The 56,289-nt window shown below is 73.0% G+C and carries 51 protein-coding genes and 1 rRNA gene (1 of these 52 only partly in view); 15 read left to right on the top strand and 37 right to left on the bottom strand.

The window, feature by feature from the left end:
• A protein-coding gene (locus ACZ7D7_RS31935) for an ABC-2 transporter permease (protein WP_470828871.1) crosses the window boundary here: on the top strand, positions 1 to 203 show its 3' portion. Its footprint begins 841 nt before the window's first position; only the last 203 of its 1,044 coding nucleotides appear in the window; its start codon lies off the left edge, out of view; its stop codon occupies positions 201 to 203.
• A gap of 83 nt (positions 204 to 286) precedes the next feature.
• On the opposite strand, the gene ACZ7D7_RS31930 is transcribed toward ACZ7D7_RS31935, so the two are convergent.
• The 3 genes from ACZ7D7_RS31930 to ACZ7D7_RS31920 form a co-directional block, all read right to left on the bottom strand.
• A complete protein-coding gene (locus ACZ7D7_RS31930) occupies positions 287 to 1,369 on the bottom strand; it encodes a S1 family peptidase (RefSeq protein WP_470828870.1) in 1,083 nt (360 codons plus the stop codon).
• A gap of 506 nt (positions 1,370 to 1,875) precedes the next feature.
• Positions 1,876 to 2,784, bottom strand: a complete 909-nt coding sequence (locus tag ACZ7D7_RS31925; RefSeq protein ID WP_470828869.1) for a S1 family peptidase — start codon at positions 2,782 to 2,784, stop codon at positions 1,876 to 1,878.
• 329 nt (positions 2,785 to 3,113) lie between these two features.
• A complete protein-coding gene (locus ACZ7D7_RS31920; RefSeq protein WP_470828868.1) occupies positions 3,114 to 4,325 on the bottom strand; it encodes a DUF5685 family protein in 1,212 nt (403 codons plus the stop codon).
• 290 nt (positions 4,326 to 4,615) lie between these two features.
• Here ACZ7D7_RS31920 and ACZ7D7_RS31915 point away from each other — a divergent pair, with 290 nt between their 5' ends.
• Positions 4,616 to 5,053 carry a cell division protein SepF gene (locus tag ACZ7D7_RS31915; protein WP_279550123.1) on the top strand — a complete coding sequence of 146 codons (438 nt, stop codon included), beginning with the start codon at positions 4,616 to 4,618 and terminating at the stop codon, positions 5,051 to 5,053.
• Between the two features lie 43 nt (positions 5,054 to 5,096).
• On the opposite strand, the gene ACZ7D7_RS31910 is transcribed toward ACZ7D7_RS31915, so the two are convergent.
• Together ACZ7D7_RS31910 and ACZ7D7_RS31905 are read right to left on the bottom strand one after the other, a co-directional pair.
• Entirely contained in the window at positions 5,097 to 6,287 is a 1,191-nt protein-coding gene (locus ACZ7D7_RS31910) for an acyl-CoA dehydrogenase family protein (protein ID WP_470828867.1), read from the bottom strand.
• 87 nt (positions 6,288 to 6,374) lie between these two features.
• Positions 6,375 to 7,988, bottom strand: a complete 1,614-nt coding sequence (locus ACZ7D7_RS31905) for an MFS transporter (protein WP_470828866.1) — start codon at positions 7,986 to 7,988, stop codon at positions 6,375 to 6,377.
• 626 nt (positions 7,989 to 8,614) lie between these two features.
• Here ACZ7D7_RS31905 and ACZ7D7_RS31900 point away from each other — a divergent pair.
• Positions 8,615 to 9,643, top strand: coding sequence for a phosphatase PAP2 family protein (locus tag ACZ7D7_RS31900; RefSeq protein ID WP_470828865.1), 1,029 nt, complete (start codon positions 8,615 to 8,617; stop codon positions 9,641 to 9,643).
• Positions 9,644 to 9,724: 81 nt separating this feature from the next.
• On the opposite strand, the gene ACZ7D7_RS31895 is transcribed toward ACZ7D7_RS31900, so the two are convergent.
• A complete protein-coding gene (locus ACZ7D7_RS31895; RefSeq protein WP_470828863.1) occupies positions 9,725 to 9,940 on the bottom strand; it encodes an I78 family peptidase inhibitor in 216 nt (71 codons plus the stop codon).
• 426 nt (positions 9,941 to 10,366) lie between these two features.
• On the opposite strand from ACZ7D7_RS31895, the gene ctaD reads away from it, so the two are divergent.
• Positions 10,367 to 12,067: an aa3-type cytochrome oxidase subunit I gene (gene ctaD, locus ACZ7D7_RS31890; RefSeq protein WP_470828862.1), complete on the top strand. Its 1,701-nt coding sequence runs from the start codon at positions 10,367 to 10,369 to the stop codon at positions 12,065 to 12,067.
• On the opposite strand, the gene ACZ7D7_RS31885 is transcribed toward ctaD, so the two are convergent.
• Positions 12,052 to 13,368, bottom strand: coding sequence for an ABC transporter substrate-binding protein (locus ACZ7D7_RS31885; protein ID WP_470828860.1), 1,317 nt, complete (start codon positions 13,366 to 13,368; stop codon positions 12,052 to 12,054). The two genes, ctaD and ACZ7D7_RS31885, sit on opposite strands and share 16 nt — an antisense overlap.
• Entirely contained in the window at positions 13,337 to 13,912 is a 576-nt protein-coding gene (locus tag ACZ7D7_RS31880) for an MTB12 C-terminal domain-containing protein (protein WP_470828859.1), read from the bottom strand. The genes ACZ7D7_RS31885 and ACZ7D7_RS31880 overlap by 32 nt, the downstream gene beginning before the upstream one ends.
• Positions 13,913 to 14,043: 131 nt before the next feature.
• On the opposite strand from ACZ7D7_RS31880, the gene ACZ7D7_RS31875 reads away from it, so the two are divergent.
• The 3 genes from ACZ7D7_RS31875 to ACZ7D7_RS31865 are packed head-to-tail and all read left to right on the top strand — an operon-like array spanning position 14,044 to position 18,008.
• Positions 14,044 to 14,532 carry a hypothetical protein gene (locus ACZ7D7_RS31875; protein ID WP_470828857.1) on the top strand — a complete coding sequence of 163 codons (489 nt, stop codon included), beginning with the start codon at positions 14,044 to 14,046 and terminating at the stop codon, positions 14,530 to 14,532.
• Between the two features lie 12 nt (positions 14,533 to 14,544).
• Positions 14,545 to 17,307, top strand: coding sequence for an ABC transporter permease subunit (locus tag ACZ7D7_RS31870; protein ID WP_470828855.1), 2,763 nt, complete (start codon positions 14,545 to 14,547; stop codon positions 17,305 to 17,307).
• Positions 17,304 to 18,008, top strand: coding sequence for an ATP-binding cassette domain-containing protein (locus ACZ7D7_RS31865; RefSeq protein ID WP_470828854.1), 705 nt, complete (start codon positions 17,304 to 17,306; stop codon positions 18,006 to 18,008). The genes ACZ7D7_RS31870 and ACZ7D7_RS31865 overlap by 4 nt, the downstream gene beginning before the upstream one ends.
• On the opposite strand, the gene ACZ7D7_RS31860 is transcribed toward ACZ7D7_RS31865, so the two are convergent.
• Entirely contained in the window at positions 17,908 to 18,531 is a 624-nt protein-coding gene (locus ACZ7D7_RS31860; protein WP_470828852.1) for a transglycosylase family protein, read from the bottom strand. The two genes, ACZ7D7_RS31865 and ACZ7D7_RS31860, sit on opposite strands and share 101 nt — an antisense overlap.
• Positions 18,532 to 18,792: 261 nt before the next feature.
• Here ACZ7D7_RS31860 and ACZ7D7_RS31855 point away from each other — a divergent pair, with 261 nt between their 5' ends.
• Positions 18,793 to 19,611, top strand: a complete 819-nt coding sequence (locus ACZ7D7_RS31855) for a hypothetical protein (protein WP_470828850.1) — start codon at positions 18,793 to 18,795, stop codon at positions 19,609 to 19,611.
• A gap of 86 nt (positions 19,612 to 19,697) precedes the next feature.
• Positions 19,698 to 20,099, top strand: a complete 402-nt coding sequence (locus ACZ7D7_RS31850; RefSeq protein WP_470828849.1) for a hypothetical protein — start codon at positions 19,698 to 19,700, stop codon at positions 20,097 to 20,099.
• Positions 20,100 to 20,172: 73 nt separating this feature from the next.
• Here the strand turns inward: ACZ7D7_RS31850 and der are convergent, their stop codons facing one another.
• From der to aroH, 5 genes are all read right to left on the bottom strand, one after another.
• Positions 20,173 to 21,648: a ribosome biogenesis GTPase Der gene (gene der, locus ACZ7D7_RS31845; RefSeq protein WP_470828847.1), complete on the bottom strand. Its 1,476-nt coding sequence runs from the start codon at positions 21,646 to 21,648 to the stop codon at positions 20,173 to 20,175.
• A 48-nt stretch (positions 21,649 to 21,696) separates the two neighbouring features.
• Positions 21,697 to 22,422, bottom strand: a complete 726-nt coding sequence (locus tag ACZ7D7_RS31840; protein ID WP_470828846.1) for a lysophospholipid acyltransferase family protein — start codon at positions 22,420 to 22,422, stop codon at positions 21,697 to 21,699.
• Complete coding sequence (gene cmk, locus ACZ7D7_RS31835; protein ID WP_470828845.1) at positions 22,380 to 23,057, bottom strand: (d)CMP kinase; 678 nt, start codon at positions 23,055 to 23,057, stop codon at positions 22,380 to 22,382. Before cmk ends, ACZ7D7_RS31840 begins: the two co-directional genes overlap by 43 nt.
• Positions 23,058 to 23,175: 118 nt before the next feature.
• Complete coding sequence (locus ACZ7D7_RS31830) at positions 23,176 to 24,261, bottom strand: prephenate dehydrogenase (protein WP_470828844.1); 1,086 nt, start codon at positions 24,259 to 24,261, stop codon at positions 23,176 to 23,178.
• Positions 24,258 to 24,620, bottom strand: coding sequence for a chorismate mutase (gene aroH, locus ACZ7D7_RS31825; RefSeq protein WP_470828842.1), 363 nt, complete (start codon positions 24,618 to 24,620; stop codon positions 24,258 to 24,260). Before aroH ends, ACZ7D7_RS31830 begins: the two co-directional genes overlap by 4 nt.
• A gap of 156 nt (positions 24,621 to 24,776) precedes the next feature.
• On the opposite strand from aroH, the gene ACZ7D7_RS31820 reads away from it, so the two are divergent.
• Positions 24,777 to 25,199 carry a Rieske (2Fe-2S) protein gene (locus tag ACZ7D7_RS31820; RefSeq protein WP_470828841.1) on the top strand — a complete coding sequence of 141 codons (423 nt, stop codon included), beginning with the start codon at positions 24,777 to 24,779 and terminating at the stop codon, positions 25,197 to 25,199.
• Positions 25,200 to 25,222: 23 nt separating this feature from the next.
• The gene (locus tag ACZ7D7_RS31815; protein WP_470828840.1) at positions 25,223 to 25,933 is read left to right on the top strand and encodes a nucleotidyltransferase domain-containing protein; all 711 of its coding nucleotides are present in this window, start codon (positions 25,223 to 25,225) and stop codon (positions 25,931 to 25,933) included.
• Positions 25,934 to 25,949: 16 nt separating this feature from the next.
• Here the strand turns inward: ACZ7D7_RS31815 and ACZ7D7_RS31810 are convergent, their stop codons facing one another.
• The 11 genes from ACZ7D7_RS31810 to ACZ7D7_RS31760 form a co-directional block, all read right to left on the bottom strand.
• Positions 25,950 to 26,972 (bottom strand): ADP-ribosylglycohydrolase family protein, encoded by a 1,023-nt coding sequence (locus tag ACZ7D7_RS31810; RefSeq protein WP_470828839.1) that lies wholly within the window; start codon positions 26,970 to 26,972, stop codon positions 25,950 to 25,952.
• On the bottom strand, positions 26,969 to 27,697 hold the full coding sequence (locus tag ACZ7D7_RS31805; RefSeq protein ID WP_470828838.1) for an NUDIX hydrolase: 729 nt from the start codon (positions 27,695 to 27,697) through the stop codon (positions 26,969 to 26,971). Before ACZ7D7_RS31805 ends, ACZ7D7_RS31810 begins: the two co-directional genes overlap by 4 nt.
• 243 nt (positions 27,698 to 27,940) lie before the next feature.
• Positions 27,941 to 29,011: a pseudouridine synthase gene (locus ACZ7D7_RS31800; RefSeq protein WP_470828836.1), complete on the bottom strand. Its 1,071-nt coding sequence runs from the start codon at positions 29,009 to 29,011 to the stop codon at positions 27,941 to 27,943.
• Positions 29,011 to 29,676 (bottom strand): SMC-Scp complex subunit ScpB, encoded by a 666-nt coding sequence (gene scpB / locus ACZ7D7_RS31795; protein WP_470828835.1) that lies wholly within the window; start codon positions 29,674 to 29,676, stop codon positions 29,011 to 29,013. The genes ACZ7D7_RS31800 and scpB overlap by 1 nt, the downstream gene beginning before the upstream one ends.
• Positions 29,673 to 30,767 (bottom strand): segregation and condensation protein A, encoded by a 1,095-nt coding sequence (locus ACZ7D7_RS31790; protein WP_470828833.1) that lies wholly within the window; start codon positions 30,765 to 30,767, stop codon positions 29,673 to 29,675. The genes scpB and ACZ7D7_RS31790 overlap by 4 nt, the downstream gene beginning before the upstream one ends.
• An 18-nt stretch (positions 30,768 to 30,785) precedes the next feature.
• Complete coding sequence (locus tag ACZ7D7_RS31785; RefSeq protein WP_470828832.1) at positions 30,786 to 31,343, bottom strand: hypothetical protein; 558 nt, start codon at positions 31,341 to 31,343, stop codon at positions 30,786 to 30,788.
• Positions 31,328 to 32,464: a ParA family protein gene (locus ACZ7D7_RS31780; protein ID WP_279550147.1), complete on the bottom strand. Its 1,137-nt coding sequence runs from the start codon at positions 32,462 to 32,464 to the stop codon at positions 31,328 to 31,330. Before ACZ7D7_RS31780 ends, ACZ7D7_RS31785 begins: the two co-directional genes overlap by 16 nt.
• A 413-nt stretch (positions 32,465 to 32,877) precedes the next feature.
• Complete coding sequence (gene ald, locus ACZ7D7_RS31775; protein ID WP_470828984.1) at positions 32,878 to 33,993, bottom strand: alanine dehydrogenase; 1,116 nt, start codon at positions 33,991 to 33,993, stop codon at positions 32,878 to 32,880.
• A 144-nt stretch (positions 33,994 to 34,137) separates the two neighbouring features.
• Entirely contained in the window at positions 34,138 to 36,339 is a 2,202-nt protein-coding gene (locus tag ACZ7D7_RS31770; RefSeq protein WP_470828831.1) for a tetratricopeptide repeat protein, read from the bottom strand.
• 200 nt (positions 36,340 to 36,539) lie between these two features.
• Entirely contained in the window at positions 36,540 to 37,166 is a 627-nt protein-coding gene (locus ACZ7D7_RS31765; RefSeq protein ID WP_470828830.1) for an NUDIX domain-containing protein, read from the bottom strand.
• Between the two features lie 83 nt (positions 37,167 to 37,249).
• Entirely contained in the window at positions 37,250 to 38,917 is a 1,668-nt protein-coding gene (locus tag ACZ7D7_RS31760; protein WP_470828982.1) for a CTP synthase, read from the bottom strand.
• A 459-nt stretch (positions 38,918 to 39,376) separates the two neighbouring features.
• On the opposite strand from ACZ7D7_RS31760, the gene ACZ7D7_RS31755 reads away from it, so the two are divergent.
• Together ACZ7D7_RS31755 and ACZ7D7_RS31750 are read left to right on the top strand one after the other, a co-directional pair.
• Entirely contained in the window at positions 39,377 to 41,179 is a 1,803-nt protein-coding gene (locus tag ACZ7D7_RS31755; RefSeq protein WP_470828828.1) for a glycoside hydrolase family 15 protein, read from the top strand.
• 22 nt (positions 41,180 to 41,201) lie between these two features.
• Positions 41,202 to 42,869: a PucR family transcriptional regulator gene (locus tag ACZ7D7_RS31750; protein WP_470828827.1), complete on the top strand. Its 1,668-nt coding sequence runs from the start codon at positions 41,202 to 41,204 to the stop codon at positions 42,867 to 42,869.
• Positions 42,870 to 42,899: 30 nt separating this feature from the next.
• Here the strand turns inward: ACZ7D7_RS31750 and ACZ7D7_RS31745 are convergent, their stop codons facing one another.
• The 5 genes from ACZ7D7_RS31745 to ACZ7D7_RS31725 form a co-directional block, all read right to left on the bottom strand.
• Complete coding sequence (locus ACZ7D7_RS31745) at positions 42,900 to 44,036, bottom strand: glycosyltransferase family 4 protein (protein ID WP_470828825.1); 1,137 nt, start codon at positions 44,034 to 44,036, stop codon at positions 42,900 to 42,902.
• 288 nt (positions 44,037 to 44,324) lie between these two features.
• Entirely contained in the window at positions 44,325 to 46,067 is a 1,743-nt protein-coding gene (gene recN, locus ACZ7D7_RS31740) for a DNA repair protein RecN (protein ID WP_470828824.1), read from the bottom strand.
• A 158-nt stretch (positions 46,068 to 46,225) separates the two neighbouring features.
• Positions 46,226 to 47,131 carry an NAD kinase gene (locus ACZ7D7_RS31735; protein WP_470828822.1) on the bottom strand — a complete coding sequence of 302 codons (906 nt, stop codon included), beginning with the start codon at positions 47,129 to 47,131 and terminating at the stop codon, positions 46,226 to 46,228.
• Entirely contained in the window at positions 47,128 to 47,943 is an 816-nt protein-coding gene (locus tag ACZ7D7_RS31730) for a TlyA family RNA methyltransferase (RefSeq protein WP_470828821.1), read from the bottom strand. The genes ACZ7D7_RS31735 and ACZ7D7_RS31730 overlap by 4 nt, the downstream gene beginning before the upstream one ends.
• A 7-nt stretch (positions 47,944 to 47,950) precedes the next feature.
• Entirely contained in the window at positions 47,951 to 48,292 is a 342-nt protein-coding gene (locus ACZ7D7_RS31725; protein WP_470828820.1) for a hypothetical protein, read from the bottom strand.
• A gap of 42 nt (positions 48,293 to 48,334) precedes the next feature.
• On the opposite strand from ACZ7D7_RS31725, the gene ACZ7D7_RS31720 reads away from it, so the two are divergent.
• On the top strand, positions 48,335 to 48,682 hold the full coding sequence (locus ACZ7D7_RS31720) for an SCP2 sterol-binding domain-containing protein (RefSeq protein WP_470828819.1): 348 nt from the start codon (positions 48,335 to 48,337) through the stop codon (positions 48,680 to 48,682).
• 31 nt (positions 48,683 to 48,713) lie between these two features.
• Here the strand turns inward: ACZ7D7_RS31720 and ACZ7D7_RS31715 are convergent, their stop codons facing one another.
• From ACZ7D7_RS31715 to ACZ7D7_RS31700, 4 genes are all read right to left on the bottom strand, one after another.
• Complete coding sequence (locus tag ACZ7D7_RS31715) at positions 48,714 to 49,574, bottom strand: ABC transporter ATP-binding protein (RefSeq protein WP_470828818.1); 861 nt, start codon at positions 49,572 to 49,574, stop codon at positions 48,714 to 48,716.
• A 13-nt stretch (positions 49,575 to 49,587) separates the two neighbouring features.
• Positions 49,588 to 50,625: a FecCD family ABC transporter permease gene (locus ACZ7D7_RS31710; protein ID WP_470828817.1), complete on the bottom strand. Its 1,038-nt coding sequence runs from the start codon at positions 50,623 to 50,625 to the stop codon at positions 49,588 to 49,590.
• Positions 50,622 to 51,665, bottom strand: coding sequence for a FecCD family ABC transporter permease (locus tag ACZ7D7_RS31705; protein WP_470828815.1), 1,044 nt, complete (start codon positions 51,663 to 51,665; stop codon positions 50,622 to 50,624). The genes ACZ7D7_RS31710 and ACZ7D7_RS31705 overlap by 4 nt, the downstream gene beginning before the upstream one ends.
• Positions 51,666 to 51,813: 148 nt before the next feature.
• Positions 51,814 to 52,842, bottom strand: coding sequence for an HAD-IIA family hydrolase (locus tag ACZ7D7_RS31700; RefSeq protein WP_470828814.1), 1,029 nt, complete (start codon positions 52,840 to 52,842; stop codon positions 51,814 to 51,816).
• 73 nt (positions 52,843 to 52,915) lie between these two features.
• Between ACZ7D7_RS31700 and ACZ7D7_RS31695 the strand changes: the two genes are divergently transcribed.
• Complete coding sequence (locus ACZ7D7_RS31695; protein ID WP_470828813.1) at positions 52,916 to 54,202, top strand: DUF1015 domain-containing protein; 1,287 nt, start codon at positions 52,916 to 52,918, stop codon at positions 54,200 to 54,202.
• Between the two features lie 83 nt (positions 54,203 to 54,285).
• On the opposite strand, the gene ACZ7D7_RS31690 is transcribed toward ACZ7D7_RS31695, so the two are convergent.
• From ACZ7D7_RS31690 to rrf, 3 genes are all read right to left on the bottom strand, one after another.
• The gene (locus ACZ7D7_RS31690) at positions 54,286 to 55,044 is read right to left on the bottom strand and encodes a tetratricopeptide repeat protein (RefSeq protein ID WP_470828980.1); all 759 of its coding nucleotides are present in this window, start codon (positions 55,042 to 55,044) and stop codon (positions 54,286 to 54,288) included.
• A complete protein-coding gene (locus ACZ7D7_RS31685; RefSeq protein ID WP_470828988.1) occupies positions 55,023 to 55,907 on the bottom strand; it encodes a hypothetical protein in 885 nt (294 codons plus the stop codon). The genes ACZ7D7_RS31690 and ACZ7D7_RS31685 overlap by 22 nt, the downstream gene beginning before the upstream one ends.
• A 291-nt stretch (positions 55,908 to 56,198) precedes the next feature.
• Positions 56,199 to 56,289: ribosomal RNA gene (rrf, locus tag ACZ7D7_RS31680) — 5S ribosomal RNA — on the bottom strand; the annotation flags it as partial.

Below are 56,289 nucleotides of genomic sequence, written 5' to 3'. Positions count from 1 at the left end.
CGATGCTGCCGCCGTTCTGGCGGGCGATCGGCCCGGCCCTGCCGCCGGGCGCGGGCACCTGGGCGGCCCGCTCGGTCGCGTACTTCCAGGGCAACGCCGTCACGCCGGCCCTGCTGGTCCTGTCGGCGTGGGCGGTGGCGGGCACCGCGATCACACTGCTCGCGGCGGCCCGGCGCCGCACGCCCGCGACGGGCCGGCGCTGACACGCGGGGGCACCGGACACGCGGAAGTCCCGCCCCTCGCGCGCGGGGCGGGACTTCACGTGGCCGTCGGGCCGGAAGGTGCGTCAGCCGATCTGGGTCCCCGTGGCGGACAGCGCCTCGGTCACCGGCTGGAAGAAGGTCTCGCCGCCGGAGGAGCAGTCGCCGCTGCCGCCGGAGGTGAGGCCGATCGCCTTGTCACCGGAGAACAGCGAGCCACCGCTGTCGCCGGGCTCGGCGCACACGTCGGTCTGGATGAGCCCGTTGACGATGTCGCCGTTGCCGTAGTTCACGGTGGCGTCCAGGCCGGTGACCGTGCCCTCGTGCACCTGCGTGGTCGACCCGCTGCGGGTGACCTGCATGCCGACCGTGGCCTCGGCGGCGCCGCTGACCGCCTGCGAGGAGCCGTTGTAGAGGTTCACCTCGCTCGGGTGGGCGACGTCGGCGGTGTACTTCACCAGGCCGTAGTCGTTGTCGGGGAAGCTGGAGTCGGCGTTCTCCCCGATGACGTTGCCGGACGAGTCCGACCAGGTGGTGATGCCCTCGGTGCAGTGACCGGCGGTCAGGAAGTACGGCTCGCCGCCCTTGACGACGTTGAAGCCGAGCGAGCAGCGCCCGCCGTTGCCGGTGATGGCGTCGCCGCCCGAGATGAAGGGCTTGAACTCACCCTTGGTGCGCTTGACCTCGACCGTCTGCCCCAGCTCGCCGGCGACCTCGTTCAGCTTCGCCAGTTCGGCCTCGGAGACCGTGCGGTCGGCGGTGACGACGACCTTGTTGGCAGCCACGTCGGTCACCCAGGAGGTGCCCGGAATGGTCGCGTCCTGCTTGAGGGTGGCGCGGGCGCTCTTCAGCTCGGCGAGGGAGTTCTCGACGATTCTGGCCTTGGCCCCGGCCTCCTGGACGGCCTGGGCGGCGGCCTCGTCGAGCACGTTCACGACGAGGCTCTTGGCCCGGGCGTCGTAGTAGGTGCCCGCCGAGTCGGCGCCGAGGTCCTGCACGAGGGTCGAGGCGAGCTTTCCGGCCGCCGCGACCGACAAGGTCTTGGGGGTGGCGGCCTCGGGGGTCTCACTCGCGTTCGCAGTCTGGAAGGTGACTCCCGCGGCGACCAGTGCGGCGATTCCCGCACCTGCCGCGGCTGCACGCCGCCTGGGTATGCGTCGGTGCTTCAACTCGCGTCCTCCTGTGGGGGGTCGGCCCGGGAGATTGTGGGGACCTCACGGACCGGAAGGCGTACGGACACGGAGGCGACGAACGACAAATGCCGCGTCCGTGCCGGTTGAACGGCGCCTACTATTCCGAGTGTTGTAGGGCGCACACAAGGTCGACTTCAGGACGCGCGTGCGACGAGCGTCACACACCCCCCGCGACTTGACTGTTCACGGTCACCCCAGGTCGATTCACTTGCAAACACTACGCACGGGTAACCCATGCACCGACGGTGAGGTCTAGTCCTGTCTTGTTTTCGCCCCTACGGCGTCCGAATCAACGCGGGTTGACGCCCAGTCGTCCGAATCCGCACGGGCGGACCCGCGCGAAGGAAGCGTGGGAACGAAGCATCTGAAAGCCCCTCGAACGCGGGCGAGCCCCCGCGCAGCGATCGCTGCGCGGGGGCTCGCCTGTCGCGGCCGTGGAGGGCCGCCGGTCACGGCCGTGCTGCTGTACCGGTGGGCGCCGGTCAGTACACGCTGACGCCGTAGGCGCTGAGCGCCTCGGTCACCGGCTGGAAGAAGGTCGTGCCGCCGGTCGAGCAGTTGCCGCTGCCGCCCGAGGTCAGACCGTACGCGGTGCCGTTGCTGCCGTAGAGCGAGCCGCCGGAGTCGCCGGGCTCGGCGCAGACGTTGGTCTGGATCAGACCGTAGACGACGTCACCGCCGCCGTAGTTGACGGTCGCGTTGAGGGCGGTGACCCGGCCGCTGTGCGTGCCGGTGGTCGAGCCGTCACGGATGACGGTCGTGCCGACGGCGGGCGTGGCGGCGCGGGTGATGTCCACGCCGTTCGCGGTGCCGGGCTTGCTGATCGAGGTGTTGGTGTACCGGACGATGCCGTAGTCGTTGCCCGGGAAGCTGGTGCCGGCGGTGGAGCCGAGCACGGTGGTACGGCTGGAGTTGGCGTACCAGGTTCCGGCGCCCTCGGTGCAGTGACCGGCCGTCAGGAAGTACTGGGTGCCCGCGCTGTTGCGGACGTTGAAGCCGAGGGAGCAGCGCCCGCTGCCCGAGTAGATGGCGTCACCGCCCTGGATCAGCTTGGTGAACTTGCCGGGGGTGCGCTTGATCGTGAGGGCGTCGGCGTTGGCGCCGGCCTCCTTCTTGATCTTGGCGATCTCGGCCTGGGAGACCGTGCTGTCGGCGGTGACCACGACCCGGCCGGTCTTGCTGTCGACGGCCCAGGCGGTGCCCGCGACATCGGCGTCCAGCACGGCGGCGCCTGCGCTCTTGAGCTGCGCGGCACTGAAGGTGGCCGGGGCCTCCGACGCGTTCGCGCTGGGGATCGCGATCGCGGCTGCGGCGACGAGGCCGGTGGAAACGGCGATCAGCCGGGTCCGTCTCGTGATACCGCTGCGGGGGGTGGTGCGCTTGATCCTCACTTGTCGTTCCTCCACATGGGAAGTTGGGGGCCCTCGTGGGGTTGGGGCCCGTGAGGCGCAGTCAAAGACACGTCCCTGTTCGGATTCCGAACACGGCGTGCCCCTGACAAGCGCTGAGGGGAGTATTCGGCCGAGCAGCCGGTTGCCGCAAGAGGGTCTTTCGGACGTCAACCTTTTACCCACCTATGACCGTTCGACGTCCACACCGTCTTCACAGGCGTTCCATCGTTCCCCACAGGTTCGCAAAACCCGAGGTGGAAACGCCGGGTCGGAGCTCCGACGGGCGGCGCCGACGAGGCCGCCCGCGGTGGTCGCGGGCATCCCGGACGTCAGCAGTTGCAGTCGCAGCCGCACCCGTCGCAGCACCCGTCCTCGCCGCAGCAGCTGCAGCACTGGCAGCAGTCGCAGCAACTGCCGCAGTCGCCGCAGCTGTTGCAGAGCCCTTCCCGGCGCTGCCGCGACCACGGCCCCTCGAACTCGCCGCAGCAGAACTGGCAGGTGCAGGCCAGCCCGAGCCAGACGGCGCAGCCGGCGAGCAGCCCGCGCCGGTCGCGGCGCGGCGGCTCCGGCGGCAGCGGCGCTCCCGGCGGGCCGTACGGTCCCCCGGGCGGCGCGTAGGGCCCGCTCGGCGGCGGGCCGTACAGCTCGGGCCCGCCGTGCGACGCGGGACGGCCGTGCCCGCAGGAAGCGGTGCCGAAGGCGCGGTCGACGGAGGCGGGCAGCTCGTGCACGAGCAGCCGGTGCGCGAGCCGCCCCTCGGTGAACTCGACCTCGCGCAGTGCGAGCTTGATGCCGTGCACGGCGTCGTCCGCGAGCCGCCGCGCCTCGGTGAGCGTCGTGCCGGTGGCCGTCAGCGGGTTCCAGGCGCCCGACGCGGCGTCGGCCGCCTGGTCCTCGACGGCGTCCAGCAGATGGGCGAGCCGCCCGAACAGGCGCCCCGCCTCGGCGAGCGGTCCGGCGTTGCCCGGACGGCCCGCCAGCACCGCCGTGTGCGCGAAAGCCGCCGCGGTGGCCGTCTCGGTCGGTTCGGTCACGGCGAGGATCGGCGTCCCGTGCCCGGCGAGCGCCTCGAGGCCGACCTGCCGGTCCACGGCGTCGACAAGGACGGCGGTGTCGAACCCGACGGCGGACCCGGCGCGCTCCCCCGCCCTGCCCCAGCTCGCGGCGACGCGGCGGGCGGCGAGCGACACCGGACGGCGGGCCAGCAGCCCGTCGCCGTCGGCGACGTGGTCGCGGACCTTGGCGGCGGCGAGGACCAGAGAGACGGCCGCGGCGAGCCGCGCGCCCTCACCCTGAGCGACGGACGCGGTACGCATGCCGCGCAGCGGACACGGTCCGGCCGTGCGCCGCCACCCTTCGGAGCGTTCGGCCTGAGCCTCCGTCAGAACCGAGACGAGCAGCCCGTCGTAGTTCGTCACGACCCTCGCGAACTGTCCGTGGTCCCCGCGCAACGCGAGGCAAAGCCCGCACAAATGCGCCATCCACTGGGTCGCGAGACCTTCACCGAGCCTGTGCCGGCAAGGCCGGACCATTCCGAACACGACGCTTCCCCCGTTGATCGACGCGCTTGATCGGCCGCATCGTATCGGCCACTTCGTTCACCCGTACGCGCCGTCCGTCACCCGTCCGCCGTGAAGAATCATATTTCACTCACAGTCAGCAGCGGTTTACCGCAAGACCCTTGGGAAACATGGACTCTCGACGGATCGACTGTGCACCAGTACCGTCACAAACCCCCCGCGCGGCGACTATCCACTTGGCGCGCCATCCGCATCATGGACGACCATAGGGGTGCGGAAAGCAGAAAAGACCGCTGTGAGAGGAGGCGTCCATGGGATCGGTGCGCAAGGCGAGTGCGTGGCTCGGCCTCGTCGACGACAACGATGACGAGCGCTACTACGACGACGACACTTACGAGGGGACCGAGTCCGGGGACGCCTGGGTCACCGACCCGCGCGTGAAGGTGGCCTCGGACACCGCCGAGGAGAAGGGCCGCCGGATCGGCACGGTCACCCCGGACAGCTTCCGGGACGCGCGTGCGATCGGTGAGCTGTTCCGGGACGGGGTCCCCGTCATCATGAACCTCACGGCCATGGAGGCCGCCGACGCCAAGCGCGTCGTCGACTTCGCGGCGGGGCTCATCTTCGGCCTGCGCGGTTCGATCGACCGCGTTTCCAACCGGGTGTTCCTGCTGACGCCCGCCGACACGGAGATCATCAGCGGCGAACCCGCCGCGCACCGCACGGACGGCTTTTTCAACCAGAGCTGAGGCAGGGCCGCTCACCGGCCCTGCCTTCGCGGGGTCCGCCGGTCTACCGGAACGCGTCGAGTCCGGTGAGCGCCTTGCCCAGCACGAGCTGGTGCATTTCGACGGTGCCCTCGTAGGTGAGCACCGATTCGAGGTTGGTCGCGTGCCGCATCACGGGATATTCGAGCGAGATCCCGTTGGCACCCAGAATGGTCCGGGCCGTGCGGCAGATGTCGATGGCCTCCCGGACGTTGTTGAGTTTGCCGAAGCTGACCTGCTCGGGACGCAGGCGGCCAGCGTCCATGCGCCGCCCGAGATGGTGGGCGAGCAGAATCCCCTTGTGCAGTTCGACGGCCATGTCGGCCAGCTTGGCCTGCGTCAGCTGGAATCCGCCGATGGGCCTGCCGAACTGCTCGCGCGACTTCGCGTAGTCGACGGCGGCCTCGAAGCAGGAGCGGGCGGCGCCCATCGCGCCCCACACGATGCCGTAGCGGGCGTGGGACAGACAGCTCAGCGGGCCGCGCAGTCCGGTCACCTCCGGCAGGACGGCCTCGGCGGGCAGCCGCACGTCGTCCATGACGAGCTCGCTGGTGATGGACGCCCGCAGCGACCACTTGTGCTTGATCTCGGGCGCGGAGAACCCGGCGCTGCCGGCCGGGACGACGAAGCCGCGGATGCCCTCGTCGGTCTGCGCCCAGACCACGGCGACCCCGGCGACCGAGCCGTTGGTGATCCACATCTTGCGGCCGTTGAGCACCCAGTCGCCGCCGTCCTTCTTGGCGTACGTCCGCATGGCCGCGGGGTCGGAGCCGTGGTCGGGCTCGGTCAGGCCGAAGCACCCGATGACCTCGCCGGCGGCCATGCGCGGTAGCCACCGCTGCTTCTGCTCCTCGCTGCCGAACCGGTGGATCGCGTACATCGCGAGGGAGCCCTGCACGGAGACGAGGGAGCGGATGCCGGAGTCGGCTGCCTCCAGCTCCAGGCAGGCCAGGCCGTACTGCACCGCACTGGCTCCGGCGCAGCCGTAGCCCTCCAGCGACATGCCGAGCGCCCCGATGCCGCCCAGTTCCCGCGCCAGTTCCCGGATGCCGGGCAGCTCGCCGTTCTCGTACCACTCGGCGACGTGCGGCAGCACGCGGTCCGCGGCCCAGGACCGCACGGTGTCCCGGACGGCGAGGTCCTCGGGTTCCAGCAGGTCGTCGATGCCGAGCGGATCGGCGGGGTCGAACGGGGGCAACGACGAGGACCTGGACATGGGGGCACCCTCCGGCAGCGAAAAACTAGCACCGCTAGTCACGACGGCTTCCGACGTTACGACGCAGTGTCGCGTACGTCCACTCCCTCAGCGGGCGGTGACCGGCGGGGCGTGGGCGGGCTTCTCGGCCTCGCGCGGCGACGGCAGGTCCACCGCGCCGGCGTCCGCGTGCATCGTGCGCGGCAGCCGCAGCGCCATCACCGCCCCCAGCAGCAGCAGCCCGGCGCTCACCAGCAGCGTCACGTGCAGTCCGTGCACGAACGCGTCCCGCGCCGCGACGCGCAGGGCGCCGCCGACGGGTCCCCCGAGCCGCGCCGCGACCTCGTAGGCCTCCCCCAGCGAGTGCGACGCCGCGGCCGAGGCCGAGGAGGGCACCCCGGGCACGGAGGCGAGTCCGGGCGCGTACGCCGCGTTCATCACGCTGCCGAGCAGCGCGATCCCGATTCCGGCGCCGAGCTGGTAGGACGTCTCGCCGATGGCGGCGGCCCCGCCCGCCTGCTCGGACGGCGCCTCGCTCAGCATCGACTCGTACGCCCCGAACAGCGTGGTCTCCAGGCCGAACCCGAGCAGGACGAAACCGGAGAGCAGCAGGGCGCAGTCGTCCTCGGTGCCCATCGCCGTGAGCAGCACGACCGCGCCCGCCGTCAGACAGAACCCGAAGCACACCATGCGGCGAGGCCCGAATCGCCGCAGCATCCGCGCCCCGGCCAGGCCGGCCGCCATCGCGGCGAAGGTCAGCGGCACCAGCCGCAGCCCGGTCTCCAGCGGGGACAGGCCCAGCACCAGTTGCAGATACTGGGCGGCGATCAGCTCCAGGCCGACCAGGGCCAGCATCGCCAGCACGATGCACCCGACGGACGTGCTGAACGCGGGCCGGCCGAACATCGTGAGGTCCACCAGGGGCTGCGGGCGCCGCCGCTGCCGCCGTACGAAGAGGACCAGCAGGGCCGCGCCCGCGACCAGCGGCAGCACGGTCAGCAGACTGCCGGCCGGTTCGCCGCCGCCGAGCCGCTTCACACCGAGCACCATGCCGAACAGCCCGGCCGCCGCCATCAGCGCGCCGACCACGTCCCAGGGGCCCTGGCCGTCGCCCTTCGACTCGGGCAGCAGCAGCCGGCCCACGGGCAGGCTGACCAGCATGAGCGGGATGTTGACGAAGAAGACCGAGCCCCACCAGAAGTGCTCCAGCAGGAAGCCGCCGAGCAGCGGTCCGACCGCGGCGCCCACGGCGGCGACGGCGCTCCAGACGCCGATCGCGAGGGCGCGCTCGCGCCGGTCGGGGAAGACCTGCCGCAGGATCGACAGCGTGGCGGGCATGATCATGGCGCCGCCGACGCCGAGCAGGGCACGGGCCGCGATCAGCACCGGGGCGCTGTCCGCGACGGCCGCCATGCCGGAGGCGACGCCGAACAGGGCGTAGCCGAGGAGCAGGACGCGTCTGCGGCCGACGCGGTCGCCGAGGGTGCCGAAGAGGATCAGCAGCGACGCGCAGACGAGCGGGTAGGCGTCGACGATCCAGAGCAGCTCCATCGCGCCGGGCTTGAGGTCCTCGGTGACGGCGGGGACGGCGACGTGCAGCACGGTCGCGTCGACGGCGACCAGCAGCAGGCTGACGCAGAGGACGACGAGAACCACCCAGCGGTTGGCACCGGCCCCGGCCGCCCGACGGCGCAGCGCAGCGGCCGTGGTCGTCCCGGACATGTACGTACCTCCCAGATGTTCCCTCGCGGTCGGCGGGCTCACGGGGTGGGGATTCCCGTGACTCGGCCGGGGAGGAGCGGGGTTCCCGGCCGGCGCATCGAGGCGAGTGACACGTCAGGTTACGCGAGTCCGTCCGGGTGCCGAGTGGCGGACCTCTCAGACTTCGACCCGTGGGGTGTGGTGTACGCCACAGCTCTTCGCGTCGCGATGGGGCCCCGCGATCTGGGACACCTTCTCTGAATTACCCATGAAACAGACATATCGGGTGGGTGAATTCGGGATTCACGGCCCGACCCGACCAGGGTCGGCGTCACCGCAGGTCACCGCCCCCGCATTCACCCGCGAGGGCGACCCGGAGCGGCCTCCTTTTATGGCTGTAGCATGCCGTTGAACTGTCAATTGCGCTGTCCCTGCGGCGACTTCCGGATGGCCCGGCGGTAAATCCCGGAGGAACACCGATCCACCGCGAAATGAAGTTCGGTCCCTTTGCTCCGTAAATTTCCACGGCAAAGGAACCAATGGGAACGCGCGAGAAGTACCGTTTGAGGCGAAGGCCACATCACATAGGCATTACAAACCCTTCCCACTGGCCAATCCGCCCAGCGGCGCCCTGTAGCGTCGATTGGGTGCGTACCGAAACGAGCCCCACCCGTCTGGACCGGGTGTTCGCCAGGCTGGACCGTGAGCCGCAACGGCCGGCCCACATCGACGTGCCGCGCATGAGCCGGCACCGGATCGTCCTGCTGGCGGGCACCCTGGCCGTGTACGTGGCGATCGTGTGGGCCGTCGTCATCAACTCGTGGCTCGTCCGCCTCGACTGGCAGGTCATGTTCTTCCGGCCGTACCAGCAGTGGCAGGAGCTCCACGCCTTCGTCGACTACTACGTCGTCCTCGGCCAGCGCGGCCCGACCGCCGTGATGATCGCGGCCTGGCTCGGCTGGCGCTCCTGGCGGCAGCACACGCTGCGGCCGCTGCTGGCGCTCGGTGTCTCGCTGCTGCTGCTGAACGTCACCGTGGGCGCCGCGAAGTACGGCATGGGACGGCTCGGACCGCACTACGCGACCGAGGTCGGCTCCAACGAGATGTGGCTCGGCGGCGACATCTTCCCCAGCGGCCACACCGCCAACGCCGTGGTGACCTGGGGCATCCTGGCCTATCTCGCCTCCACCCCGTGGGCCCGGCGCTGGCTGTCCGCGCTGTCCGCGGTGACCTCGCTCGGCGTCGGCATGGCCACCGTCTACCTCGGTACGCACTGGCTGAGCGACGTGCTGCTCGGCTGGGTCGCCGGACTGCTGATCCTGCTGGCGCTGCCCTGGTTCGAGCCGCTGATCGCCCGCGCCGAGACCCGGATCCTGGAACTGCGCGACCGCTGGTTCGCCCGCCTCGGCCGCGGGGCGGCGGCCACCGCACCGGCCGTGCCTGTCGTCGTCACGGCGTGCCCCGCGTCCGCCGAGGACGAGTCGGCGCGCGAGCCGGTCTCCGCGGCTCGCTCGGCCCGCACCCCGGTCTACCTGGCGCCCGGCCCGCACACGGCCCGCTCGGAGCGCACTCCCGTCACCCCGGCCGGCAGCCGCCGCCCCCACCCGCACGCCACGCACCCGGACCGCCTCGGGCGCGGCACGGGCTCCCCGGCCCGCCCCGTCACGGGCGGCTGACCCCCACCGGCACCACTGCGGCGCCCCGCACGGCGACGGCCCCGGCTCCCTCTCGGGAACCGGGGCCGCGATCGTTTTCCCTCAGCCCTTCCAGGCCCGCGCCACCAGGCCGTCCTTGACCTCGAAGTTCAGCCTGCCCACGCGGTACTCCATGGTGATGATCGCGCCCGGCGGCAGCGCCCTCACCGTCGACCAGCCGCGCTCGCGCGCGAGGGCCTCGGCCCGTTCGGACGCGAGGCCGACGTAGGCGTCCGGACTGTCCTGCGGTTCGGCGGGTGGAGTCGGATTCGGTGCCATGCCGTCACGCTATGCCCTGACCGGCGGGCGGGGAAGTCCGGGCCCGGATCACCGGACACACATACCTCTCCCGTCACACTTCTGTCACAGGACGTCGACAGTCGACCGCGTCGGACCCGCTCACACGGACGAGCGGTTCGGTAACCCTTCCGCAGGTATTCGAACGTAATTCCCGCGTGTCCCGCCGCCGGTCGGAATAGCCGGGCGGAAAGGTGCCGTGAGATGTTCCCCGGGTTCCTTTGCATTCCGGCGCCCGAGCCGTCCGGGCCGCGAGCGGCACAGAGGAATTGGCCGGATTCCGGCACGGATTCGGTACGGCCCCTGCCGCAATGTGCGGCGCCGCGCGCATGATGGCGTGAGCCCGGGGCACGCGTGGCCCGGGCGTCGGCGGGCCCGGAACGCGATGAGCGAAGGGGCAAGCGAGCGATGGGGACGCAGACCGTTGAACCGGCGGCACGACCCGGCCGGACACCGCGTGGGAAGCGGCACGGCCGGGTGGTCGTGGACTGGCTGACGACCACCGACCACAAGAAGATCGGGCACCTCTACCTGATCACGTCGTTCGCGTTCTTCCTGGTCGGTGGCGTCATGGCGCTGCTGATGCGGGCCGAGCTGGCCAGGCCCGGGCTGCAGGTCATGGACAACCAGCAGTTCAACCAGCTGTTCACGATGCACGGCACGATCATGCTGCTGCTGTTCGCCACACCGAGTTTCGCGGGCTTCGCCAACGAGCTGATGCCGCTCCAGATCGGCGCGCCCGACGTGGCCTTCCCGCGGCTGAACATGCTGTCCTACTGGCTGTTCCTGTTCGGCGGTCTGATCGTGCTCGGCTCGCTGCTGGTGCCGACCGGTCCGGCCGCCTTCGGATGGTTCGCCTACGCGCCGCTCAACAGCATGGAACGCTCGCCCGGAATCGGGCCCGACCTGTGGATCATGGGCCTCGCGCTGGCCGGATTCGGCACGATCCTCGGCGCGGTCAACTTCGTCACGACCATCATCGGAATGCGGGCCCCCGGAATGACGATGTTCCGGATGCCGATCTTCACGTGGAACACGCTGTTCACGTCGATCCTGATCCTGATGGCGTTCCCGGTGCTCGCGGCGGCGCTGCTGTGCCTGGAGGCCGACCGGCGGTTCGGCAGCCACGTCTTCGACGCGGCCAACGGCGGGGCGCTGCTGTGGCAGCACCTGTTCTGGTTCTTCGGCCATCCCGAGGTCTACATCATCGCCCTGCCGTTCTTCGGCATCATCACGGAGATCATCCCGGTGTTCAGCCGGAAACCGATCTTCGGCTATCTGATGCTGGTCGGCGCGACGATGGCCATCACGGGTCTGTCGGTGGTCGTGTGGGCGCACCACATGTTCGCGACGGGTGCGGTGCTGCTGCCGTTCTTCTCCTTCATGAGCTTCCTGATCGCGGTGCCGACGGGCGTGAAGTTCTTCAACTGGACCGGCACCATGCTCAAGGGCTCGCTGTCCTTCGAGACGCCGATGCTGTGGTCGGTGGGCTTCCTGGTGTCGTTCCTGTTCGGGGGGCTGACCGGGGTGATCCTGGCGTCGCCGCCGCTGGACTTCCACGTCACGGACACGTACTTCGTGGTCGCGCACTTCCACTACGTCGTCTTCGGCACCGTCGTCTTCGCGACCTTCGCCGGATTCTTCTTCTGGTGGCCCAAGTTCACCGGGAGGATGCTCGACGAACGGCTCGGCAAGATCCAGTTCTGGACGCTGTTCACCGGGTTCCACACCACGTTCCTGGTGCAGCACTGGCTGGGCGCCGAGGGCATGCCGCGCCGGTACGCCGACTACCTCGCGGCGGACGGCTTCACCGCGCTGAACATGATCTCGACGATCGGCTCGTTCCTGCTCGGCCTGTCGACCCTGCCGTTCCTCTACAACGTCTGGAAGACCGCGAAGTACGGCGAGAAGGTCGACGTGGACGACCCCTGGGGCTACGGACGCTCCCTGGAGTGGGCGACGTCCTGCCCGCCGCCCCGGCACAACTTCACGACGCTCCCCCGGATCCGCTCGGAGTCCCCGGCGTTCGACCTGCACCACCCGCGGTACGCGGCGGAGATCCCGCAGCCGGAGCCGAAGCGGCACCAGGCCGGTCAGGAGGGTTCGTAGGGCAGTTGCGGGACGGTGAAGCAGGTGCGGTTCATCTCGCCCTGGGAGACCCAGCCCCTGCCGTCCCGCCAACGGGCCACCGACAGGCACGTCCTGCGCTCCCGCGGCGGTTCGGCCAGCCGCTCGAAGGCGACCGGGAGCAGCAGGCCGCCCGCGGTGTAGCCGTCGGCGCGGGCGACGTACGCGTCGACGCACGCGCGCGTGATGCCGGCGGGCGCGCAGGACCGGGCGGCGTCGGTGAACCACCTGGCGGCGGCCCAGCCCTCCAACTGCCACTGCGAACGCGTCTGAAGCCCTTCGGTCGCGTCCCGGAACTCCCGTACGGCCGGGTGCGCGGCGTCGTCGTGGTTGCGGCTGGAGCCGGTCACCCACAGGGCGTTGCGGCAGTGCGGGGCGTCCTTGTAGTCGCGCGGGACGGCGGACGTCCAGTTCTGCGCGTTGGTCACCTTGGCGGTGACGCGGGCCCCGACGTCGTCGAGCGCCGCGCACAGCCGGGCGTTGCCGTGCCGGTCGACGGCGTCGAAGACCACGTCGGCGCCCTGCTGCTTCAGGTCGGCCGCGACGGCGCGGAAGTTGGGCAGCGCGAAGTCGACCTGCTCGGTGACGACCTCGTAGCCCTCGGCCCGCAGGCCCCGTTCCAGGAGCCGGGCGTAGGCGGCGGACGCCGGCTGGTTGTAGGAGACGACGGCGGCGGTGCGGGCGCCGTGCTCGCGCTTGAAGTAGCGGTAGGCCTCGGTGCCGCCGTACAGCGTGCCGTCCCAGCCGGGCGTGCCGTCGCGGGGCGCGAGGCTGCCGTGGATGGCGTAGAGGTGCGGGTGGGTGTCGTAGGCGGGGCCGATGGGCTGGCCGCCGATGTCGGGCACGCGCGCGCGTGAGGCGCGGGCGGCACCCGCGTAGTCGAGCACCGTGGTGGCGACCAGGGCGACGACCCGGTCCTCCTCGACCAGCCGGCGCACGCACTCGTTGTTGCCGGCGCCGCTGCCGCCGTCGTCGCACAGGCGCACCTCGACGCGCCGCCCGTCGATGCCGCCGCGCGCGTTGAGGCGGTCGAACCACGCGCGGGCGCCGTCGCGCGGGCCGGTGAACGCGCTGCCGCCGATCGGGCTGGTGGCGCTGGTGAGGATGCCGACACGGATCGGCCCGCCGGCCCGCGCGGTGGGGTCCGGGCCGCGCTCGAAGGCGCTCTCGGGCAGGCGGCTGCCGCAGGCCGTGCCGAGGACGAGCAGCAGCGCCGCCACGAGGGCGTGTCGCGCGAGCCGCCCTCGCGCCTCAGCAGCCCGGTACGGCCGGCGCCGAGCCATCGCCGCTCAGTCGCACCAGTGCGCACAGGGACTTGACGGACACCTTCCAGGTGCCGTCCTGCTCTACGGACGTCCCAGACGCGTCGGGCAGCGCCGTGGCGCCCTTGAGGGTCAGCGCGTACGTCACGTTCGCCTCGGTGGGCGAGGTGAACGCGACCTTGCGGACCTTCGCCGCCACCTGTCCGCCGCGTTCGTCGCCGCTGAACGCCCGCAGCACGGGCGCCATCCGGTCGCCGTTCTCCAGCAGTTCCTGCTTGTCCTCCAGGGAGGTCTTCGGGTCGAAGAACTTCTCCCAGTTCTGTCTGACCTCCTGCTCGGCCGCGGTCACGTCAGCGGGCGCGCTGGGCGGCGCGCTGGTCGTGGTCCGTGCTGTCGGCGTGGGGGGCGGGCCGTCGTCGGCGCCGCCGTTGTCGTCGGTGCACGCCGCGAGGGCCGGAGCCAGTGCCAGGAGGAGGGCGGCCGCCACGGCCGTACCCCGTCCCGCCGGCCTTGGGCCGCTTCCCCGCCGTCCGTTCCCCCGCCTGAGGTCGCTCCCGAGAACCATCTGGCTCACCACCGGGTGTCGGTCCGGGTCGTGCGCGCCCGGTTCTTCCAGGGTCGGCTTCCGAAAGGCATAGTGCAAGCCATTGGCGGCCCTGCCCCGGCAGCCGGTCGCACGACGTGTGGGAGCCAGCGATGCGGACAGGCCGACTGCGGACCGCGCACCCCGTCCTGTGGGCCGGCTGGGCCGCGCTCGCCATCGGCGCCGTGCTGTGCGTCGTCGGCTGGTACGGCGTCTCCGGCGAGCGGTTCGCCGAGCGGCAGCTCCCCTACCTCGCGTCCTGCACGGTGCCCGGCGCGGCCCTGATCGTCGCGGGCGCGGTGCTGCTCGCGCACGGCCGTTCCGCGCTCGCCGCCGCGCGCGTGGAGGAGCTGTACGGGCTGCTGGTGGCAGCCGGGCCGGAGGCCGGGGCGGAGTCCGGGGCGGAGGACGGCGGGCCGCCCGGCGCGCCGCTCGCGGTCAGCGGAGAGATGCTGATGGTGCCGGGCGGCACGCTGTGGCACCGCGCGGACTGTCCGCTGGTCGCGGGGAAGGCGGAGGCCGTGCCGGTGGACGGCGCGCTGCTGGCGAGCGGTGAGCTGGACCCGTGCCCGATCTGCGAGCCGGCCGCCGCGGACGACTGACCTCCGGGGCCGATGAGTTCGCTGACGTACGACCTGACGCTCGCCGGTCTGTCGGTGGGCGCCGCCGCCGCGCTCACCGGGATCGGCCTCGTCGTCACGTACCGCGCGACCGGCGTCCTCAACTTCGCGCACGGGGCGATCGCCATGGTGTGCGCGTACGTGCTGCGGAGCTGCGTCGTGGAGTGGGGGTGGCCCCTGTGGCTCGCGGCGGCGGTGACGCTGCTGGTCGTGGCGCCGGGGCTCGGGGTGGCCCTGGAGCGGTTCGTGTTCCGGCCGCTCGCGGTGCTCGGCGGGGACCCGGCGCGGGCCCTGGTCGCGTCCCTCGGGGTGTTCGTGCTGCTGGTGGGCGGGGCGGCGCTGCTGTGGGGGCAGGGCGCGCGGGACGACGCGCCGGAGGTGTTCCCGGCGGGCGGGCCGTGGGCGCAGCTGGCGGTGGTGGCCGTGCTGGCGGCGGGCGTCGGGGCGGTGACGCGCCGGACGCGGTTCGGGCGGGAGCTGCGGGCGGTCGTGGACGACCGTGAACTGGCCGTGCTGGCGGGGATCGACGCGGACCGGGTGGCGGCGGCGGGCTGGGCGTTCGGCTCGTTCACGGCGGGCCTGACGGGCGTGCTGCTGGCGCCGTACGTGCGGCTCGACCCGTACGGGCTGCCGCTGCTCGTGATGGAGGTCGTGGCGGTGGCGGTGGCCGCGCGGATGCGGAGCCTGCCGGTGGCCGTGGGCGTCGCGCTCGGCGTCGGCGTGGCGCAGAGCCAGCTGACGCGGCTGCATCCCGGGGGCTGGGCCGAGCCGCTGCTCCAGGCGGTCGGCGCCAACCTGTTCGTCGTCGCGCTGCTGGTCGCGGCCCTGGTGCTGCCGGGTGTCGGTGCGCGTGACGCGCTGCCTCGCCCGGTCACCACGCGCGTGCCGGCGCCGCCCGGCGCGTGGATCGTCGCCGGGGTGCTGTTCCTGCTGCCGCTCGGCTTCGCCGGCCGGGACCTGCACACGTCCGTGCAGGTGCCCGCGCTGGCCGTGGTGCTGCTGTCGCTGGTCGTGGTGACCGGGCGCGGCGGCCAGGTCTCGCTCGGGCAGGCGGCGTACGCGGGTCTGGGCGCCCTGTTCACGGCGCTGCTGGCGGCGGGCCGCTTCCCGGGGCTGCCGCGCCTGCCGGAACTGGCGGCGCTCACGGCGGCCGTGCTGCTGGTCGCGCCCCTCGGCCTCCTGACGGGGTGGCCCGCGATCGGGCGCCGGGGCCTCGCGCTGGCGCTGGCGACGTTCGCGGTGGGCGTCGGCGTGAGCCGCTTCGTCTTCGCGCAGCCCTACGCCACGGCGGGACTGTCCCTGGGCCGGCCCGCGGGCTTCGTCGGCGACCGCGCGTACTACGTCCTGGAGTTGGTCCTGCTGGCGTGCGCCCTGCTCGCGGCGCGGGCGCTGCGCCGGGGCCGTACGGGGCGGGCCCTGGCGGCGATGCGGGACCACGAGCGGGGGGCGTCGGCTGCGGGCGTCCGGGTGCCGTCCCTGAAGCTGCTGGCGTTCGTCGCGGGCGCCGCGCTGGCCGCGCTCGGCGGCGGCATGCTCGGCATGGGCCTGCGGGCCTTCGACCCGGCCGCCTACGACCCGGTGCGCGGCCTGCTGTGGTTCGCCGCGGTCGTCGTCCTGGGCGCCGACAGCACTTTGGGCGCGCTGGCCGCGGCCGCCCTCCTGGTCGGCCTCGACGCGGGCACGCGCGGCGGGGTGGCAGCCGCGGTGATCGGCGCCCTGGCGCTCCTCGTGGCGCACTTCCCGAACGGCCCGGCCGAGGCCTGGCGCAGGGCGTCGACGGGCCCGCGACCGGGCGGACGGACGGGTGTCCCGGCGCCGGGGGCGCGTCTGACGCCCCTGGGCTCGGCGGTGCGGCACCGCCTGCGCGAGGAGCGGGCAGCCGCCCGGACGACTGCCGACGCCCAGGCGGCGGGGGCGGGTCCGTCACCGCTGACGGCGGCGGCACGACGCCACCCGCGCCCGGACCGGGCGGGCGCCCCCGCGCCAGGGGCGGGCCTGTCCCTGCCGACGGCGTCCCGGAGCCGCCCCCGCGGCCCTCGTCACCCCGGCGGCCCCGTGCTGCTGGCCGCCCGTGAACTGCACGTCCGTTACGGCGCGTTCGTCGCCCTCGACGGGGTGTCGGTCGAGGTGCGGTCGGGGCGGGTCACCGCCGTGGTCGGGCCCAACGGGGCCGGGAAGAGCACGCTGTTCCACTGTCTGGCGGGGACCGTGCGGCCCGCGCGCGGGCAGGTGCTGTTCGCCGGGCGGGACATCACGCGGCTGCCCGCGCACGCCCGGACCCGGCTCGGCGTCGCCCGGACCTTCCAGCAACTGGCCGTGTTCCCGTCGCTGACGGTCGCCGGCAACGTCCGGGTGGGCGCCGAGCAGGGCCGCGTCGCCGATCCGGCCGCCGTGGAGCGGATGCTGCGGCTGTTCCGGCTTGACGGGGCGGCGCCCGCCGCCGGCCTGCCCACGGGCACGCTGCGCCGCGTGGAGCTGGCCAGGGCGCTGGCGGGCGCCCCTCGGGTGCTGCTGCTCGACGAGCCCGCCGCGGGCCTGGACGCCGACGAGGTCGCCGCGCTGGCCCGGGTCCTCGGGGCGCTGGCCGCCGACGGCACGGCCCTGCTGGTGGTGGAGCACGACCTGGATCTCGTCGCCGGCGTCGCGGACGTCGTGCACGTGATGACCGCGGGCCGTGTCGTGGCGTCCGGCCCGCCCGACGGCGTCCTCGGCGCCGGCCCGGACCCCGGCGCCCCGGGCACGGAGGTCCGCCGATGACGACGATCTCGCTGCGTCACGCGCGCGTGCGCTACGGCCCCCTGGAGGCTCTGCACGGCGTCACGCTCGCCGCCGCCGGCCCCGGCGTAACCGTGCTGCTCGGCCGCAACGGCTCCGGCCGTACGACCGTGCTGCGCGCGCTCGCCGGAACGGTGCCGCTGTCGGGCGGCGCGGTGGTGTGGGACGGCGTGGACGTGACCGGCCTGCCCGCGCACGAGCGGGCCCGGCGGGGACTGTGCCTGGTGCCGGACCGGCGCGCGGTGTTCGCCTCGCTGACCGTCCGCGAGAACCTCGCCCTCGGCGACCCCGACGCCGCGCTCGGCGCCTACCCCGGACTGCGGCCCCTGCTGGACCGCCGCGCGGGCACCCTGTCGGGCGGCGAGCAGCGCATGCTGGCCGTGTCCCGCGCCCTGTCGGCACACGCGCGTGTGGTGCTCGTGGACGAGCCCGCGCAGGGCATGGCACCGGCGCTCGCGGAACGGACGTACGCACTGCTGGGCGGGCTCGGCGCGTGCGTGGTCCTCGCCGAGCAGCGGCTGCCGCCCGCCCTGCGCGGACGGGCGGCAGTGGTGTACGAACTGCGGCGCGGCTCGGTCGTGTTCAGCGGTGAGGCGCGGGAGACGGCTCGTCGGACAGCGGCGGACCGAACACGGCCGGGCCGCGGTCCGCGTCCTGGGCGCGGGCCGAACCCTTCGGGATGACCAGCAGCGTGCCGACGCGCAGCAGGTCGGGCCGGGGTCCGACGGTCTTGCGGTTGGCGTCGTACATGCCGCGCCAGCCGCCCTTGACGCGGTACTTGCGGGCGATCGAGGAGAGCGTGTCGCCCGGCTTCACGGTGTGCATGCGGCCCTTGAGCCCGTACCGCTTGGAGCAGACCGGCCAGGCCTCCCAGCCCTGTACGGCCAGCACCTCCTGGGCCACCGCGATCTGCTCGGCGCGGGTGGCGAGGTCGGCGCGCGGCGCGTACTTGAGGCCGCCGAACTCCCGCCAGGTGGGCTGCCAGAACTGCAGTCCGCCGTAGAAGCCGTTGCCGGTGTTGGCGTCCCAGCGCCCGCCGCTCTCGCACTCGGCGACGCAGTCCCAGGGCCACTTGTCCTTCGGGCAGTGGCGGGGCGCGCTCGTCGTGGGCGGCGTCGTCGAGGGTGCGGCCGCGTGCGCGGCGCCGGGGGCGAGGGCGGCGAGCAGGGCCGCGGCCAGGGCGAGCGTGATCGGCTTGGCGTGCATCGCCCCACGCTAGGCGGCCCGCGGCGCACGGGCGGACAGGCGCGTCCGGTGCGCGAGGGCGGCCCACCCGGTCGGCGGACGGGACGGTACCGCCGCCCGCCCGGGGCCCGCCGCGCCGTGCACGGTCCGTATCCGTTCGCCCCGATGCGTGACTCCCCCCACGGCTCACCCGTTGTCTTCTTCATGAGCCGGGGACCCACCCGGACCACGGGCCGGGGGCCACCCGGCCTCGTCACGCACCGCATCCCGAGGGAGCCACCCGTGCCGCGCATGCTCGACGTCAGCGACGAGGTACGCGCCGAGATCGGCGACGAAGAAGCCGACCGGCTGCTCGCCGGAGACACCGCCCCGGGCAGTTACGACTGCACCTCCTGCCGCACTCCGGGAGACTCGGAGCAGGAGCGCACCAGCACCGTCCTGTTCATCGGGGACGAGACCGCCGTGCTCGCCTTCGCCCACGCCACCTGCCTGCCCTCGCAGGTCGTCCAGGTCACCGAGGAGCAGCTCCAGGGGGCCGTGAAGTCCATCACCGGGGACGGCGCCGGCGCGCCCGCCCCGCAGCAGCAGGCCGTGCCCGGTCAGGCCGGCCCCGAACAGGCCGCGCCCGAGCAGGCGGTCCTCGGCGTGACCAGCGGACTGGTGCTGATCGCCGGGGAGTTGCACCCGGCGCTGGTGGTCGAGCCGACCACGCCCATCGTGCGGCCGGGCTCCACGGGCTCCGGCGACGACTTCCTGCCGCTGCTCATCGAGCAGGGCTTCATGCCGGTGACCGAGCTGTCGGCGGTGCCGCCGGTGCTGCACGGCTGGTCGGTGCTGCTCGCCATGGGCCAGCTGCACGCCGTGCTCCAGCCGGGGCCGAACGGCGGCCAGTCGGTGGCCTGGTGGCAGGCGCACCAGCCGCTGCTGGTCACCGACGGCTGGCGGGCGGCCGCCAACAAGCACCAGCAGGTGCTGATGTTCGCGGCGTCCGTCGGGTCCATCGGCCGCCAGCCGCGCGAGGACCTGCTGCGCGACGCGCTGGACAAGGCCGCGGCGAACGGCAGGCTGGTCGCGGCGGCGCTGCCGCTGACGGGCACCTGAGCGGATGCCGCGCCCCCGGCGGCAGTTGACCTGCGAAAGCCGTCCGGGAGCCGCATCCCTTGGCGGGCGGGGTCGTTTGGACATACGTGCACACATACGACGTTCCCCGCCGCCAGTCCTATCAGCCGCTGCCCCCGGGGCGGTCGGCCAGGGACTCCCAGGGCGGCCCATCGGCCACGCCGATCTACGACGAGCTCTACGCCGAGTACGTCAAGTCCTTCCGCACCCTGCCGGGCGACCGCAGCGGCGAGGAGGACCTGGGCTTCACCGCCTTCGGGAACAACCCGCACGGTACGGGCTCCTGGAGCGGCTCCGGTCAGGGATCGCACGGCGGCTCGTACAGCGCCTACAGCGCCGGAGCGAACAGCGCCCGCCACACCACGGGCCAGTTGTCGCCGTGGCAGCGCGTCGGGCAGATCGAGCGGCAGGGCTCCGGGACGCACCACGTGCCGGCGGCCCTGCCGCCCGGCCCGCGTCGCGGGCTGTGACGCCCGGCCGGGCACGGCACGGCGAAAGGGGCGGCTTCCTCCCAGGGCCGCCCCTTTCGCCGTGCTCAGTGGGTCACTTCTTCCTGCCGCGCTTCTCGCGCACCCGCACCGAGATGTGGATCGGCGTGCCCTCGAAGCCGAACTCCTCGCGCAGCCGGCGCTCGATGAAGCGCCGGTAGCCGGCCTCGATGAAGCCGGAGGCGAACAGCACGAACCGCGGGGGCCTGGTGCCGGCCTGCGTGCCGAACAGGATGCGCGGCTGCTTGCCGCCCCGCACCGGGTGCGGGTGGGCGGCGACGAGCTCGCCGAGGAAGGCGTTCAGCCTGCCCGTCGGGACGCGGGTCTCCCAGCCCTCCAGCGCCGTCTCGATCGCCGGGACGAGCTTCTCCATGTGACGGCCGGTGCGCGCCGAGACGTTCACCCGGGGCGCCCACGCGACCTGGCCCAGCTCGGTCTCGATCTCCCGCTCCAGGTAGTAGCGGCGCTCCTCGTCCAGGGTGTCCCACTTGTTGAACGCGAGGACGAGGGCGCGGCCCGCCTCGACGGCCATGGTGAGGATGCGCTGGTCCTGCACCGAGATGGACTCGGAGGCGTCGATCAGGACGACGGCCACCTCGGCCTTCTCGACGGCGGCGGCGGTGCGCAGCGAGGCGTAGTAGTCGGCGCCCTGCTGGAGGTGGACGCGCTTGCGGATGCCGGCGGTGTCGACGAACTTCCAGGTGACGCCGCCGAGTTCGATCAGCTCGTCGACCGGGTCGCGGGTGGTGCCGGCGAGTTCGTTGACGACGACGCGCTCCTCGCCCGCGACCTTGTTCAGCAGCGAGGACTTGCCGACGTTCGGGCGGCCGATCAGGGCGATGCGGCGCGGCCCGCCGACGGCGGTGCCGAAGGTCTGCGCGGGGGCCTCCGGGAGGGCCTCCAGGACCTTGTCCAGCATGTCGCCGGTGCCGCGGCCGTGCAGCGCGGAGACCGGGTACGGCTCACCGAGGCCCAGGGACCACAGGTAGGCCGCGTCGGCCTCGCCGCTCGGGCCGTCGACCTTGTTGGCGCACAGCACGACGGGCTTGCCGGCCTTGCGCAGCAGGCGGACGACCGCCTCGTCGGTGTCGGTCGCGCCGACCTTGGCGTCCACGACGAAGACGACGGCGTCGGCGGCCTCGATGGCGTACTCGGCCTGCGCGGCCACGGAGGCGTCGATGCCGAGGACGTCCTGCTCCCAGCCGCCGGTGTCGACGACCTTGAAGCGGCGGCCCGCCCACTCGGCCTCGTAGGTGACGCGGTCGCGGGTGACGCCGGGCTTGTCCTCGACGACGGCCTCGCGGCGGCCGATGATGCGGTTCACCAGGGTCGACTTGCCGACATTGGGGCGGCCGACGACGGCGAGCACGGGCAGCGGGCCGTGCCCGGCCGCCTCGATCGCGCCCTCGACGTCCTCGAGGTCGAAGCCCTCTTCCGCGGCGAGCTCCATGAACTCCGCGTACTCGGCATCGCCAAGCGCCCCGTGGTCGTGCTCCTCGCCCGAGCCCTCGGAGTGGATGTGGTCGTTCATGAAGTCCGTACCTCGTTCATCGTGGTGATCGGTGGAACCGACCGTTTCCTAACGGTCTGATCCACTACTCAGTGTGGCCCGGCGGCCGGTCAGCCGCCTGGCGTTTTCCAGGTGCGCGGTGAGCTGCTTCTGGATGCGCTCGGTCGCCGCGTCCAGTGCCGCGCGGGTGCGCCGTCCGCTGCCGTCGCCCGCGTCGAAGGGGTCGCCGAAGACGACGTCGACGCGCGAGCGCAGCGGGGGCAGCCCCTTCAGCAGCCGTCCGCGCCGCTCGGCGCTTCCCAGCACGGCCACCGGGACGATCGGCGCCCCGCTGCGCACGGCGAAGTACGCGAGCCCGGCGCGCAGCGCGGCGAAGTCGCCCTCGCCGCGGGTGCCCTCCGGGAAGATGCCCAGCACGCCGCCGCCCGCGAGGACGCCGAGCGCCCGGGTGACGGCGGCGCGGTCGGCGGTCGAGCGGTCCACCTTCAGCTGGCCGATGCCGAGCAGGAAGGGGTCGAGCGGACCGACGAACGCCTCCTTCTTGATCAGGAAGTGCGTCGGCCGGGGCGCCACGCCCATGACCATCGGCCCGTCGATCATGTGGCTGTGGTTGACGGCGAGGATCACCGGGCCGGTCGCGGGCACCCGCCAGGCGCCGAGCACCCGCGGCTTCCACAGCCCGTACATCAGTCCGACGCCGATCCGCCGACCGACCTCGGCGCCCCGCACGGACGGGGCCTCGGAGGCAGCCGTCACTTCGCGGCCCGCTTCTCCTCGACGAGCGTGACGACGCACTCGATGACCTGCTGGAGCGTGAGCTCGGTGGTGTCCACCTCGACCGCGTCGTCCGCCTTGGCCAGCGGCGAGGTCTTGCGGCTGGAGTCGGCCGCGTCCCGCTTGATCAGGGCCTCGCGGGTGGCGTTGACGTCGGCGCCCTTCAGCTCGCCGCTGCGGCGGGCGGCGCGCGCCTCCGGGGAGGCGGTGAGGAAGATCTTCAGGTCGGCGTCCGGCAGGACGGTCGTGCCGATGTCGCGCCCCTCGACGACGATGCCCCGCTCGGCGGACCGGGCGATGGAGCGCTGCAGCTCGGTGATCCGGGCGCGCACCTCGGGCACGGCGCTGACCGCGCTGACCTTGGAGGTGACCTCCTGGGTGCGGATCGGGCCTGCCACGTCGGTGCCGTCGACGGTGATCGTCGGGTTCGACGGGTCGGTGCCGGAGACGATGTCCGCCTTGTCGGCGACGGCGGCGATCGCGGCCGGGTCGTCGATGTCGACGCCGTTGTTGACCATCCACCACGTGATCGCCCGGTACTGGGCGCCGGTGTCCAGGTAGGACAGGCCGAGCTGCGCGGCCACGGCCTTCGACGTGCTCGACTTGCCCGTGCCGGAGGGGCCGTCGATGGCGACAATCACTGCGGCGCGTTCCACTGTGGGGGCACCTTTCCTGGTCCTGGGTGGTGGGCGGGGGCGGAGGGGCCCCGGACAAGGTTACTGCGTACGAGTGGCCCCCCGGTCCACGCCCACGGCCCCCACGGCCCCCGGGCGCCTACTGCCGCAGCGCCCAGCCCCGCTCCCGCAGCGCCGCCGCCAGCAGGGGCGCCGCCTTCGGCTCGACCATGAGCTGCACGAGGCCGGCCTGCTGTCCCGTCGCGTGCTCGATGCGCACGTCCTCGATGTTGACGCCGGCCCGTCCGGCGTCCGCGAAGATGCGGGCGAGCTGTCCGGGCTGGTCGTCGATGAGCACGGCCACGACCTCGTAGGCGCGCGGGGCGGAGCCGTGCTTGCCCGGCACCCTGACCTGGCCGGCGTTGCCGCGCCGCAGCACGTCCGCGATGCCGGCGGCGCCGTCGCGGCGCTTGTCCTCGTCGGAGGACTCCAGCGCGCGCAGCGCCCGTACGGCCTCCTCCAGGTCCACGGCGACGTCGGTGAGGAGGTCGGCGACCGGTCCCGGGTTCGCGGAGAGGATGTCGATCCACATCCGGGGGTCGGAGGCGGCGATCCTGGTCACGTCGCGGATGCCCTGGCCGCACAGCCGTACGGCGGCCTCCTCGGCGTTCTCCAGCCGGGCGGCGACCATGCTGGACACCAGGTGGGGCATGTGGGAGACGAGGGCCACGGCGCGGTCGTGGGCGTCGGCGTCCATCACGACGGGCACGGCGCGGCAGTGCGAGACCAGTTCCAGGGCGAGGTTCAGCACCTCGGTGTCGGTGTCCCGGGTCGGGGTCAGCACCCAGGGGCGGCCCTCGAAGAGGTCGGCGGTCGCGGCGAGCGGCCCGGACTTCTCCCGGCCGGACATGGGGTGACTGCCGACGTACGCGGACAGGTCGAGGCCGCGTTCCTCCAGTTCGCGGCGCGGGCCGCTCTTGACGCTGGCGACGTCGAGGTAGCCGCGGGCGAGGCCGCGCCGCATGGCGTCGGCGAGGACGTCCGCCACGTGGGCGGGGGGTGCCGCGACGATCGCGAGGTCGACGGGGCCTTCCGGCGCCTCGTCGGTGCCGGCGCCGAGGGCCGCCGCCGTGCGGGCCTGCTCCGGGTCGTGGTCGGCGAGGTGGACGACGACACCGCGCCCGGACAGGGCGAGGGCGGCGGAGGTGCCGATGAGCCCGGCGCCGATGACGAGTGCGGTTCTCACTGGGCGATGTCCTTGCGCAGGGCGGCCGCGGCACCGAGGTAGACGTGGGTGATCTCGGAGCGGGGCCGGTCGGACTCGATGTGCGCGAGGACCCGGACGACGCGGGGCATGGCGCCCTCGACGTCCAGTTCCTGGGCGCAGATCAGGGGGACGTCGACGATGCCGAGCTTGCGGGCGGCGGCGGCCGGGAAGTCGCTGTGCAGGTCGGGCGTGGCCGTGAACCAGATGCTGATCAGGTCGTCGTGGCCCAGTCCGTTGCGTTCGAGGACGGCGGTGAGCAGGGCACCGACCTGCTCGTCCATGTGTCCGGCCTCGTCCCGCTCCAGTTGGACGGCGCCCCGGACCGCTCGTACCGCCACGGTGATGCTCCTCGCTGATGTGCGTTCGGCTGTGCGTCCGTCCAGCCTAGTCACCGGGTCCGCGCCGGTCCGCGATGCCCAATTCGTGAGACGCTCGTTTTCGCTGTGCCCTTTTCAGCGGAGTACTCCCGTTTCTCGTGCACCTGGAGTGACGACATGGCCGAGAGCGCGACCCGGCGAACGGTTCTTCTGGCGGCAGGAGCCGCGGCTCTGGCCGCGGGCTGCGGCGGCGGTGACGAGGGCGGGAACGGTGACGGTGCCGCCACCCGCTCCCCCGAGGCCACGGCGGGCGGCCGGGAACTCGCCGCCACCGGCGACATCCCGGTCGGCGGCGGCAAGATCTTCAAGGACGAGAAGGTGGTGGTGACGCAGCCGCAGGAGGGCGAGTTCAAGGCGTTCTCGGCGGTCTGCACCCGCCAGTCCTGCACGGTGGCGAGCGTGTCGGACGGCACCATCAACTGCGCCTGTCACGGCAGCAGGTTCCGGGTCGCCGACGGCGCGGTCGAGAAGGGCCCGGCGACGCGCGCGCTGCCCGCCGAGCGGATCACGGTGGAGGGAAATTCGATCCGCCTGGCGTGACGGCCCCGCGTACGCTCCGGGGCATGCATCCGACGACGCCCGAGACACTGGTGCGCGAGCACACGGTCTACGCCTGTGTGACGGGGTCGCGTGCCTTCGGTCTGGCGACGGAGGGCAGCGACACCGACCGCCGCGGCGTGTTCCTCGCGCCCACCGAGCTGTTCTGGCGCTTCGACAAGCCGCCGACGCATGTCGAGGGCCCGGCCGAGGAGCAGTTCAGCTGGGAGCTGGAGCGCTTCTGCGAGCTGGCGCTGCGCGCGAACCCGAACGTCCTGGAGTGCCTGCACTCCCCGTTCGTGGAGTACGCCGACGCCACCGGCCGCGAGCTGCTGGAGCTGCGCGGGGCGTTCCTGTCCCGCCGGGTCCACGAGACGTTCACCCGGTACGCCGTGGGCCAGCGCCGCAAGCTGGAGGCCGACGTCCGCACCCACGGCGCCCCCCGCTGGAAGCACGCCATGCACCTCCTGCGCCTCCTGACGAGCTGCCGCGACCTGCTGCGCACGGGCGCTCTCACCGTGAACGTCGGCGAGGCACGCGAGCCTCTGCTGGCCGTGAAGCGCGGCGAGGTGTCCTGGGCCGAGGTGGAGACGCGGATGAACCACCTGGCCCGGGAGGCGGACGAAGCCCTGCCCCGCAGCCCCCTCCCACCGGAACCGGACCGGCGCCGGGTCGAGGACTTCCTGATCCGCGCCCGCCGTACGTCAGCCCTCGCCGCCCTCCAGCCGGCCCGGTAGGGCCGACAGGGCCGGTTCAGGCGTCCCAGAGCGCCCCGAGGGTGATCAGGTCGCCCCGGTACTCGATGCGGTCCGCCCACGCCGACGGCCAGGCGTCCGCGCCGAGGTGGGCGCCCGCGAAGGCGCCGGCGAGGCAGGCGATGGAGTCGGAGTCGCCGGAGGAGCAGGCCGCGCGGCGCAGCGCGGTGAGGGGTTCGTCGACGAACATCAGGAAGCACAGCAGCCCGGTCGCCAGGGCCTCCTCCGCGATCCAGCCGGCGCCGGTGGCCAGGCACGGGTCGGTCTCGGGCGAGGCGGTGCGCACGGCGTCCTGGAGCCGGTCGAGGACGGCCAGGCACTCGTCCCAGCCGCGCGCGATGAACTGCTCGGGGCCGGCGTCCTGGTCCCGGGTCCACAGGTCGCCGAGCCAGTCGTGGTGGTAGCGGGTGCGGTTGTCCAGGGCGTAGGAGCGCAGGAGGCCGATGAGGCCGGTCGGTTCGGCGCCCCGGGCGAGCAGGTGCACGGCGTGGGCGGTGAGGTCGGAGGCGGCGAGCGCCGTGGGGTGGCCGTGGGTGAGGGCGGACTGCAACTGGGCGGCGCCCGCGCGCTGTTCGTCGCTCAGGCCGGGGGCGAGGCCGACGGGCGCGACGCGCATGTTGGCGCCGCAGCCCTTGGAGTGGATCTGGCTGGCGTCCTGCCAGGGCCGGTCCTCGGCCATGAGCAGCGAGCACGCCCGCAGGCAGGTGTTGCCGGGCGCGCGGTTGTTCTCGGGCGACCGGTACCAGTCGACGAACTCCTCGCGCACGGGCGGCTCCAGTTGCTCCGGGCCGAGCACGCCCCGGTCCATCGCCGTGCGCAGGCCCTTGCCGAGCGAGAGCGTCATCTGCGTGTCGTCGGTGACGATCGCGGGCGTCGGCAGCGCCATCTCCCGCCACGGCCCGCACTTGGCGAGGATCGCCGGCACGTCGTTGAACTCGGTCGGGAATCCGAGCGCGTCCCCGAGGGCGAGGCCGATCAGTGCTCCGGTGGCGGCGCGCTTGCGGACGGTGGTGGAGGTCATGCGGGGCGTCCTTCCCGGGACGGTCGGAGCAGGGGCGGGTGCAGGGTGGTGGCGGTGCCGGCGCGGTAGAGCGCGGCGGGTTTGCCGCGGCCACCCGTGAGGCGCGCGGCGCCCGGGACCGGTTCGACGAAACCGGGCGTGGCGAGCACCTTGCGGCGGAAGTTGGGCCGGTCGAGGGCGGTGCCCCACACGGTCTCGTACACGCGCTGGAGCTCGCCGAGGGTGAACTCGGGCGGGCAGAAGGCGGTGGCGAGGCAGGTGTACTCCAGCTTGGCGCCGACCCGTTCGTGCGCGTCGGCGAGGATCCGGTCGTGGTCGAAGGCCAGCGGCCGGGCGTCGTCGTACGGCACCCAGCGGGCGTCGGCCGCGTCGCTGCCGCCGCGCGGTTCGGGCGGATCGGGCAGCAGCGCGGCGAAGGCGACCGAGACGACCCGCATACGGGGGTCGCGGCCGGGTTCGCTGTAGGTGCGCAGCTGCTCCAGGTGCAGCCCGGTGACGTCGGACAGGCCGGTCTCCTCGGCGAGTTCGCGCCGGGCGGCGGTCTCCGCGGACTCGTCGGGTTCGACGAATCCGCCGGGCAGCGCCCAGTGTCCGGCGTAGGGCTCCTGGCCCCGCTCGACGAGCAGGACGTGCAGGGCGTCCGCGCGGACGGTGAGCACGGCGAGGTCGACGGTCACGGCGAAGGGTTCGTAGGCGTACTTGTCGTAGCCCTGCGGCACGGTCACGGCCGCCACCCCCTCCGGGTCGACACCACTAATAGTCAGAACGACTATAAATGTGCTCGGCGGCTCCCACAACCCGCCCGCCGGAAAACGAACCGGCCGGCCCCGGAGCGACTCCGGAACCGGCCGGGACGGGGCGAGACCCGTGAACCCGTGGACTGGTGGACCGTGGACGGGTGGACCGTGAACTGGTGGACCCGTGGCCTCGGGGATCCGTGGCCTCGGGGATCCGTGGCCTCGGGGCCCCTACAGATCGACTTCCTGCATCAGCATGCCGACCTCGGTGTTGGACAGGCGGCGCAGCCAGCCCGACTTCTGGTCGCCCAGCGTGATCGGGCCGAACGCGGTGCGCACCAGCTTGTCGACCGGGAACCCGGCCTCCGCGAGCATGCGGCGCACGATGTGCTTGCGGCCCTCGTGCAGGGTGACCTCGACCAGGTAGTTCTTGCCGGTCTGCTCCACGACCCGGAAGTGGTCCGCGCGCGCGTAGCCGTCCTCCAGCTGGATGCCGTCCTTGAGGCGCTTGCCGAGGTCGCGCGGGATCGGGCCCACGATGTGCGCGAGGTACGTCTTCTTCACGCCGTACCGGGGGTGTGTCAGCCGGTGCGCCAGCTCGCCGTGGTTGGTGAGCAGGATGACGCCCTCGGTCTCCGTGTCGAGCCGGCCGACGTGGAACAGCCGGGTCTCACGGTTGGTGACGTAGTCGCCGAGGCACTGCCGCCCCTCGGGGTCCTCCATCGTGGAGACGACACCGGCGGGCTTGTTCAGCGCGAAGAACTGGTAGCTCTGCGTGGCGACGGTCAGCCCGTCGACCTTGATCTCGTCCTTCTCCGGGTCGACCCGCCGGCCCTGCTCCAGCACGATCTCGCCGTTGATCTCGACGCGGGCCTGCTCGATCAGCTCCTCGCAGGCACGCCGGGAGCCGTAGCCCGCGCGCGCGAGGACCTTCTGGAGCCGCTCGCCCTCCTGCTCGGCGCCGGGGAACGTCTTGGGGAGCTTGACGTCCTTCTTCCCGGCGTACCGCTCGCGGTTGCGCTCCTCCAGCCGCGTCTCGTACTCGCGGGGCCGCGCCGGGGCGGTACGGCCGCGCCCGCTCTGCTGCTGGGGCTGCTTGGGTCCGCCCTTGGCGCCGCCGCGGGCCGCGCCGCCGCGCCCGGCCTTGGGGCCGTCCTTGGTGGCCCCGGGGCCCACGTCGTAGCGGCGCTCCTCGGGGCGGGGCTTGCGGGGGCGGCCCTGCCCCTGCTTCTGGTCCCTGTCGTTGCCGGCGCCGCGGTGGTTACCGCGTCCGCCGCTCTTGCCGCTGCCGCTGCTTCGCATCAAATGTCCGTCGTCGTCGTAATCGTCGTGGGACCGTCGTCCGGTTCCGGGGCGTCCGGGTCGAACGACGGTACGCCTTCCTGGGTCTCGGCCTCGATCGCCTCCGCCTCCGGGAGGAAGGGCGCGAGCTCCGGGAGCTCGTCCAGACCACGCAGGCCCATCCGCTCCAGGAAGTAGTTCGTCGTCCTGTACAGGATCGCACCTGTTTCGGGTTCCGTGCCCGCCTCCTCGATCAGACCCCGCTGCAGGAGGGTGCGCATGACGCCGTCGCAGTTCACTCCGCGCACGGCGGAGACCCTGCTGCGGCTGACCGGCTGCCGGTAGGCGACGACCGCGAGGGTCTCCAGCGCGGCCTGGGTGAGCCGGGCCTGCTGGCCGTCCAGGACGAAGCCCTCGACGGCCGGCGCGTACTCGGGCCGGGTGTAGAAGCGCCAGCCGCCCGCGACGAGCCGCAGCTCGAAGCCGCGGCCCTGCACGGTGTACTCGTCGGCCAGCTCGCGCAGCGCGTCCGCGACCTGCCGCCTGGAGCGCTCCAGTATCTTCGCGAGGTGCTCCTCGGTCGCGGGTTCGTCCACGACCATGAGGACCGCCTCCAGGGCGGGCTTGAGTGCGAGGTCGGCGACGGTCCGCGGACCCGCCGGACGCTCGGTGGTCTCCTCGCTCACGCCTTGTCCTCCTTGGGCGGCTCGGGCGGACGGTCGAACTCGTCCGTCACGGTCGGCGTCTCGTCCCCGTCGCCGCCGGTCCAGCGCACGAGCAGATCGCCGAGGGCGGTCTCCTGCTCCAGCGCGACGGCCTTCTCGCGGTACAGCTCCAGCAGCGCGAGGAAGCGGGCGACGACGGTCAGGGTGTCGTCGGTGTCCTCGACCAGCGCCCGGAAGCTCGCCTCGCCGAGCTCCTTGAGCCGCGCGACGACGATCCCGGCCTGCTCCTGCACGCTGACCAGCGGCGCGTGGATGTGGTCGACGTACACCTGCGGCTTCGGCTTCGGCTGCATCGCCTTGACGGCGAGCCGGGCGAAGCCCTCGGGGCCGATGCTGATGACGACCTCGGGCAGCAGCTCGGCGTGGTGCGGTTCGAGTCCGACGGTACGGGGGTGGCGCCGGGCCTCGGCGTCCAGGCGCCCGCTGAAGATGTCGGCGATCTGCTTGTACGCGCGGTACTGCAGGAGCCTCGCGAACAGCAGGTCGCGGGCCTCCAGCAGGGCCAGGTCGGCCTCGTCCTCCACCTCGGCGGCGGGCAGCAGCCGGGCGGCCTTCAGGTCGAGCAGCGTGGCGGCGACGACGAGGAACTCGGTCGTCTCGTCCAGGTCCCAGTCAGGCCCCATGGACCGGATGTGCGCCATGAACTCGTCGGTCACCTTGGACAGGGCGACCTCGGTGACGTCCAGCTTGTGCTTGGCGATCAGCTGGAGCAGCAGGTCGAAGGGCCCCTCGAAGTTCGCGAGCCGCACCTTGAAGACACCGTCGTCACCCGGGGCGTCCCCACTGGCGGCGTCCTCGCCGGCCGCGGGCGGCTCCGCGTCGGCGCCGACCGGCTCGACGGCGACCGGCTCGGGAGGCTCAGGGAGCCCCACAGGCTCGACGCCCTCGGGCCCGAGACGCTCGGGCTCGGCCTGCTCCCGCTGAACCTGCTCCCGCTGGACCAACGGCACGGGCTCGACCGGCGGAGCCCCCGGTCCCCGCCCCAGCGCACGCCGCCGGCCGGCGGGCGCGCCGGGGGCGGGGGCGGGGGCGGGAACGTCGTTCGAGGTCATGACCCCCGCAGGCTACCGCTACCGCCCGCGCAGCCGTCGTACGAGGATGCTGGCGTCCCCGCGGGTCTCCAGATCGGCGAGGACCACCGCGACCGCCTCCCGGACGATCCGCCCGCGGTCGACGGCCAGCCCGTGCTCTCCGCGCAGCACCAGACGCGCGTGCTCCAGGTCCATGAGCTCCTCGGCGGACACGTACACGGTGATCTTCTCGTCGTGCCGCTCCCGGCCGCTGGGCCGCCGCGCGGCGGCCCGGCCCCGCTTGCGCGGAGCGGCGGCGGCGTCGTCCGCCGCCCCCTGGCGCCGCGCGGCCCCGGCGGCGCCGGACCGGCTGCGCGACTCCGCGTCGGCCGGTTCCGCGCCCGCCGCGACGTGCTCCGGGCCGGACCCGTCGCCGCCCTGCGCGGGCACCGACTGGGGCGCGTCCTCGGCGGACGCCGCCGGATCGCTCTCCCCCGCGGGAGAGGGCACCCGGGGCTCACCGCCCGCCTGGCGCCGGGGACTGGACGCCTGGAGCGCCATCCCCCCTGTCGTACGGAAGAGTTCGTCGGCCCCGGGCAGACTCACTCGGCGTGACACCGGGCGAGCACCTCCCTGGCGAGCTGGCGGTAGGCGGCGGCACCGACGGAGTTGGAGGCGTACGTGGTGATCGGCTCACCGGCGACCGTGGTCTCCGGGAAGCGGACCGTACGCCCGATGACCGTGTGGTAGACGTGGTCGTCGAACGCCTCGACGACGCGCGCGAGGACCTCACGGCTGTGCACCGTGCGCGAGTCGTACATCGTGGCGAGGATCCCGTCGAGTTCCAGCTCCGGGTTGAGCCGCTCCTGGACCTTCTCGATGGTCTCCGTCAGCAGGGCCACGCCGCGCAGCGCGAAGAACTCGCACTCCAGCGGCACGATCACCTTGTGCGCGGCCGTCAGGGCGTTGACCGTGAGCAGGCCGAGCGAGGGCTGACAGTCGATCACGATGTAGTCGTAGTCGGGCAGCAGCGGCTTCAGGGCCCGCTGCAGCGTCGACTCGCGGGCGACCTCGGAGACCAGCTGGACCTCGGCCGCCGACAGGTCGATGTTGCTGGGCAGCAGGTCCATGTTCGGGACCGCCGTCTTCAGCAGCACCTCGTCGGCCGCCATCCCCCGCTCCATGAGCAGGTTGTAGACGGTGAGGTCGAGCTCCATGGGGTTGACGCCGAGTCCGACGGACAGCGCGCCCTGCGGGTCGAAGTCGACGAGGAGCACCCGGCGTCCGTATTCCGCGAGCGCGGCACCCAGGTTGATGGTCGACGTCGTCTTGCCGACGCCGCCCTTCTGGTTGCACATCGCGATGATCTTCGCGGGGCCGTGGTCGGTCAGCGGGCCCGGGATCGGGAAGTACGGCAGCGGGCGTCCGGTCGGGCCGATGCGCTCACGGCGCTGACGGGCCGCGTCGGGCGCGAGCGTCGCCGCGTACTCCGGATCGGGCTCGTACTCGGCGTCGGGGTCGTAGAAGTGCCCCTCGGGCAGTTCGTCGTAGGCGGCGAAATGGTTGTGGGGCGCGCCACTTCCGTCGCCGGCCATGGCGTTCACGTGATGGCCATCCATGCTCTGGTGTGCTGGCTGAGTCACCCCTGTCGTCTGGTGACTCCGGTGGGCTGCGAAGGTGCGTACTGCGACGGAGCCGACAGCCTCGAACCCCGCGGGACCCTGGTCCCGTGCAGGCATTCCTGGTTGACCACCCCCGGGAGTAAATGTCGACTCATTCACAAGTCGTCTTACCTCCTTGGTGACCAGGAAACTTCTAGACAGGTCAGCGTGGCACCATGCCGACGGTTGGCGACTCTATGGCGTGTCGGGCGTCCGCAGCAACACAATCCGCCGGACCCGGCCGGATGTGTCGGCAATGAAACATCCCTCTGTCAAGGGCGTACGGCCGTCGCACGGCAGGTTTCGCCGGTGTGCGAATCGGTCGAAGGGTTACGTTCGAGGCGAGTTGACCGAGAGCCGCAAAGTGACCATACACACATCCGGCCGGACCTTGTCGGGCAAGGTCCGGCCGGATGCACGAGGTTGACGACGCGTGTTGACGTATCGCCTTTACCCCTTGATGACTTGAACGGGTCGGTCGGCCGGTCGGGTCAGCCGAGCAGGGAGTCCAGCTCGACGTGCTCCAGGCCGTGCGCCTCGGCGACCTCCTTGTAAACGACCTTGCCGTCATGGGTGTTGAGGCCCTTGGCGAGCGCCGGGTCACGGCGCAGCGCCTCGACCCAGCCGTTGTTCGCGAGGGAGACGATGTACGGCAGCGTCGCGTTGGTGAGGGCGTTGGTGGAGGTGTTGGGCACCGCGCCGGGCATGTTGGCGACGCAGTAGAAGACCGAGTCGTGCACCGGGAAGGTCGGCTCGGCGTGCGTGGTGGGCCGGGAGTCCTCGAAGCAGCCGCCCTGGTCGATCGCGATGTCGACAAGGACACTTCCGGGCTTCATGCGGGACACCATCTCGTTGGTGACCAGCTTCGGGGCCTTGGCGCCCGGGATGAGCACCGCGCCGATGACGAGGTCGGCGTCCAGGACGGCCTTCTCCAGCTCGAAGGCGTTGGACATGACGGCCTTGACCTTCGTCCCGAAGATCTTGTCGGCCTCGCGCAGCTTGTTGATGTCGCGGTCGAGCAGGGTCACGTCGAAGCCCATGCCGACGGCGATCTGCGTGGCGTTCCAGCCGGACACGCCGCCGCCGATGACGACGGCCTTGGCCGGGGTGACGCCCGGGACACCGCCGGGCAGCACGCCGCGGCCGCCGTTGGCGCGCATCAGGTGGTAGGCGCCGACCTGCGGGGCCAGCCGGCCCGCGACCTCGGACATCGGGGCGAGCAGCGGCAGCGCGCGGCTGGGCAGTTCGACCGTCTCGTAGGCGATCGCGGTGGTGCCGGACTCCAGCAGGGCGTCCGTGCACTCCTTGGAGGCGGCCAGGTGCAGGTACGTGAAGAGCGTCTGGTCCTTGCGGAGGCGGTGGTACTCCTCGGCGATGGGCTCCTTGACCTTCAGCAGCAGGTCGGCGGCGGCCCAGACCTCGTCGGCGGCGCCGAGGATCTGCGCGCCGGCGGCGACGTACTCGTCGTCCGTGATCGAGGAGCCGGTGCCGGCACCGTGCTCGATGACGACCTCGTGTCCGTGGCGCACCAGCTCGTGCACGCCGGCGGGGGTGATGGCCACCCGGAACTCGTTGTTCTTGACCTCGCGGGGGATGCCGACCTTCACGTCGATCACGGTCCTTGGCTCTGGGGACAGGGGGTATCGCATGACATACCCGGACGTGCACGGGCACACCGGGAGAGACCGCAGGAGAACGTGCGGCAGAGCCAGTCTAATGAAGGTGTTCCCGCTGTCTAGCCTTTCATTGCATCAATCTTCAGCGGATGCACTGCGGATTTCGCAGGCATTAGCTCCCTGTTTCGGCTCCCGGGCCTGCTGTTTCGGCCCGGATGCCCGCGTTTGCGGCGCGGGAGGGGTCTCCTCGACGGCCGCGGAAGCCGCGGCCGCCGACTCGGCCACGGGGTCCGCGGCGACCTCCGGCACCACGGGGGGCGCCTCCCGCTCCGGCTCCGGCTCGCTCTCCTGGAGCTCCTCTCCCAGCATCCGCTCCGCGGCGCCGCGGTGCAGCCGGGCGGCGGCGGGGTCGCCCAGCCGCTCCAGGGTGTCGGCGAGCCTGAGGTGCAGTGCGGCCTGCAACCGCACGTCCTCGGCGCGGCGCGCCCACTCGACGGCCTCCTCGCAGGTGCGCAGCGACTCCTCGAAGCGCCCCGCGTACTCCTGCACCCGCCCCAGCTCGCTCAGCGCCCGGGCGTACGCGGGCACGTCGCCGGTCCTTCGGTAGCCGGCCACGGCCGCCCGCCACTGCCGCATGGCCTCGCCGTAACGGCCGGCGTAGGTGTGCGCGGTGCCGATGCGGCCGTACAGCCGGGCGGCCTCGGCGCGCTCGTCCCGGGCGAGCCGCTGGGCCAGGGCGCGCCCGAACCAGTCGGCGGCCCGGTCGTAGTCCCCGAGCTCCAGATGGGCCCCGCCGACGGACTCCATGGCGCGACCGGTGGCGTACGGGTCGTCGGCGGCGCGTCCGGCGTCAAGGGCCGCCCGGTAGCGCGCGAGGGCCTCGGCGGTGCGGCCGGTACGGGCGTCGAGGTCGCCGAGGTTCAGCAGCGCGGCCGCCTTCTCGCGGGGCAGGTCGCGGCGCTCGGCGACGTCGAGGACCAGCCGGTGCACCCCGTACAGGTCGGCGGCCGAGGCCTCCGTGCCGAAGTGCGCGACCATGGCGCGGACCAGCTGGGACATCAGGCGCCGGGCCAGCGTGTCCAGCTCCCCGTCGGCGACCGCGAGGCGGGCCGAGGCGAGCAGGGCGGGGCGGCGCAGGCTCAGCCAGTCGGCCGCCGCGCGGGGCGTGGGGAAGCGCAGCGAGCGCGGCATGCCGAGCAGCTTCTCGCGGGCCTGCGGGCTGTCGGTCTCGGTGATGGCGCGGCAGGACTGCAGCAGCCGTACCGTCCGCTCCAGCATGCGGGCGCGGGCCAGCAGGATCTCCGCCGGGCGGTCGTGGGCCTCGGTGAGGGCGCTCAGCAGCGGGTGCAGGCAGCCCGGCACCTCGTACTGCGGTTCCGGCGAGTCCACGGCCCGCAGCAGGCCGAGGGCGACGAAGTCGTCCAGGGTCGTGCGGGCGCCGCCGACGGAGCAGCCGGCCAGCGCGGAGGCCGTGTGCGGGTCGACCAGGCCGGCCGGGGCCAGGCTGAGCAGTCGCAGTATCCGGGCGGCGGGGCCGGGCAGCGCGCCGTAGGTGAGCCGGAAGACGCGGGCGAGGGGGGTGCCCTCGTCGCCCTCGGCGTGCAGTTGCTTGGCGAGGTCGGCGACGGCCGCCTTGGGGCGGGCGGCGAGCCAGCCCCCGGCCAGCATCAGCGCGGCGGGGTGGGCCTGGCAGACCTCGACCAGGTCCTCGGCGGCGCGCGGGTCGACGGTGACGCGGACCGAGCCGGTGTGCCGGGACAGCAGTTCCACGGCCGACTTGGTGTCGAGGCCGCCGAGCGTGCAGGGCCGGACGTCGGCGATGCCGGTCAGCGGGCCCTCGGCGACGGCGACGGCCAGGCAGTCCGGGCTGTCCGGGAGCAGCGCGTCGACCTGTTCGGCGTCGGCCGCGTCGTCGAGCAGCAGCAGCGCCCTGCGGTCGGCGAGGGCGTCGCGCAGGGCCGCGGTGAGGTCGTCGTCGTCCGCGCCGGGCGGGGCGGTCACGTCGAGGGCGGCGAGGAGTTCACGGGCGGTGCGGCCGGTGGGCACGGGCGTGCCGTCGGGATCGCTGAGGCGGGCGCGCAGCACCCCGTCCGGGTAACGCTGTGCAACCTGCCGGACGAGTTCCTCGGCGAGTGCCGTGCGGCCCGAGCCGGGCCGGCCGGCGATGAGCAGGACGCGCGCGCGGGGCGCCTTCCGGCCGGAGAGGGTGTCGAGGCCGGCACGCTCGATGTCGGCGCGCAGCTCCTTCAACTCCCGTGTACGGCCCAGGAAGAGGCCCTCCGCAGCAGCGTCTGAGGACAGCTGCGCGCCGCCTGTGTCCACTGCCTGATCCGTCACGGGCCACACTCCCGTCCTACCGCACACCGGCGCCCGCCGGGAAACTCCGGATCGGGCCTTTCCAGAGCCTAGTTCACGCTCTGCGACGAACCGTGTGGAGCGCGGCGGACACGTCCCTCGATCGGATCAGCCGATCGTCACACCGCGAGACGTGTGCGGGGGGCGGGCGGACCGGGAGGGTCCGCCCGCGGCGCGGGAGTTCAGGCTTCGAAGGGGCGCGCCGGCCAGGGCGCCTCCGCCGGGCGCAGGGCCTCGAGCCCGTCGCCGGCCCGCGCGGCCACCAGCGACAGCACGCCGACGACGAGGCAGTTGTTGTGCAGTTCGCCGGCCAGCACGCCGCGGACGAGTTCCTCCAGGGGCACCCGCGCCAGCTCCATGTCGGCCTCTTCGTCCTCGACCTCGAACCGCTCGCCCTCGGCCTCGGACAGTCCGCGCGCGAGGAAGATCCGCACGGCCTCGTCGCAGCCGCCGGGCGTGGTGTACACGTCGGTCAGGACGCGCCAGTCCTCGGCCTTGACGTGCGCCTCCTCGTACAGCTCGCGCTGGGCGGCGTGCAGCGGGTTCTCACCGGGGATGTCCAGCAGCCCGGCCGGGATCTCCCACAGCTTGTGCCGCACCGGGTGGCGGTACTGGCGCAGCACCACGACGCGGTCCGCCTCGTCGAGGGCGAGGACGGCGACCGAGCCGGGGTGGACCTGGTAGTCACGGGTGACGACCGTGCCGTCGGGCATGACCACGTCGTCCGTGCGGACGGAGGTCTTGTTGCCCACGAAGGGGGTGTCCGTCGCCCGGATCTCCCACTCGGCGGCAATGTCCTTGATCGTCATGCCCACAATGTCCTTCCACACGTACGGCGGCCGGGTGCGCACCTCGTGAACACGCGCGCCCCGGCCACCGTACAACTGACGTGCTACTTGCCCTGCTGCCGCTCGACGGCCGCCTTCACCAGGCCGGCGAACAGCGGGTGCGGTCGCGTCGGACGGGACCGCAGCTCGGGGTGCGCCTGCGTGGCGACCAGGTACGGGTGCACCTCGCGCGGGTACTCCACGTACTCGACGAGCTTGCCGTCCGGCGAGGTTCCCGAGAACAGGATGCCCGCCTGCTTCTCCAGCTCGGAGCGGTAGGCGTTGTTCACCTCGTAGCGGTGCCGGTGGCGCTCCTCGACGTACTCCTTGCCGTCGTACACCTCGCGCACGATCGAGCCCTCGGCCAGCTTGGCCGGGTACATGCCGAGCCGCATGGTGCCGCCCATGTCGCCCTCGCCGGCCACGATGTCGAGCTGCTCGGCCATGGTGGAGATGACCGGGTGGGCGGTGGCCGGGTCGAACTCGGTGGAGTTGGCGTCCGCGATGCCCACCAGGTTGCGGGCAGCCTCGATCACGATGCACTGCAGGCCCAGGCACAGGCCGAGCAGCGGGATCTTGTTCTCGCGGGCGTACTGGATCGCGCCGACCTTGCCGAGCACGCCGCGGTCGCCGAAGCCGCCGGGGATGCAGATGCCGTCGACGTCCTCCAGCTGGGCCTTGGCGCCGGCCGGGGTCTTGCAGTCGTCGGACGTGACCCACTTGATCTTCACGCGGGCCTTGTTGGCGAAGCCGCCGGCGCGCAGCGCCTCGGTCACCGACAGGTAGGCGTCCGGCAGGTCGATGTACTTGCCGACCAGGGCCAGGGTGATCTCGTGGTCCGGGTTGTGGACGCGGTCCAGCAGGTCGTCCCACGTGGTCCAGTCGACGTCGCGGAAGGGCAGGTCCAGCTTGCGCACGACGTAGGCGTCGAGGCCCTCGGCGTGCACCACCTTCGGGATGTCGTAGATCGAGCGGGCGTCGGGGCAGGCGACCACGGCTGCCTCGTCGACGTCGCACATCAGCGAGATCTTGCGCTTGATGGCGGTGGGGACCTCGCGGTCGCAGCGCAGCACGATGGCGTCCGGCTGGATACCGATGTTGCGCAGGGCGGCGACCGAGTGCTGGGTGGGCTTCGTCTTCAGCTCGCCCGACGGCCCGATGTAGGGCAGGAGGGAGATGTGGACGACGAACACGTTGTCCCGGCCGACCTCGTGCCGCACCTGGCGGACGGTTTCCAGGAAGGGCAGCGACTCGATGTCGCCGACCGTGCCGCCCACCTCGGTGATGACGACGTCGACCTCGTCGGTCGCCATGCGGCGGATGCGGTGCTTGATCTCGTTGGTGATGTGCGGGATGACCTGCACGGTGTCGCCCAGGTACTCGCCGCGCCGCTCCTTGGCGATGACCGTCGAGTACACCTGTCCTGTAGTGACATTGGCGGTGCCGTCCAAGTCACGGTCGAGGAAGCGCTCGTAGTGTCCGATGTCGAGGTCGGTCTCCGCACCGTCGTTCGTGACGAACACCTCACCGTGCTGGAAGGGGTTCATCGTGCCCGGATCGACGTTCAGGTACGGATCGAGCTTCTGCATGACGACGCGCAGGCCGCGGGCCTTGAGCAGCATGCCGAGGCTGGAGGCCGTGAGGCCCTTGCCGAGCGAGGAGGCGACACCCCCAGTGACGAAGATGTGCTTGGTCGTCGAGGCTGCGTTGGATCGAAAAGCAGGGGGCGGCATGGCCAAGAGGGGGCTCCCGTGGTCGCGGTCTGGGTTGCGGTTCCGGGGTTTCTCGCCCACCGGTCCACGGGCTACCAGGGTAACAGCGACCGGCACCGATGGCGTCCGGCCACGCTGCGCGCACGGTCCGACACGTATGCGCGTCACCGGGCGATTTCTCACCCGTGGCTCACCCGTTCGGATGAGTCGCGTTGCCGAGAGCGGCACACGGATCATCTACGTGCGTCGTATCCTGCTCGGACATCGCTGCCGAGCCCGGCCGGCAAAACGGCACCACCCCCCGTCCGTGAGCCCCGGAACAACGAGAGCTCGTCAGTTCGTTGAGCAGGAATTGTCGTTTTGCCACACAGCGGGGCGACTGCTTTGCTTCGTCGCTCAACGACGTTTTACAACGACCCCTTGACCGCATCAGCGACAGCCCCCTTGCGGGGCGACGTGGCCGTTCGACTGGAGTTGCACGTGGCCGGGCGCATCGAAGACTACGCACTCATCGGAGACATGCAGACCGCCGCCCTGGTCTGCCGGGACGGCACGGTCGACTGGCTGTGCCTGCCCCGCTTCGACTCGCACGCCATCTTCGCCGGTCTGCTGGGCACCGAGGAACACGGGTTCTGGCGCCTCGGGCCCGCGCACGCGCCGGACGAGGAGCCCCCCACGGCCGCCCGGCGCAGCTACCGCGGCGACTCGCTGATCCTGGAGTCGGAGTGGGACACCGGGCGCGGCACGGTCCGCGTCACCGACTTCATGCCCCCGCGTGACGGCGCCCCGCAGCTGATCCGCATCGTGGAGGGCGTCTCGGGCCGGGTGAAGATGCGCTCGGCGCTGCGGATGCGGTTCTCCTACGGGCGGGTCGTGCCGTGGGTCCACAAGCACGAGGGGCGCACGGTCGCCGTGGCCGGCCCGGACTCCGTGTGGTTCGACACACCGACGGAGACCTACGGGAAGTCGCTCACGACGTACTCGGACTTCACGGTGGCGCCGGGCGACCGGATCGCGTTCACCATCTCCTGGCAGCCCTCGCACAAGGAGCCGCCGCCGCTGCCGGAGCCCGAGCAGTCGCTGGAGGCGACGGAGGACTTCTGGCGCGAGTGGGTCGAGCACTGTACGTACCACGGCCCCTACCGCGAGGCCGTCGTCCGCTCCCTGATCACGCTGAAGGCGCTGACGTACGCGCCGACCGGCGGCATCGTCGCCGCGCCCACCACCTCCCTGCCGGAGGACATCGGCGGCGTGCGCAACTGGGACTACCGCTACACATGGCTGCGGGACGCGGCGATCACGCTGTCGTCGCTGCTGCGCACCGGCTACCGCGAGGAGGCCCGCGCCTGGCGCGAGTGGCTGCTGCGCGCGGTGGCGGGCGACCCGGAGAACCTGCAGATCATGTACGGCATCGCCGGTGAGCGCGAGCTCGGCGAGGCGGAGCTGGACTGGCTGCCCGGCTACGAGAACTCCGCGCCGGTCCGGGTCGGCAACGGCGCCGCGCACCAGCTCCAGCTGGACGTGTACGGCGAGGTCACCGAGGCGCTGCACCTGGCCCACATGACGGGCCTGGCCCGCAACGACTACGCCTCGCTGCTCCAGCTGAAGCTGATCCGCTACCTGGAGAAGCACTGGCAGGAACCGGACGAGGGCATCTGGGAGGTGCGCGGTCCGCGCCGCCACTTCGTGCACTCCAAGGTGATGGCCTGGGTGGCCGTCGACCGCACCATCAAGCTGATCGAGTCCGGCGACGCCGACGGCCCGCTGGAGGAGTGGAAGCAGCTGCGCGACGACATCCACCGGGACGTCTGCGAGAAGGGCTACGACAAGGAACGCAACACGTTCACGCAGTCGTACGGCTCGAAGGAACTGGACGCCTCGCTGCTGCTGATCCCGCAGATGGGTTTCCTGCCGCCGGACGACAAGCGCGTCATCGGCACCATCGAGGCGATCCAGCGGGAGCTGTCCACGACGGACGGCTTCATCCTGCGCTACCCGACCGAGGGCGACCACGCGGGCGTCGACGGGCTGCCCGGCGACGAGGGCGCGTTCCTCGCCTGCTCGTTCTGGATGGCCGACGACCTGGCGATGATCGGCCGCGTGGACGAGGCGCGGAAGCTGTTCGAGAAGCTGCTGTCGCTGCGCAACGACCTCGGTCTGCTGGCGGAGGAGTGGGACCCGCGCCTCAAGCGCCAGGTCGGCAACTTCCCGCAGGCCTTCAGCCACGTGCCCCTGATCGACACGGCACTGCGGCTGACGGCGTCCGGGGCGTACGGGGGCTGAGCGCCCGGGTAGCGTCCGGCCCATGGACAGCGGCAGGGACAGCGGCAGGGACGGCGGATTCGACACCCACGGCGCCGGGATCACCGTGCGGCGGGCACTGGAGCTGCCCGGACTGCGCAGCGGGCTCCCCGAGGTCGTCGCGGGCGGCGACCGGCTGGGCAGGACGGTGCGCTGGGTGCACGCGGGCGAGGTGCCCAACATCGCCTCGCTGCTGAAGGGCGGCGAACTGCTGCTGACCACGGGCTACGGGCTCGGCACCCGCCCCGCCGACCAGCGGGCGTTCGTGCGCACGCTGGCCGAGCGGGGCATCGCCGCCCTCGTGGTGGAGCTGGGCCCCCGCTTCACGCGGCTGCCCGCCGCTCTCGTCGACACGGCGCGGGCGACGGGGCTGCCGCTGGTCCAACTGCACCGCGAGGTGCCGTTCGTGACGGTCACCGAGGAGATCCACACCGAGATCGTCAACGGGCACTACGCGCTGCTCCAGCGCGCCGAGGAGGTGCACCGGCGCTGCACCCGGGCCCTGCTGGACGGCGGCGGAGTGCCCCAAGTGCTCGGCATTCTGGCCGACTTCAGCGACAACCCGGTCTTCCTGGAGACGACGGACGGTCAACTCCTGTACGCCGCCGGGGCCGGGCCCGAGGGCGCGGAGCCCTTGCAGGTGTGGGAGGGGCTGCGCGGCCAGCACAAGGACGTGCCGCCGCCCGCGGGTTCGGTGCTGGTGGACGTGCCCGGCGGCGGGCCTGGCGCCGGTGCGGTGCGGGCGCGCCTGGTGCTGCTGCCGGTGCGGTCGCCGCTCGCGCCGGTGCACCGGATGGCGGCCGAGCGGGCGGCGGGCATCCTCGCCGTGGTGCTGATGCAGGCCCGCCAGGAGGAGGAGCTGGCGGCGCGGGGGCGCGGCGACTTCCTGACCGACCTCGCGGAGGGCCGTGTCCCGGCGGAGGAGGCGCCGGCGCAGGCGCGGGTGCTGGGGTTCAGGCCGGGTGACGGTCCGCTGCTGCCGGTGGTGATGCGGCTCGGCGACGCCCTGCATCCGGGCGGTGGCTGGGCGGTGCTGGCGCGGGCGGTGGCGGAGGAGCTGGCGTCGGTGGGTGTGCCGGTGCTGCTGGGTGTGCGGCCGGTGGAGGGCCGGGTGCCGCTGCTGCTGGGCCTGCGGTCGGAGTCGGACCGGCCGGCGCTCGCCGACCGGGTGGCCGCGGCGCTGCGGGCGGGGGTGGAGCGCGCCGGGATGCGGCGTCCGGGGGCGCAGCCGCCCGTCGTGGTCGTCGGGGTGGCCGGCGGCTGGGCCGCGGCGTCGGCGGGGCTGCGGCACGCGGCCGAGACGGCGACCGCGGCACAGGGACTGCCGGACCGGCCGTGGTACGACGCCCGGCGGCTGGACATCGACCTGCTGCTGTGGCGGCTGCGCGACCATCCGGACCTGGCGGCGTTCGTGGACCGGGCGATCGGCCCGCTCCGCGACCACGACCACCGCTCGAAGCCGCCGTTGCTGCCCACGCTGGAGACGTACCTCGCGCACGCGGGCCGCAAGGCGGAGACGGCGCGGGAGCTGCATCTGAACCGGCAGACGCTCTACAACCGGCTGGCCCGCATCGGCGAGTTGCTCGGCACCGACCTGGAGGACCCGCAGACGGTCCTGGCCCTGAGCCTGGCGCTGCGGGCCCGCCGGCACGTGGCGCAGCGGCGGGCGTGAACGGGTCCGGGGCGGGAGCGGGCGGGTTGCTCAGATCAGCGGCCGGGGCTGCGTCAACTCGTCGTACACGCTGAGCACTTGGGCGATCGTCTCGTCCTCGGTCGGCCAAGTCGCCGCCTGCCGGGCCCCTTTGTCGCCGAGCACTTCGCGGCGCGCGGGGTCGTCGAGGAGTCGGACGACGGCCTGGGCCAGCGCCTGCGGCTTGCCGTACGGGACGAGTTCGGCGGCGTCGCCGACGAGTTCGCGGATGCCGCCCGCGTCGGCGGCGACGAGCGGTACGCGCGCGTGGAGGGCTTCCTGCGCGAGCACGGACCGGGATTCCCGGCTGCCGGGCAGCAGCGCGAGGTCGGCGGCGGCGAGCAGGTCGGTGATGTCGTCGCGCCGCCCGAGGAGCCGGACGGGCAGCTGCTCGCGTGCGATGCGGCACTGGAACTCGCCGCGCAGCGGGCCCTCCCCCGCGATCGCGACGAGCGGCGGCGGGTCGAGCCGGCGCCAGGTGCGCGCGGCGTCGAGCAGGACGTCGTGGCCCCGGTGCCCGTCGAGGGCGCCGACGGCCATCAGCAACGGGCGGCCCATGGCGCCGACTTCGGCCCGGACCTTGGCGCGCCGCTCCTCCGGGTCGTCGCAGTCGTCGGTGTCGCGGGGGCGGGGCAGGCCGACGGCGGCCAGCCGGGCGTCACGGGCGCCGGTCCGGCGCGCCAGGTCGACGAGGTACGAGGTGGTGCCGAGGACGACGGTGGCGGTTTTGGCGACGCGCCGCTCCAGCAGGCGCAGCAGATGGGCGCGGGCGCCCTCGGCGTGGGCGCGGTTGTGCCAGGTGACGACGAAGGGGACGTGCCGTCCGCCGAGGGCGAGCGCGGTGCGGAAGGAGGCATGCAGCCCGTGCGCGTGCACCAGGTCGGCGTCGGCGCAGGCGGCCCGCAGCGCGGTCACGGACGCCGGGTCGCTGCTGCGGGGCACGTGGACGTGGTCGGCGCCGACGCCGGCGAAGTCGTAGGTGCGTTCGGCCTCGACGGGGGCGCACACCGTGACTTTCACGCCCCGTGCGACGAGCCCCGCGGCCAGGGAGCGCACGTGGGCGCTGCTGCCGGCGTTGCCTCCGCCCAGCACCTGCACGGTGCGCAGCGGCGACTGGCCGTGCGGCGAGGGGCTGCTCACGGGGGTCACGTGGCCGGGGCTCCTGGTTCGGGGTCGGGCGGTCACGAAGAAAGTACAGAAGGATCGGGCACGCGGGGTGCACGGCACGATGCGTCTGGTGACACCCCCAAGGATGCCAGCACGCACGCGTGTTCCGGGAACGCCGGGTGCGCGACGGCCGTCCGCCGCGCCACCCCGCCTCACTCGTACGAGTGACTCAACCGCACCTGTGCCCGAGCCGTCCGGCGCACACTCGTCCCACCGAAGGGCCGCCGCCACGAGCCTCGCCGCACACGCCGGCAGACCGCGCGCCGGCCGTCAGAGATCCGCGCGGGCCGTCTCCAGGAGTTCCTCCGCATGGGCTCGGGCCGTCTCCGAGTCCTCCTGGCCGGCCAGCATCCTGGACAGTTCCCGGATGCGTTCCTCGCCTTCGAGGACCTTCACGCCGGACCGGGTCACGGAGCCGTCGTTGGTCTTCTCCACCAGCAGCTGCCGGTCGGCGAACGCCGCCACCTGCGGCAGGTGGGTCACGACGACGACCTGGGCGGTCTTCGCCAGGCGCGCGAGCCGCCGGCCGATCTCGACGGCCGCCTTGCCGCCGACGCCCGCGTCGACCTCGTCGAAGAGGTACGTCGGTACGGGGTCGGTCCCCGCGAAGACCACCTCGACGGCGAGCATCACGCGGGACAGCTCACCGCCCGAGGCGCCCTTGGCGATGGGCCTGGGCGGCGCGCCCGGGTGCGGCGCGAGGAGCAGCTCGACCTCGTCGGCGCCCGTGGGCCCGTACGCCACCGGACGGCCGCCGACCTCGACGCCCTCCGGGTCCTCGGTCTGCCGGATGTCGAAGGACACGCGCGCGTGCGGCATCGCGAGCGACGCCAGCTCGGCGGTGACGGCGGCGGCGAACCGCTCGGCGGCGTCCGTCCGCGCGTCCGTCAGCGCCTGCGCGAGACCGCCCAGTTCGGCCCGGAGCGCGTCCCGTTCGGCGGTCAGCTCACCGATCCGCTCGTCGTCGCCGTCCAGTTCGGTGAGCCGCTGGGCGCTCCGCTCGGCCCAGGCCAGCACGGCGGCGACGTCCTCGCCGTACTTGCGCGTCAGAGCGGTGAGCGCGGCCCGCCGCTCCTCCACGGCCGCCAGCCGCAGCGGATCGGCGTCCAGGTCGTCGGAGTACCCGGCGAGTTCCCCGGCGACGTCCCGCAGCAGGATCCCGACCTCGCTGATCCGGTCGGCGAGCGCGGCCAGCGCCGGGTCGTGCGACCGCACGGCGTCCAGGGCCCGCTGGGCGCCCGCGACGAGCGTGCTCGCGTCGACGCCCTCGGGGTCCTCGGGGTTGCCCGCGAGCGCGGCGTGCGCGGCGGTCGCCGCCGACGCCAGCGCCTCGGCGTGCCCGAGCCGCTCGGCCTCCTCCGCGAGCTCCACGTCCTCACCGGCGCGCGGCTCGACGGCCGAGATCTCCTCCAGCCCGTAGCGGAGCATGTCGGCCTCCTGGGCCCGCTCACGCGCACGCGTGGTGATCTCGTCGAGCTCGGCGGAGACGGCCCTCAGCCGCTTGTACGCCTCGGTGTACTTGGCGAGCGGCACGGCGACGGCGTCCCCGGCGTACCGGTCGAGCGCCTGCCGCTGCCGGGACTGCTTCAGCAGCCCCTGCTGGTCGGTCTGCCCGTGCACCGCCACCAGTTCGTCGGCCAGCTCGGCCAGCACGCCCACGGGCACGCTGCGCCCGCCCAGGTGCGCCCGCGACCGCCCCTCGGCGGAAACAGTACGGCTGAGCAGCAGCGCCCCGTCGTCCAGCTCGGCCCCGGCCTCCTCGGCGCGTACGGCGACGGCGGCGTCCGCGGGAACGGTGATCCGCCCCTCCACGACCGCCTTCCCGGCGCCGATCCGCACGAGCGCCGGGTCCGCGCGCCCACCGAGCAGCAGTCCGAGGCTGGTGACCACCATGGTCTTGCCCGCACCCGTCTCGCCGGTGACGGCGGTGAAGCCGGGCGACAGCTCGACAACAGCGTCGTCGATGACTCCGAGCGACCGTATCCGCATCTCCTCCAACACGGACACGACCATACGAGGTCGCGGGCGACGATGGCGACGGCCCCCGGCCCTCGATGTCACCCGAGGGGGTGGCAACGCCCGAAAGGGGCCGCCGTACACAAGAACATCACGTCGCGGACACGAACCAACGCGGCGCCCCACGCCGGACCAGCGCGGCGCCCCACGCCGAACTAGTGCGGTGCCCCGCGCCACCCCGAGACCGGCAGCGCGAACTTCGCCACCAGGCGGTCCGTGAACGACGCGTGGTGCAGCCGGGCCAGCCGCACCGGCACGGCTCCCCGCCGCACCTCCACCCGCGCCCCCGGCGGCAGCTCCACGGTCCGCCGGCCGTCGCACCACAGCACGCCCGGCGGGACGTGCGGCAGGACCTCGACCGCCAGCACCGAGTCCGGGGACGTCACCAGCGGCTTCGCGAACAGCGCGTGCGCCGAGATCGGCACCATCAGCAGCGCCTCCACCTCCGGCCACACCACGGGCCCGCCCGCGGAGAACGCGTACGCCGTCGACCCGGTCGGCGTCGCGCACACGATGCCGTCGCAGCCGAACCCCGTCACCGGCCGCCCGTCGATCTCCAGCACCACTTCCAGCATCCGCTCGGCGGACACCTTCTGCACGGCCGCCTCGTTCAGCGCCCAGTCGGTGTGCACGATGTCGCCGTTGCGGTGCACGACGACGTCGACGGTCATCCGCTCCTCGACCTCGTACGCCCGGCTCACCACCCGGTCGACGACCTTGTCCAGGTCGTCCCGCTCGGCCTCGGCGAGGAACCCGACCCGGCCCAGGTTGACGCCGAGCATCGGCACTCCGGAGGCGCGGGCGAACTCGGCGCCGCGCAGCAGCGTGCCGTCACCGCCGAGCACGATCAGCAGCTCGCAGTCGTCCAGGCACTGCGGGGTGGCCTCCGTGACGGTCTCCACCTCGTCCGGCAGCGGCAGGTCGACCGCCTCGGCCTCCAGCACCCGCACGCCGAGCCCGGAGCGCAGCAGCCCCTTGACGACGAGTTCGGCGCTGCGGATCGCCGCGGGCCGGCCCGTGTGGGCGAGCAGGAAAACAGTACGTGCCCGGTTCTGTGTCAACGCGGCCCCTCCGCCACTGCACGGTCAACGTCGGCCGGGTCCAGATCCGGAGCCCCGGCCCGCAGCCACAGAAAGTATTCGACATTCCCCGACGGTCCGGGCAGTGGAGAGGCGGTGACCCCGCACACTCCGAGCCCCAGTTCGCGGGCGCGCGCGGCGACCCCCCGCACGGCCTCGGCGCGCAGTTCCGGGCTGCGCACGACGCCGCCGCTGCCGAGCCGCTCCTTGCCCACCTCGAACTGCGGCTTGACCATCATCACCAGGTCGGCGTCCGGCGTCACGCACCGCACGAGGGCGGGCAGCACCAGACCGAGCGGGATGAAGGACAGGTCCCCCACGACAAGATCCACCGGCTCCCCGTCGATCGCCTCGAGCGTCAATTCGCGTACGTTCGTACGGTCCTTGACGGTGACGCGTTCATCGCTCTGCAGGGACCAGGCGAGTTGTCCGTACCCCACGTCGACGGCGACGACGTGCCGGGCGCCCGCCCGCAGCAGCACGTCGGTGAAGCCGCCGGTGGAGGCTCCGGCGTCCAGCGCCCGGCGGCCCTCTACGACGAGGCCGCGCGGCACGAACGCGGCGAGCGCGCCGGCGAGCTTGTGGCCGCCGCGCGAGACGTAGTCGGGGTCGTTGTCGTCCTTGGCGACGACGATGGCGGCGGCGGTCTCGACCTGCGTGGCGGGCTTGGTCGCGACGGTCTTGCCGACGGTGACGCGCCCGGCCGCGATCAGCTGGCCGGCGTGCTCCCGCGAGCGCGCCAGCTTCCGGCGGACCAGCTCCGCGTCCAGACGGCGGCGTGCGACTCCTGCCACGTTCGGTTCAGCTCCCCTGTCGGTACGGCGATTCTCGGTACGGCGATGGGGGCTCCGGAGGTCCCGGGCGGGCGTCGAGCGCGGTGAGCGCGTCGCGCAGCCCCCGGTGTACATCCTCGTACACCTCCAGGTGGCCGTCGGTGGCGAGGTGGTCGGCGTCGGCCAGCCGCTCCAGCCGGGCGTCCACGTCGGCGTTGCCGGTGGGGGTGCGCGGGACGTTCAGCGGGGCGGGGGCGGCGGGGTCGTGGCCGCCCGCATCCGGTGCCGTCTCGTGCGCCGGGTCCCGGTGCGGTGGCGTCTCGTCCCCCGGCCGCTGTGGCGTCTGCTGCTCCGGGACTGCGTCGTTCATGCCCCGACGCTACCGCGAAGCGCTGCGGTACCGTCGGTCGCGATGGCGACGATCGAGGAGTGCCGCGCGGCACTGGAGAAGCTTTCGGACAGCATGGGCGGCGCCGAGGGCGACGTGCGCGAGGCCGCCGCCCTGGACCGCACCGTGAGCTGCCGGGTCACCGACCTGGACGTCACCTTCGTCGGCCGTCTCGAGGACGGCCGGATCGTGGTGGACGACACGGTCCAGGGCTCGCCCGCGAGCAGGGCGCAGATCCGCCTCACCATGACCGGCGACGACCTCGTGGCACTGGTCGACGGCGAGCTGCACTTCGCCAAGGCGTGGGGCTCGGGGCGGGTGAGGCTGGAGGCGGGCCTGTTCGACCTGTTCCGGCTCAGGAAGCTCCTGTAGCGGCGACTTTCCGGCTCAGGCGGCTCCCGGCTCAGGCGGCTCCCGCGGCGGCGGCGCGGGCCTTGCGCGCCGCGGGCACCACCAGCGGCGTGCCCGTCTCCGGGTCGTCGATGACCTGGCAGCGCAGCCCGAACACCTCCTCGACCAGCTCGGCCGTGACGATGTCGTTCGGCGGGCCCTGGGCGACGACCTGACCGCCGCGCAGCGCGACGAGGTGGGTGGCGTACCGGGCGGCGTGGTTGAGGTCGTGCAGCACGGCGACCAGGGTGCGGCCCTGCTCCTCGTGGAGCGTGGCGCACAGGTCGAGGACGTCGATCTGGTGCTGGATGTCCAGGTAGGTCGTCGGCTCGTCGAGCAGCAGCAGCGGCGTCTGCTGCGCGAGCGCCATGGCGATCCACACGCGCTGGCGCTGACCGCCGGACAGCTCGTCGACGTAGCGGTCGGCGAGTTCGGCGACGCCGGTCTGCGCCATCGACTCCTGGACGACGCGCTCGTCCTCGGTGGACCACTGGCGCAGGATGCCCTGGTGCGGGTAGCGGCCCCGGCCGACGAGGTCGGCGACGGTGATGCCGTCGGGCGCGATGGAGGACTGCGGCAGCAGGCCGAGGGTGCGGGCCACCTTCTTCGCCGGCATCGACTGGATGACCTGCCCGTCGAGCAGCACCCGGCCCTCGCTGGGCCGCAGCATCCGCGACAGCGCGCGCAGCAGGGTGGACTTGCCGCAGGCGTTGGGGCCGACGATCACCGTGAAGGAGTTGTCGGGTATCTCCACCGACAGCCGCTCGGCGATGACGCGCTGGTCGTAGGCGAGGGTGACGTTCTCGGCGGACAGGCGGTTCACGGTGCTCCTTCGGTTGTTCGGCCCGGTGCCGGCGATGCTGTCGACGCTCATGTCCGGCCCGCCTTCATATCCGGCCCGCCTTGCGCTCGGTGACCAGCAGCCACAGCAGGTAGACGCCGCCGACGACGCCGGTGACCACGCCCACGGGCAGCTGGTCGGCGCCGAAGGCCCGCTGGGAGGCCCAGTCGGCGGTGACGAGGAGGGCGGCGCCCATGCACATGGCCGGCAGCAGGTTCGGTCCGGGCGAGCGGGTCAGGCGCCGGGCCAGCTGGGGCGCGGTGAGCGCGACGAAGCTGACGGGGCCCGCGGCGGCCGTGGCGGCGGCGGTGAGCAGGACGGCGGCGACCATCAGCAGCGCCCGCACCCGCTCCACGCGCACCCCGAGGGCGTACGAGACGTCGTCGCCCATCTCCATCATGCGCAGGCCGCGCGCGTTGGCGAGGACCAACGGCACGAGCACCGCGCACAGCGCGAGCAGCGGCCAGACCTGTTCCCAGCCGCGGCCGTTGAGGGACCCGGTCATCCAGACGACGGCGCGGGCCGCGTCGACCAGGTCGGCCTTGGTGAGCAGATACCCGTTGATCGCGGTGACGATCGCGGACACGCCGATGCCGACGAGGACCAGCCGGTAGCCGTGCACGCCCTGCTTCCAGGCGAGCACGTAGATGGCGAAGCCGGTCGCCAGGCCGCCCAGGAGCGCGCCGAGGGTGACCTGGGCGGCGCTGCCGGAGAACACCACGATCGTCGTGAGCGCGCCGGCCGTCGCGCCCTGGCCGAGGCCGAGGATGTCCGGGCTGCCCAGCGGGTTGCGGGACACGGACTGGAACAGCGCGCCGCCCAGCCCGAGCGAGGCGCCGACCAGCAGCCCCACCAGGACGCGCGGCAGCCGCAGTTCGTTGACGATGAACTCCTGGCCCGCGTTGCCCTGCCCGGCGAGCGTCCGCAGCACGTCGGCGGCACCGATGGGGAAGTCGCCGGTGCCGATCAGCACGACGCTCGCGGCGAGCGCGGCCACCAGCAGCAGGACGACGACGGTCAGGGCGCGCACGTCGAGCCGGACCGACAGGCCGCCCGGGGTGCGCACCGCACGGTTGGTCTTCACAGCTGCGCCGTCCTGCGTCGTCGTACCAGAAGAATGAAGACCGGTCCGCCGAGGATCGCGGTCACGATGCCGACCTGGAGCTCCGAGGGCCGGGCCACGATCCGCCCGAGGACATCGGCGCCGAGCAGCAGCACGGGCGACAGGATCGTGGCGTACGGCAGGATCCAGCGCAGGTCGGGGCCGGTGAAGGAGCGCACGACGTGCGGCACCATCAGCCCGACGAACACGATGGGCCCGCACGCGGCGGTCGCGGCCCCGCACAGCACGGTCGCGGCCAGCATGGACAGCACGCGGGTGCGGTTCAGGCTCGCTCCGAGGGCCTTGGCGGTGTCGTCGCCCATGGCCATGGCGTTGAGCGGCCGGGCCAGCGAGAGGGCCAGGACCGTGCCGACCGCGAGGAAGGGCAGCACCTGGCCGATGGTCGCGTCGGTCGCCGAGGACAGGGAACCCACCGTCCAGAAGCGCATCTTCCCGAGCGCCGCGCTGTCCATGATCATCACGGCCTGGAGATAGCCGTACAGCGCGGCGCTGATGGCCGTGCCGGCGAGCGCGAGCCGCACCGGGGTGGCGCCGCGGCTGCCGCCCAGGAACCACACGAGCGCGCCCACGGCGGCGGCGCCGAGGAAAGCGAACCACACATAGCCGCTCAGGCTCGTGACGCCGAAGTACGTGATGGCGGTGACGACCGCGGCGGAGGCGCCGGCGTTGATGCCGAGCAGTCCGGGGTCGGCCAGCGGGTTCCGGGTGAGCGCCTGGAGCACGGCACCGGCCAGGCCGAGGGCGGCGCCGGCGAGCAGTCCGAGGAGGGTGCGCGCCAGCCGCTCGTCGACGACGACGTCGCCGTACGTGCCGGAGCTCTCGAACAAGCCGTGCCAGACCTGTTCCAGGGTCAGCTCCTTCGCGCCGACCGCGATGCTCGCCACCGCAACGAGCATCAGGATCAGGACGGAGAGGAGCAACCCGAAGGAACGTATCGCCCGGCGGGTTGGGGGCGCGGGGGCGGTCTCCGCGCGCTGTTCGGGAGGACTGTCGACCAACACGCAGTTAGGTTAGCCTACCCTCGCAAGCGATCACGCTCCCGAGGTGTGCGCCGTACGGCCGACGGCGCCCCCAGGCCGGTCGACCGCACCGCCGCCCAGCTCAAGGCCGCCGTTGCCCCTGGGGGCAGGTCCGCCATCTGACGCCCGCTCACATCCCGAGCCGCGCCAGCGCCTTGCCCGCGTCGAGCCCGCACACACCGTCCCCGGCCGCCGTCCAGGCCGCCGCGCACAGGGCCCGCAGCCCGTCCTCCGCGGTGCCGTCACCATCCAGTTCCAGCCGCTCGGCGTCGACCCGCGCCGTCCAGCCACCGCACCGGAACCCGCCCTCCACGGCGGACACTTCCGGCTGCCCGGCGAGCAGACCGCGCAGATCGGTGTTGACGTACGTCGGCCGGTGCCGCGGCGGCGCGGCCAGCAGCTGCGCGCCGTCCGTCACTCCCGTCAGCACGAGCAGCGAGTCGACGCCGCCGTTGAACGCACCCTCGATGTCCGTGTCCAGCCGGTCCCCGACCACCAGCGGGCGCCGCGCCCCCGTGCGCAGGATGGTCTCCCGGTGCATCGGAGGCAGCGGCTTGCCCGCCACCTGCGGCTCGGCGCCGGTCGCGATCCGGACGACCTCCACCGCCGCGCCGTTGCCCGGCGCGATCCCCCGCGCGCCCGGAATCGTCAGGTCGGTGTTGGACGCGAACCACGGCACCCCGCGCGCGATGGCGTAACAGGCCTCCGCGAACCGCCCCCACGGCAGCTCGGGGCCGCCGAACCCCTGCACCACCGCCGCCGGATCGTCGTCCGCCGAATCCACGGGCACGAGGCCACGCTCCCGCAACGCCACCCGCAGCCCTTCACCGCCGATGACCAGCACGCGCGCCCCCGCGGGCACCTGCTCCGCGATCAGCCGGGCGACCGCCTGCGCCGACGTGATGACATCGTCGGCGCCCGTCGGTATGCCCAGCTCCGTGAGGTGCGCGGCGACCGCGTCCGGCGTCCGCAGCGCGTTGTTCGTGACGTACGCCAGATGCATGCCGCCGGCGCGCGCCGCCGCGAGCGACTCGACGGCGTGAGCGATCGCGCTGCCCCCCGCGTACACCACGCCGTCCAGGTCGAGCAGCGCCGTGTCGTACGCCTCGCTCAGGGCCTGCCCACTGGCCTCGGGCCTCGTCCTGACGCTCTGGCTCATCACGCATCGCTCCTCGTTCGCTCGCCTTTCCCCCGATCATCCCGCATGCCACTGACACACGTACGATGCCGGGATGGACACAGCAGGTCACTCGGAAGCAACGACGCGCCGAGGCCTGGAACTCACCCCGTTCCGAGGCCTGCGCTACGACCCCGACCGGGTCGGCAGTCTCGCCGCCGTGACATCCCCGCCCTACGACGTCGTCGTCCGCCCGGACGGCCTGCACCACCTTCAGAGCGCCGACCCGCACAACATCGTCCGGCTGATCCTCCCCCAGGCCGACACGGCCACGGCCCGCAAGGAGCAGGCGGCGGACACCCTGCGCCGCTGGCGCTCCGAGGGCATCCTCACCACGGACCCCGAGCCCGGCCTGTACGTCTACGAACAGAGCGACGGCGACGGTCTGGTCCAGCGCGGCATCATCGGCACGCTGCGCGTCACCGACCCGGCCGACCTGGTGGTGCTGCCGCACGAGGACGTCATGCCGCACGTCGTCGCCGACCGCGCGGACCTGATGCGGGCCACCTTCGCGAACCTGGAGCCGCTGCTGCTGACGTACCGCGGCGACGGCGCCGCCACTGCCGGGCTGATCGAGCGGACCGCCGAGCGGCCTCCGCTGCTCGCCACGACCACCGAGGACGGATACCACCACCGCCTCTGGTCGGTCACCGACCCCGCCGAGGTGGCGACCGTCCAGGCCGACCTCGCCCGGCACCAGGCCCTGATCGCCGACGGCCACCACCGCTGGGCGACCTACCGCCGGCTGCGCGCCGAGCACGCCTCGCCCGGCCCCTGGGACCACGGCCTGGTCCTGCTGGTCGACACGTCCCGCTATCCGTTGCGGGTCCGCGCCATCCACCGCCTCCTGCACGGCCTGCCGGTCGCGGACGCGCTGGCCGCCCTCGACGGCCTGTTCCGGGTCCGCCGCCTGGACGCGCCGCTGCCCGACGCGATGGCGGTCCTGGCCGAGGCGGCCGGGAGCGGCAACGCGTTCCTGCTGGCGGGCGACGGCGCCTTCCACCTCGTGGACCGGCCGGACCCGGACCTGCTGGCCCGCACGGTCCCCGCCGATCGCCCGGAAGCCTGGCGCACCCTCGACGCGACCGTCCTGCACGCCGCGCTCCTCGACCATGTCTGGCACATCCCCGAGGACTCCCCGGCGCACATCGCCTACATCCACGACACGGCGGCCACGGTCCGCAAGGCGGAACGCGACGGCGGTACGGCCGTCCTGATGCACCCGGTCCGCGAGGACGTCGTCCGCGACCTGGCCCGCCAGGGCGTGACGATGCCCCGCAAGTCGACGTCGTTCGGCCCGAAGCCGGCCTCGGGCCTGGTACTGCGGGCCCTGGACGTCTGACGCCCGGCACATACACAAAAAAAAAGGGGGGCGGGACCTCTTGGGTCCCGCCCCTCCTCACGTCACCTCACGCACCGCGGAGGTCAGTCCTCAGTCGCGTCACGGCTCTCGCCGGAGGCATCCGCGTCCCCGGCCTCGGTCTCGTCGTCGGCGACGTCGTTCTCGTCGAGCGCGTCGACGAACTCCACGCCGTCCAGTTCGGCGAGCCGGTCCGAGGCGTCCGTGCTGCCGTCCCGGTCCGACTCGACGGCCTTCGCGAACCACTCCCGCGCCTCGTCGCTGCGACCGGCCGCGAGGAGCGCGTCGGCGTACGCGTACCGCAGCCGCGCGGTCCAGGGCTGGACCGAGTTGGACGCCAGCTCCGGGCTCTGCAGCGTCACGATCGCCGCGTCGAGCTGCCCCATGTCACGCCGGGCACCGGCCGCGACGAGCCGCATCTCGACCTGCCCGGCCTTGTCGAGCTTGTGCACGTCGGGGGCCCCGGCCATGTCCAGCGCCTTCTCGGGCCGGCCGAGCCCACGCTCGCAGTCGGCCATGACGGGCCACAGCTCCGCGCTGCCCGTCATCCGCCGCGCCGCCCGGAACTCGGCGAGCGCCTCGCCGTACTTCTGGGTGGCGTACGCCGCGAAACCGGCAGCCTCCCGTACGGCGGCGACCCGCGAGGCCAGGCGCAGGGCGACCCTGGAGTAGCCGTAGGCGCCCTCGGGGTCCTCGTCGATGAGCCGCGCGACCATCACCAGGTTCTTGGCGACGTCCTCGGCGAGCGTCTTCGGCAGGCTCTGCAGTTCCTGCCGCACGTCCTTGTCGATCTCGTCGCCGGTCACGTCCTCCGGGATGGGCAGCCGCTTGATCGGCTCGCGGTCGCGGTCCCGCTCGTCACGGAACCGGCCACCGCCGCCGCCACGCCGGTCGTCCCGACGGTCGTCGCGCCGGTCGTCCCGTCCACGGAACCCACCCGGGCGCCCACCGCGGTCGTCCCGGCCGCGGAACCCACCGCGGTCACCCTCGTCCCGACGGAACCCGCCCCGCTCACCGCGGTTGTCGTCCCGCCGGAAGCCACCGCGCTCGCCACGGTTGTCGTCACGCCGGAAACCGGGGCGAGGCCCCCGGTCGTCGGTGCGCCGGTCGTCACGGCGGTCATCCCGCCGGTCGTCGCGGCGTACGTCGCGCCGGTCATAACGGCGGTCGTCGCTGCGGCGGTCGTCACGACGATCGTCGCGCCGGTCATCCCGCCGGTCGTCACGCCGTTCGTCGCGGCGGAACCCACCACGGTCGTCACGGCGGAAGCCGCCGCGAGGGCCGCGATCGTCGCCGCGACGCTCGTCCACCCGGCGGTCGTCGCGGCGGCCGTAGCCCCCGCCGCCGCCCGCACCACGGTTGTCGTCACGCCGGAAGGTGGGACGGTCGCCCCGCGCGCCGCGGTCGTCCCGTCGGTCGTCACGGCGGTCGTCGCGCCTGTCATCGCGGCGGTCGTCCCGACGGAACCCACCGCGAGGCGCCCCGTCGTCACGGCGCGGACCACGGTCCCGGTCGTCACGCCGGCCGTAACCGCCGCCGCCCCCACCACGGTTGTCATCGCGACGGAAGGCCGGACGGTCACCGCGATCGTCGCTACGACGGTCATCGCCACGACGGTCGTCTCCGCGCCGGTCATCGCGCCTGTCGTCACGCCGGTCGTCGCGGCGGAACCCACCACGGTCGTCACGGCGGAATCCGCCACGGTCGCGGTCGTCGCGACGGAAGCCGCCACGGTCCCCGCGCTGACCGCCACGATCGCTGCGGTCGCCGCGGTCACCACTGTCCCGTCGCCGCTGATCGCGCTCCGGTCGGTCGTCGGGAGAGTTGGTGGACATGGTGGTGACTCCTGTCATCGGTACCGCAAGTCATTCTCGCGCAGCCGACTAAGCGGCGCGCTTCGGGCTGTATTTGTTTCAGAACGCAAAAAGGACCCCTGGTCCCAGCTGTACGCTGGTGACCAGGGGTCCTTCCAAAGATTGTTCGGCGGTGTCCTACTCTCCCACAGGGTCCCCCCTGCAGTACCATCGGCGCTGTAAGGCTTAGCTTCCGGGTTCGGAATGTAACCGGGC

The organism is Streptomyces sp. NPDC037054, from assembly GCF_055606745.1.
Note: the sequence above shows the minus strand (reverse complement) of the source record. Positions and strands in the feature narration are given on the sequence as shown.

Excerpts from the sequence above, each read along its gene's own strand:
- ACZ7D7_RS31715 (WP_470828818.1), bottom strand. The coding sequence starts at position 49,574 with ATGAGCGTCGACAGCATCGCCGGCACCGGGCCGAACAACCGAAGGAGC.
- ACZ7D7_RS31895 (WP_470828863.1), bottom strand. The coding sequence starts at position 9,940 with ATGGCACCGAATCCGACTCCACCCGCCGAACCGCAGGACAGTCCGGAC.
- ACZ7D7_RS31800 (WP_470828836.1), bottom strand. The coding sequence starts at position 29,011 with ATGCGAAGCAGCGGCAGCGGCAAGAGCGGCGGACGCGGTAACCACCGC.
- ACZ7D7_RS31780 (WP_279550147.1), bottom strand. The coding sequence starts at position 32,464 with ATGCCTGCACGGGACCAGGGTCCCGCGGGGTTCGAGGCTGTCGGCTCC.
- ACZ7D7_RS31765 (WP_470828830.1), bottom strand. The coding sequence starts at position 37,166 with ATGACGATCAAGGACATTGCCGCCGAGTGGGAGATCCGGGCGACGGAC.
- ACZ7D7_RS31725 (WP_470828820.1), bottom strand. The coding sequence starts at position 48,292 with ATGAACGACGCAGTCCCGGAGCAGCAGACGCCACAGCGGCCGGGGGAC.
- ACZ7D7_RS31885 (WP_470828860.1), bottom strand. The coding sequence starts at position 13,368 with ATGGCTCGGCGCCGGCCGTACCGGGCTGCTGAGGCGCGAGGGCGGCTC.
- ACZ7D7_RS31820 (WP_470828841.1), top strand. The coding sequence starts at position 24,777 with ATGGCCGAGAGCGCGACCCGGCGAACGGTTCTTCTGGCGGCAGGAGCC.
- ACZ7D7_RS31720 (WP_470828819.1), top strand. The coding sequence starts at position 48,335 with ATGGCGACGATCGAGGAGTGCCGCGCGGCACTGGAGAAGCTTTCGGAC.
- ACZ7D7_RS31915 (WP_279550123.1), top strand. The coding sequence starts at position 4,616 with ATGGGATCGGTGCGCAAGGCGAGTGCGTGGCTCGGCCTCGTCGACGAC.
- ACZ7D7_RS31760 (WP_470828982.1), bottom strand. The coding sequence starts at position 38,917 with ATGCCGCCCCCTGCTTTTCGATCCAACGCAGCCTCGACGACCAAGCAC.
- ACZ7D7_RS31815 (WP_470828840.1), top strand. The coding sequence starts at position 25,223 with ATGCATCCGACGACGCCCGAGACACTGGTGCGCGAGCACACGGTCTAC.
- ACZ7D7_RS31870 (WP_470828855.1), top strand. The coding sequence starts at position 14,545 with ATGAGTTCGCTGACGTACGACCTGACGCTCGCCGGTCTGTCGGTGGGC.
- ACZ7D7_RS31910 (WP_470828867.1), bottom strand. The coding sequence starts at position 6,287 with ATGTCCAGGTCCTCGTCGTTGCCCCCGTTCGACCCCGCCGATCCGCTC.
- ACZ7D7_RS31700 (WP_470828814.1), bottom strand. The coding sequence starts at position 52,842 with ATGAGCCAGAGCGTCAGGACGAGGCCCGAGGCCAGTGGGCAGGCCCTG.
- der (WP_470828847.1), bottom strand. The coding sequence starts at position 21,648 with ATGAACGACCACATCCACTCCGAGGGCTCGGGCGAGGAGCACGACCAC.
- ACZ7D7_RS31790 (WP_470828833.1), bottom strand. The coding sequence starts at position 30,767 with ATGACCTCGAACGACGTTCCCGCCCCCGCCCCCGCCCCCGGCGCGCCC.
- recN (WP_470828824.1), bottom strand. The coding sequence starts at position 46,067 with ATGGTCGTGTCCGTGTTGGAGGAGATGCGGATACGGTCGCTCGGAGTC.
- ACZ7D7_RS31905 (WP_470828866.1), bottom strand. The coding sequence starts at position 7,988 with ATGTCCGGGACGACCACGGCCGCTGCGCTGCGCCGTCGGGCGGCCGGG.
- ACZ7D7_RS31865 (WP_470828854.1), top strand. The coding sequence starts at position 17,304 with ATGACGACGATCTCGCTGCGTCACGCGCGCGTGCGCTACGGCCCCCTG.
- ACZ7D7_RS31875 (WP_470828857.1), top strand. The coding sequence starts at position 14,044 with ATGCGGACAGGCCGACTGCGGACCGCGCACCCCGTCCTGTGGGCCGGC.
- ctaD (WP_470828862.1), top strand. The coding sequence starts at position 10,367 with ATGGGGACGCAGACCGTTGAACCGGCGGCACGACCCGGCCGGACACCG.
- ACZ7D7_RS31860 (WP_470828852.1), bottom strand. The coding sequence starts at position 18,531 with ATGCACGCCAAGCCGATCACGCTCGCCCTGGCCGCGGCCCTGCTCGCC.
- ACZ7D7_RS31880 (WP_470828859.1), bottom strand. The coding sequence starts at position 13,912 with ATGGTTCTCGGGAGCGACCTCAGGCGGGGGAACGGACGGCGGGGAAGC.
- ACZ7D7_RS31695 (WP_470828813.1), top strand. The coding sequence starts at position 52,916 with ATGGACACAGCAGGTCACTCGGAAGCAACGACGCGCCGAGGCCTGGAA.
- ACZ7D7_RS31810 (WP_470828839.1), bottom strand. The coding sequence starts at position 26,972 with ATGACCTCCACCACCGTCCGCAAGCGCGCCGCCACCGGAGCACTGATC.
- ACZ7D7_RS31750 (WP_470828827.1), top strand. The coding sequence starts at position 41,202 with ATGGACAGCGGCAGGGACAGCGGCAGGGACGGCGGATTCGACACCCAC.